The 57272-nt window shown below is 63.3% G+C and carries 51 protein-coding genes and 1 tRNA gene (2 of these 52 cut by a window edge); 20 read left to right on the forward strand and 32 right to left on the reverse strand.

Translation table 11 applies throughout. The annotated features are described in order from the left end of the window. Together QCE88_RS06770 and folD are read right to left on the reverse strand one after the other, a co-directional pair. On the reverse strand, positions 1-731 hold the start of the coding sequence (locus tag QCE88_RS06770; protein WP_309900341.1) for a M3 family metallopeptidase. It extends 1381 nt beyond the left edge of the window; only the first 731 of its 2112 coding nucleotides appear in the window; the start codon lies at positions 729-731; its stop codon lies beyond the left edge, outside the window. 152 nt (positions 732-883) lie between these two features. Further along, positions 884-1738 carry a bifunctional methylenetetrahydrofolate dehydrogenase/methenyltetrahydrofolate cyclohydrolase FolD gene (gene folD, locus QCE88_RS06775; protein ID WP_309900343.1) on the reverse strand — a complete coding sequence of 285 codons (855 nt, stop codon included), beginning with the start codon at positions 1736-1738 and terminating at the stop codon, positions 884-886. A gap of 754 nt (positions 1739-2492) precedes the next feature. On the opposite strand from folD, the gene QCE88_RS06780 reads away from it, so the two are divergent. Beyond that, a complete protein-coding gene (locus tag QCE88_RS06780; protein WP_309900345.1) occupies positions 2493-2747 on the forward strand; it encodes a hypothetical protein in 255 nt (84 codons plus the stop codon). Between the two features lie 468 nt (positions 2748-3215). Here QCE88_RS06780 and QCE88_RS06785 read toward each other — a convergent pair whose 3' ends face one another. From QCE88_RS06785 to fixL, 4 genes are all read right to left on the reverse strand, one after another. Beyond that, complete coding sequence (locus QCE88_RS06785; protein WP_309900347.1) at positions 3216-4097, reverse strand: DUF2950 family protein; 882 nt, start codon at positions 4095-4097, stop codon at positions 3216-3218. A gap of 59 nt (positions 4098-4156) precedes the next feature. Then, positions 4157-5683: a DUF3300 domain-containing protein gene (locus QCE88_RS06790; protein WP_309900349.1), complete on the reverse strand. Its 1527-nt coding sequence runs from the start codon at positions 5681-5683 to the stop codon at positions 4157-4159. A gap of 391 nt (positions 5684-6074) precedes the next feature. Continuing rightward, positions 6075-6710 carry an oxygen response regulator transcription factor FixJ gene (gene fixJ / locus QCE88_RS06795; RefSeq protein WP_086969731.1) on the reverse strand — a complete coding sequence of 212 codons (636 nt, stop codon included), beginning with the start codon at positions 6708-6710 and terminating at the stop codon, positions 6075-6077. Beyond that, on the reverse strand, positions 6707-9235 hold the full coding sequence (fixL, locus tag QCE88_RS06800; RefSeq protein ID WP_309900351.1) for an oxygen sensor histidine kinase FixL: 2529 nt from the start codon (positions 9233-9235) through the stop codon (positions 6707-6709). The genes fixJ and fixL overlap by 4 nt, the downstream gene beginning before the upstream one ends. Positions 9236-9514: 279 nt before the next feature. On the opposite strand from fixL, the gene aceE reads away from it, so the two are divergent. The 3 genes from aceE to lpdA all read left to right on the forward strand — a co-directional run bounded on the left by aceE (position 9515) and on the right by lpdA (position 16093). Continuing rightward, the gene (aceE, locus tag QCE88_RS06805; RefSeq protein WP_309900352.1) at positions 9515-12208 is read left to right on the forward strand and encodes a pyruvate dehydrogenase (acetyl-transferring), homodimeric type; all 2694 of its coding nucleotides are present in this window, start codon (positions 9515-9517) and stop codon (positions 12206-12208) included. Positions 12209-12286: 78 nt separating this feature from the next. Then, positions 12287-13927 (forward strand): dihydrolipoyllysine-residue acetyltransferase, encoded by a 1641-nt coding sequence (aceF, locus tag QCE88_RS06810; protein WP_309900354.1) that lies wholly within the window; start codon positions 12287-12289, stop codon positions 13925-13927. A gap of 102 nt (positions 13928-14029) precedes the next feature. Next, positions 14030-16093 (forward strand): dihydrolipoyl dehydrogenase, encoded by a 2064-nt coding sequence (lpdA, locus tag QCE88_RS06815; protein WP_309900356.1) that lies wholly within the window; start codon positions 14030-14032, stop codon positions 16091-16093. Between the two features lie 527 nt (positions 16094-16620). Here the strand turns inward: lpdA and QCE88_RS06820 are convergent. Beyond that, positions 16621-17196 (reverse strand): phasin family protein, encoded by a 576-nt coding sequence (locus QCE88_RS06820; RefSeq protein WP_309900358.1) that lies wholly within the window; start codon positions 17194-17196, stop codon positions 16621-16623. A gap of 991 nt (positions 17197-18187) precedes the next feature. Here QCE88_RS06820 and pbpG point away from each other — a divergent pair. Next, on the forward strand, positions 18188-19381 hold the full coding sequence (gene pbpG / locus QCE88_RS06825) for a D-alanyl-D-alanine endopeptidase (protein WP_309900359.1): 1194 nt from the start codon (positions 18188-18190) through the stop codon (positions 19379-19381). Between the two features lie 139 nt (positions 19382-19520). On the opposite strand, the gene QCE88_RS06830 is transcribed toward pbpG, so the two are convergent. Beyond that, a complete protein-coding gene (locus QCE88_RS06830) occupies positions 19521-20345 on the reverse strand; it encodes an IclR family transcriptional regulator (RefSeq protein ID WP_309900361.1) in 825 nt (274 codons plus the stop codon). A gap of 190 nt (positions 20346-20535) precedes the next feature. On the opposite strand from QCE88_RS06830, the gene QCE88_RS06835 reads away from it, so the two are divergent. Then, positions 20536-21270 (forward strand): (Fe-S)-binding protein, encoded by a 735-nt coding sequence (locus tag QCE88_RS06835; protein WP_309900364.1) that lies wholly within the window; start codon positions 20536-20538, stop codon positions 21268-21270. A gap of 23 nt (positions 21271-21293) precedes the next feature. Beyond that, positions 21294-22706: a lactate utilization protein B gene (locus tag QCE88_RS06840; RefSeq protein WP_309900366.1), complete on the forward strand. Its 1413-nt coding sequence runs from the start codon at positions 21294-21296 to the stop codon at positions 22704-22706. A 70-nt stretch (positions 22707-22776) separates the two neighbouring features. Here QCE88_RS06840 and QCE88_RS06845 read toward each other — a convergent pair whose 3' ends face one another. Beyond that, the gene (locus QCE88_RS06845) at positions 22777-23355 is read right to left on the reverse strand and encodes a hypothetical protein (RefSeq protein ID WP_309900368.1); all 579 of its coding nucleotides are present in this window, start codon (positions 23353-23355) and stop codon (positions 22777-22779) included. Positions 23356-23617: 262 nt separating this feature from the next. On the opposite strand from QCE88_RS06845, the gene QCE88_RS06850 reads away from it, so the two are divergent. Then, positions 23618-23833 carry a hypothetical protein gene (locus tag QCE88_RS06850; RefSeq protein WP_309900370.1) on the forward strand — a complete coding sequence of 72 codons (216 nt, stop codon included), beginning with the start codon at positions 23618-23620 and terminating at the stop codon, positions 23831-23833. Between the two features lie 104 nt (positions 23834-23937). On the opposite strand, the gene QCE88_RS06855 is transcribed toward QCE88_RS06850, so the two are convergent. Continuing rightward, complete coding sequence (locus QCE88_RS06855; RefSeq protein WP_309900372.1) at positions 23938-25137, reverse strand: amino acid aminotransferase; 1200 nt, start codon at positions 25135-25137, stop codon at positions 23938-23940. Positions 25138-25593: 456 nt separating this feature from the next. Here QCE88_RS06855 and uvrB point away from each other — a divergent pair, with 456 nt between their 5' ends. The 6 genes from uvrB to QCE88_RS06885 all read left to right on the forward strand — a co-directional run bounded on the left by uvrB (position 25594) and on the right by QCE88_RS06885 (position 31766). Beyond that, positions 25594-27690: an excinuclease ABC subunit UvrB gene (gene uvrB, locus QCE88_RS06860; protein ID WP_309900374.1), complete on the forward strand. Its 2097-nt coding sequence runs from the start codon at positions 25594-25596 to the stop codon at positions 27688-27690. Positions 27691-28059: 369 nt separating this feature from the next. Next, positions 28060-28605 (forward strand): iron transporter, encoded by a 546-nt coding sequence (locus QCE88_RS06865; RefSeq protein WP_309807937.1) that lies wholly within the window; start codon positions 28060-28062, stop codon positions 28603-28605. Between the two features lie 55 nt (positions 28606-28660). Next, positions 28661-29005 (forward strand): cupredoxin domain-containing protein, encoded by a 345-nt coding sequence (locus tag QCE88_RS06870; RefSeq protein WP_309807938.1) that lies wholly within the window; start codon positions 28661-28663, stop codon positions 29003-29005. Positions 29006-29063: 58 nt separating this feature from the next. Beyond that, positions 29064-29915, forward strand: coding sequence for an FTR1 family protein (locus QCE88_RS06875; RefSeq protein WP_309900376.1), 852 nt, complete (start codon positions 29064-29066; stop codon positions 29913-29915). Continuing rightward, on the forward strand, positions 29912-31315 hold the full coding sequence (locus tag QCE88_RS06880; protein ID WP_309900378.1) for a 4Fe-4S binding protein: 1404 nt from the start codon (positions 29912-29914) through the stop codon (positions 31313-31315). The genes QCE88_RS06875 and QCE88_RS06880 overlap by 4 nt, the downstream gene beginning before the upstream one ends. A gap of 37 nt (positions 31316-31352) precedes the next feature. Then, positions 31353-31766 carry a heme-binding protein gene (locus tag QCE88_RS06885; protein WP_309900380.1) on the forward strand — a complete coding sequence of 138 codons (414 nt, stop codon included), beginning with the start codon at positions 31353-31355 and terminating at the stop codon, positions 31764-31766. A gap of 266 nt (positions 31767-32032) precedes the next feature. On the opposite strand, the gene hemP is transcribed toward QCE88_RS06885, so the two are convergent. From hemP to QCE88_RS06905, 4 genes are all read right to left on the reverse strand, one after another. After that, complete coding sequence (gene hemP / locus QCE88_RS06890) at positions 32033-32281, reverse strand: hemin uptake protein HemP (RefSeq protein ID WP_309900382.1); 249 nt, start codon at positions 32279-32281, stop codon at positions 32033-32035. Between the two features lie 147 nt (positions 32282-32428). Continuing rightward, a complete protein-coding gene (locus QCE88_RS06895; protein WP_309900384.1) occupies positions 32429-32917 on the reverse strand; it encodes an SRPBCC family protein in 489 nt (162 codons plus the stop codon). Between the two features lie 39 nt (positions 32918-32956). Further along, positions 32957-33352, reverse strand: coding sequence for an OsmC family protein (locus QCE88_RS06900; protein WP_309900386.1), 396 nt, complete (start codon positions 33350-33352; stop codon positions 32957-32959). 145 nt (positions 33353-33497) lie between these two features. Then, a complete protein-coding gene (locus QCE88_RS06905) occupies positions 33498-34370 on the reverse strand; it encodes a pirin family protein (protein ID WP_309900389.1) in 873 nt (290 codons plus the stop codon). Positions 34371-34539: 169 nt separating this feature from the next. Between QCE88_RS06905 and QCE88_RS06910 the strand changes: the two genes are divergently transcribed. Then, positions 34540-35502: a LysR family transcriptional regulator gene (locus QCE88_RS06910; protein ID WP_309831625.1), complete on the forward strand. Its 963-nt coding sequence runs from the start codon at positions 34540-34542 to the stop codon at positions 35500-35502. Between the two features lie 358 nt (positions 35503-35860). Here QCE88_RS06910 and QCE88_RS06915 read toward each other — a convergent pair whose 3' ends face one another. The 8 genes from QCE88_RS06915 to QCE88_RS06950 form a co-directional block, all read right to left on the reverse strand. Beyond that, positions 35861-36283, reverse strand: a complete 423-nt coding sequence (locus QCE88_RS06915; protein ID WP_309900390.1) for a biopolymer transporter ExbD — start codon at positions 36281-36283, stop codon at positions 35861-35863. A gap of 18 nt (positions 36284-36301) precedes the next feature. Next, on the reverse strand, positions 36302-37048 hold the full coding sequence (locus QCE88_RS06920) for a MotA/TolQ/ExbB proton channel family protein (protein ID WP_309900392.1): 747 nt from the start codon (positions 37046-37048) through the stop codon (positions 36302-36304). Between the two features lie 28 nt (positions 37049-37076). Beyond that, positions 37077-37802 (reverse strand): TonB family protein, encoded by a 726-nt coding sequence (locus tag QCE88_RS06925; protein ID WP_309900394.1) that lies wholly within the window; start codon positions 37800-37802, stop codon positions 37077-37079. Between the two features lie 370 nt (positions 37803-38172). Next, positions 38173-38409, reverse strand: a complete 237-nt coding sequence (locus tag QCE88_RS06930) for a (2Fe-2S)-binding protein (protein ID WP_309900396.1) — start codon at positions 38407-38409, stop codon at positions 38173-38175. 175 nt (positions 38410-38584) lie between these two features. Next, entirely contained in the window at positions 38585-39472 is an 888-nt protein-coding gene (murI, locus tag QCE88_RS06935) for a glutamate racemase (RefSeq protein WP_309900398.1), read from the reverse strand. A gap of 13 nt (positions 39473-39485) precedes the next feature. Beyond that, positions 39486-39962 carry a bacterioferritin gene (bfr, locus tag QCE88_RS06940; protein WP_309900400.1) on the reverse strand — a complete coding sequence of 159 codons (477 nt, stop codon included), beginning with the start codon at positions 39960-39962 and terminating at the stop codon, positions 39486-39488. Positions 39963-40183: 221 nt separating this feature from the next. Then, entirely contained in the window at positions 40184-41707 is a 1524-nt protein-coding gene (locus QCE88_RS06945) for a fumarate hydratase (protein ID WP_309900402.1), read from the reverse strand. Between the two features lie 87 nt (positions 41708-41794). Then, entirely contained in the window at positions 41795-42382 is a 588-nt protein-coding gene (locus QCE88_RS06950) for a TIGR00645 family protein (RefSeq protein ID WP_309900404.1), read from the reverse strand. A 645-nt stretch (positions 42383-43027) separates the two neighbouring features. Here QCE88_RS06950 and acs point away from each other — a divergent pair. From acs to QCE88_RS06970, 4 genes are all read left to right on the forward strand, one after another. Next, complete coding sequence (acs, locus tag QCE88_RS06955; protein WP_309900407.1) at positions 43028-45010, forward strand: acetate--CoA ligase; 1983 nt, start codon at positions 43028-43030, stop codon at positions 45008-45010. An 81-nt stretch (positions 45011-45091) separates the two neighbouring features. Next, positions 45092-45430, forward strand: coding sequence for a DUF4212 domain-containing protein (locus QCE88_RS06960; protein WP_309900410.1), 339 nt, complete (start codon positions 45092-45094; stop codon positions 45428-45430). Next, positions 45427-47451 carry a sodium:solute symporter family protein gene (locus QCE88_RS06965; RefSeq protein WP_309900411.1) on the forward strand — a complete coding sequence of 675 codons (2025 nt, stop codon included), beginning with the start codon at positions 45427-45429 and terminating at the stop codon, positions 47449-47451. Before QCE88_RS06960 ends, QCE88_RS06965 begins: the two co-directional genes overlap by 4 nt. A gap of 43 nt (positions 47452-47494) precedes the next feature. Next, a tRNA-Ser gene (locus QCE88_RS06970) sits at positions 47495-47584 on the forward strand. Between the two features lie 146 nt (positions 47585-47730). Here the strand turns inward: QCE88_RS06970 and rffA are convergent. The 10 genes from rffA to QCE88_RS07020 form a co-directional block, all read right to left on the reverse strand. Next, a complete protein-coding gene (rffA, locus tag QCE88_RS06975; RefSeq protein ID WP_309900413.1) occupies positions 47731-48891 on the reverse strand; it encodes a dTDP-4-amino-4,6-dideoxygalactose transaminase in 1161 nt (386 codons plus the stop codon). Beyond that, on the reverse strand, positions 48888-49757 hold the full coding sequence (locus QCE88_RS06980) for a class I SAM-dependent methyltransferase (RefSeq protein WP_309900415.1): 870 nt from the start codon (positions 49755-49757) through the stop codon (positions 48888-48890). The genes rffA and QCE88_RS06980 overlap by 4 nt, the downstream gene beginning before the upstream one ends. Next, the gene (locus tag QCE88_RS06985; protein ID WP_309900418.1) at positions 49754-50194 is read right to left on the reverse strand and encodes a GtrA family protein; all 441 of its coding nucleotides are present in this window, start codon (positions 50192-50194) and stop codon (positions 49754-49756) included. The genes QCE88_RS06980 and QCE88_RS06985 overlap by 4 nt, the downstream gene beginning before the upstream one ends. A gap of 7 nt (positions 50195-50201) precedes the next feature. After that, complete coding sequence (locus QCE88_RS06990) at positions 50202-50873, reverse strand: acetyltransferase (RefSeq protein ID WP_309900421.1); 672 nt, start codon at positions 50871-50873, stop codon at positions 50202-50204. Between the two features lie 6 nt (positions 50874-50879). Further along, positions 50880-51833 (reverse strand): glycosyltransferase family 2 protein, encoded by a 954-nt coding sequence (locus QCE88_RS06995; protein ID WP_309900423.1) that lies wholly within the window; start codon positions 51831-51833, stop codon positions 50880-50882. 2 nt (positions 51834-51835) lie between these two features. Further along, complete coding sequence (locus QCE88_RS07000) at positions 51836-52525, reverse strand: WbqC family protein (protein ID WP_309900426.1); 690 nt, start codon at positions 52523-52525, stop codon at positions 51836-51838. Between the two features lie 26 nt (positions 52526-52551). After that, the gene (locus QCE88_RS07005) at positions 52552-54717 is read right to left on the reverse strand and encodes a hypothetical protein (protein WP_309900428.1); all 2166 of its coding nucleotides are present in this window, start codon (positions 54715-54717) and stop codon (positions 52552-52554) included. Between the two features lie 1033 nt (positions 54718-55750). Next, on the reverse strand, positions 55751-56449 hold the full coding sequence (locus QCE88_RS07010) for a hypothetical protein (protein ID WP_309900430.1): 699 nt from the start codon (positions 56447-56449) through the stop codon (positions 55751-55753). 7 nt (positions 56450-56456) lie between these two features. Then, complete coding sequence (locus QCE88_RS07015) at positions 56457-56735, reverse strand: hypothetical protein (RefSeq protein WP_309900432.1); 279 nt, start codon at positions 56733-56735, stop codon at positions 56457-56459. A 208-nt stretch (positions 56736-56943) separates the two neighbouring features. Beyond that, entirely contained in the window at positions 56944-57168 is a 225-nt protein-coding gene (locus QCE88_RS07020) for a hypothetical protein (RefSeq protein WP_309900435.1), read from the reverse strand. 85 nt (positions 57169-57253) lie between these two features. On the opposite strand from QCE88_RS07020, the gene QCE88_RS07025 reads away from it, so the two are divergent. Continuing rightward, positions 57254-57272, forward strand: the 5' portion of a protein-coding gene (locus tag QCE88_RS07025; protein WP_309831672.1) for a hypothetical protein. 224 nt of this gene lie beyond the right edge of the window; only the first 19 of its 243 coding nucleotides appear in the window; its start codon is at positions 57254-57256; its stop codon lies beyond the right edge, outside the window.

Below are 57272 nucleotides of genomic sequence, written 5' to 3' on the forward strand. Positions count from 1 at the left end.
ATTGCTTCGCGCATCGGACGATGCTCGGCGTATTGCAGCACCGGGAAGTACGACGGGAAATGCAGCGTGAATTTCCAGCCGTCCTTCGCGTCGCGCTGGGCCGCCTCTCGTGCGCCTTCGATCACGTCGTCCGGCAGGCCAACCAGATCGCTCTCCTGCGTGACGACATACGAGTAGGCATTGGTGGCGTCGAGCACGTGATCGGAGAATGCCTTCGAGAGCGCCGCCTGTTCTTCCTGCAATTGCGCGAAGCGCGGCTTGCGGTCTTCGGGCAACTCGGCGCCGGACAGACGGAAATCGCGCAGCGAGTTGTTGAGGATCTTCTTGCGCTCGGCGCTCAGGCCCGCAAAGTCCGGTCCGGCGGCGATGGCCTTGTACTTCTCGTACAGCGCGAGATTCTGGCCGACGCTCGCGGAAAATTCGGTCACGCGCGGCAGGTTTTCGGCATGGGCGGCGCGCAGTTCCGGGGTGTCGGCGACGGCGTTCAGATGGCCGATGACGCCCCACGCGCGCGACAGCTTCTCCGATTCCAGTTCGACCGCCTCGACGACATCCGTCCAGGTGGCGGGCGTCTCGGGTGCGGCCGCGCGATCCACGGCGCTTCGGGCCGCCGCCAGCAGCACATCCAGCGCGGGCGTGACGTGTTCGGGGCGGATCTCGCCGAAACGTGGGAGATCGGAAAAATCGAGCAGCGGATTGGCCGCTGCCGGGGTGGACGTGGTGTCGCTCATGGCTCTCCCGTTCTGGTGTTGGGTGAAGCCCCGGCGGGACAGCGCGCCCCGCGCCGGGTTCTCTCAAGGATTATTGGGGCGGTCGGGGCAAATTCCAATCGATAGTTTTTTCAGGATGCGCGATTGTTTCAAACCCGGTTGCAGCCCCGATTTCAGCCCTGCGCCGCGCGTTCCGCCGCTTCGATGGTGTTGACGAGCAGCATCGTGATGGTCATCGGGCCGACGCCGCCCGGCACCGGCGTGATATAGCCGGCCACTTCCTTTACCTGGGCGAACTCGACGTCGCCGCACAGCTTGCCTTCGTCGTTGCGGTTCATGCCGACGTCGATCACCGTCGCGCCCGGCTTCACCATGTCGGCGGTCAGGATATTGCGGCGGCCGACCGCGGCGACCACCACGTCAGCCTCGCGCGTGTGCCTGGCGAGATCGCGGGTCTTGCTGTGACAAATGGTGACAGTGGCGCCCGCTTCGAGCAGCAGGAGGGCCATTGGCTTGCCGACGATGTTCGAACGGCCGATCACGACCGCGTTGGCGCCCGTCAGGTCGATGCCGTGCGCCTCGAACATCTTCATCACGCCGTAGGGCGTGCACGGGCGAAACAGCGGCTTGCCGGTCATCAGCGCGCCCGCGTTCGCGACGTGGAAGCCGTCGACGTCCTTCTCCGGGGCGATCGCTTCGATGACCTTGTGGCTGTCGATGTGCGACGGCAGCGGCAGCTGCACGAGGATGCCGTGGATGGCGGCATCGGCATTGAGCTTCGCGATGTGGGCGAGCAGTTCGGCTTCGGTGAGCGTGGCGGGGAAGCGGTCCATCACCGAATGCAGGCCGTTGTCGTGGCACGCCTTCACCTTGTTGCGCACATAGACCTCGCTCGCGGGATTGTCGCCCACCAGCACGACGGCGAGGCCCGGCTGGTGGCCGCGAGCGGAGAGGGCGGCGGCGCGCCGGGCGACTTCGGCGCGAAGGGTCTTGGAGAGGGCGTTGCCGTCGATGAGTTGGGCGGTCATGGTGAATCGGTGTGGGGTTGAGCGAGGGGGCAGTGCGAAGAATCGAATCGGGCCGGGTTGCGCGCGCGGATCCGTGTGTCAGGCGGAAGTATACCGTGCCTCGATGGGGCGGGTAACGGAGCGCTGAATTCTTGCTATTTCTAATGCGCTTTCAACAGCAATTTGAAATGTTTTGTTTCTGCCTGTCTCTGCACTCATTCGGTTATTTCAGACCGTCACGACTCTGATAGTGTGCTGAAAGGCGATTTTTAAATAACAGCCCGAGTGCATGTGCGCTTGGAGTCATTGGACGCAAATCCGGATTTTATGGCTGTCAACGATATTCGTCTTTCGCTAGTGTTTTTTAATGCCACTATCTCCGGAGGAGAGCATGACGCTATTGGGCGAAACCAGGTTATCCAGAAAGACTCAATCTTCAATATCTCAAACGATCTCGTTCAATGTTGCTGATGTCGACGAAGAGGGTCTGCATCAAGACTAGCCATTGATGCGTGCAGGTCGGGCGGGTAAAGCCACGGACTCGAATAAAAAACCGCACCGGGTCTGGGTTCACGTTCCGCATCATGGATGAAATCTCACGTTTTCAACATGGCAGGAATGGCTCAATCCTGTCGAGACGCGTATTGTCATTGCTGCTTTCGCCGTCTGACTCATACTCGGCGCCGAAGACTTTCGTTGCCACGGATTTTGCGATTCTGATGTACCCGTACACGGGAGACTCGCAGTGTGCCGGAGCATGGAGCGAGGCCTCAACATGATGATCGAGGAGGAGACGGAAAGGTTTGACGAGGATTGGCGAAACGTAAAAGAAGAAACGGCGGAGCTTTTTGTCAAGCTGCGTGACGATCCAAAGCTCGCGGTCAACATCATGCCCATGCTCACGCTCGAGTGGACGGGGCAAGGCCTCAAGGCGTTTGCAGAGAATGGGCTGATTGCGAACTCCACAATCGCGTTCGGCGCCGACGCTTCGATGTTCTTTGCAGAAAATCTGAAGAGCAACCGTTATTGATTACGTCGGCTTCATCTCGTCAGGCGATCGGCGCATGGCAATCGTCTGGATCCGCTTTTGCCTCTGATCGGCAATCTGATATCCGATCAGCTCACTCAGCGATTCACGTTTCAGCGGTCTAACGATGATGAGCCTGATTTTCTCCAGGTCACGATGTTCATGCTTGGCTGGTCGCTGGCTTACCGTTAAATGGCGAAGCCTTCATCGCTGGAGAATGTCAAATGACGTCATTACCGTGTGATGTTCAGCAGGTCGCATTCACTGTTTCTGGTCAATCCCACGGCCGTCAGCGCTGAAACAGCCTTCTATAAGCTGTGGAACCTGAAGAAGGATTGGCGCGTGTATCAACAGCGAAGCTCATGGATCGACGTGGATTTTTGAAGCCGACCGGCGGCCTTGCTTCCGCGCGAGGCCTGGCCCGCTTGCGCGGACCAGGCCGGTGGAACCGCTGGAATCGGTCGCGGCTGACTACGGCGCGACCGGCTTCCAGGATGCGCCAGGAGCGGTCAGCGAGACCTTCGAGGCGAGGTCGGCCGATCTTGCGCCGAGGTCTTTCTCAAAAAGCTGGCCATCCTGCTTCACGAGAAAACTCATCACCCCGGTCCGACCATATTGGGCGGGGGTGGCGATCAGTCCCGCGCCGCCGCCCTGAGCTCTCAGGATGCGGTAGTGGTAGCCGTAGTAACCATCCGCCGCGCTCGGCTTGTTCGGCATCTCCGCAGCCAGCGGGCCGAGCGGGCTTTCCGCTTCGCCCGGCGCCGTTTCCCAGTACAGGCCGTCGTGCTTGCCCGGCGTGCTGACGAAGCGGTCCGCGTAGTGCCCCTGCTGGTCGCGGAACTCCTTCTGCGCGGCGACATAGGCGAGCGCCACCTGCATCGCCGAACGCTCGTTGCGGCCGATGCGACGCGTGAGCACTTCATCGCGCGCGGCGGGCATGTCGAAGCGCCAGCCGTTCGCCACCTTCACGAGCGGAATCGGCAGCGTCCAGCCGCTGGTGCCGACTTCGATATACGCGGCGGGGTGGCCGTCGAGCGGCTGCGGGGCGTCGACGATGCGATGCTGCTGCGCCCACGCGCCGAGGTAGGCGTAGATATCCTGTTCGCCGATGCTGTCGGTGGGAACGTAATGCGCATGGTCCTTGCCGAGGACTTTTGAGAGCGCGCGTTCGTCGTTGCTCGCGATGGCGTCGGTGAGCGCCTGGGCCGCAGCCTCGGTGCTCGGATAGACAGCTTGCGATGCGGTCTGAGCACGCGCCGTCGTCGCGCTGAATGCGAGGGCGGCGAACGACGCGGCGAGTACTGCGCCAAGCAAGGCTTTCTTCGGTAAGGCGAAAGGGTGGTTAGGGGTCATTTCAGGCTCCTTGAGCGGGCGGTCGCCGCGTGCGCGGTGCGTAGGCAGGGATAGGGTCATCAACGGCGATGGAAGCCGCCGCCGCCATGTAATCCGCCGCCGCCGAAGCCGCCCGGATGCTGTATGCCGCCACCTCCGCCTCCCAGGCCGCCGCCTTCGCGCTGAATACCGCCACCACCGCTGCCGAGACCGCCGCCCTGGCGCTGCATGCCACCGCCGCCGGCGCCGAGACCGTTACTCTGGCGCTGCACGCCGCCGCCGTTCTCACCGGGCCGGCTTTGCGTCCGGTTCGAGTACGACTGCCGGCTCGCCTGCCCGCGCTGGATGTCCTGCCGCGCGGCATCGCCATCGCCCGCGCCGCGCAGTGCATTGTCGCGGTTGACGCTCTGCGCGCGCTGCTGCAGGTCGCTGCGGTTGAGCGCATTCTGACCGCCGCCCTGGCGAATGCTCTGCGCGCGCTGGCTGGCCGTCTGATTGAGGTTCTGCCCGGTGCGCTGCTGCAGCGTCTGCGCGGCTTGCGCGCGTGCGTCCTCGCGGCCGCGGAACTGGCCGGCATTCGCGCCGGGATTGGCGTTATTGAAGCCGTTCTGCCGACCGGCGAGGTTGTTGCGGTTGAACTGCGGATCGTTGCGATTCCAGCGCACGTTGTTGCTGTTCGCATTGATGCGGTTGTTCACGTTGATGTTGTTGTAGCGATTCACGTTGACGTTGACGTCGCCGTGATTCCAGTCGCAGTTGCCCCACAGCGAATTGGCGACCGCGATGCCCGCGCCGAAGGCCAGGCCCGACACGAAGCCGGTCGCGATGGCATAGCCGGGCGGCGGAGGCACGTAGACCGGCGGATAGGCCGGATAGGGCCACGCGCCGTAGACGACCGTCGGGTTATAGGTCGGTACGTAGACCACCTGCGGATTGGCCGGCACGATTTCGATCCTGGTCGTGCTGGTGGTGCTGGTCGCGCTGGTGGTGCTGGTCGCGCTCGGCGCCTGCTGGACCTTGACCGTTTGCTGCTCGTTGCTCTTCAGGTTGCCCGCGCCTTGCGCGGCGCGCCGCAGACGCTGCACGGAGTCCATCACGTCGCTGGGCTGCGCAATGAACGCGTTGCCGAGTTGCGCGGTCCAGTCGATCTTGGAGGCCAGGGTCGCGAGGGCCTGCGGGAACGCCACGAGCGATTGCACGCTCGGATCCCAGGGCTGCGACTGCACGGCGCGTACGGCGTCGTCGCCCTTGAGGTTGGTGTTGGCCTTGGCCCACGCATCCGCGTCAGTCACTTGCGCGGGATAGGTCGACGCCATCAGCACCTGGGCGAGCAGGGCATCGGGATAGAGCGCCACGGGTGCCGTCAATGCGTCGAGCTGCTGGCCGGAGAGCTTCTGCGTGGGGTTTGCCGCAGCGGGCTGAGCCGGTGTCTGAGCTGGAACCTGCGCCGGCACCTGCGCCGGCACCTGCGCTTGCGCATGGTACGGATGGAGATACTGAACCGCGACGGGCACGGCGACCAGCGCCGCGCTGAGCGCCACGATGCGCGCCGTGCGCTTGCGCGATGGCGAGCCGTTCGCCGGCGGATGGGAAGGATTGCGTTCCACGATCAGGTCCTCCGGTGCGCGATGCCCGCCGTGCGCGTGCCACGCGTCGGGCCGCACGCAGTGTGCCCATGCGTGCCGCGCGGGGCAGGTGAGAGAAAGGGAAGCGGGAGGCGTTCGGCATCGGGCCCGGCGGCTGCGATGCCAAACGTTTGCTGGCCGAGCCAGGACGCGAAGGACGTCTTGTCGCGCATGACGTTGTCCGGTAGTTAAGGCCCGCAGACGTTACGGGCGGGCCCCAAGGTGTGTCAACGTGATTGAGGAAATATCACGTTTCACTGTTACGGACAACGGAATTCAGACCGGGGAGAAGGGGGCGTGGCGGCGCCGGAACCGGCGCACCATGACAACGCGGCCGGCATGCGATGCCGGCCGCGAAAGGAGATGACAGCGCTTACTGTTGCGGCTTGTTCGACAGCGCGAGGCGCAGCAGGTCGGCGACGGTATTCACGGAGAGCTTTTCCATGATATTCGCGCGATGCGCCTCGACGGTCTTGATGCTGATGCCGAGATCGTCGGCAATCTGCTTGTTGAGCCGCCCGGCGATGATGCGTTCCAGCACCTGATGCTCGCGCGCCGTCAGCTTGCCGAGCCGCTCGGCGGCGGCGCGCTGCTGCTGCACGCTGGTGCTTTCATTGCGCGCCTTCTCGAGCATGCGCTCGACCAGCTTGCGCAGTTCGGCTTCGTCGAAAGGCTTCTCGATGAAATCCATCGCGCCTTTCTTCATGGTCGAAACGGCCATCGGCACGTCGCCGTGACCCGTCACGAAAATGATCGGCAGCAGCGAGTTCTCGGCAATCAGCTTTTCCTGCAACTCGAGCCCTGTCATGCCGGCCATGCGCACGTCGAGGATCAGGCAGGAGATCGCGCCGGAATGGGCGACCGGCAGGTACACGTCGAGGAAGGACTCGGCGCTCGAAAAGCACTGCACGCGATAGCCGTTTGCCTCGAGCAGCCAGCGCAAGGAATCGCGCACCGCTTCGTCATCATCCACGACGAAGACGGTTTCCTGAGTGGTGACTGTGCTCATAGTTCTCCCGTAACGGTTTGTTGTCTCGTATGTTCGTCGTGAGCGGAACCGTCCGTGCCCGAACCGTCCACCTGGCCGATCGGCAGGCTGCAGTGGAAGGTCGCGCCGGTCACGTGACCGTCCGCCTCGACGTTGTTGACCACCCAAAGTCTGCCGCGATGCGATTCGATGATCGAGCGGCAGATATTCAGTCCCATGCCCATACCGTCGGACTTGGTGCTGTAAAACGGTTCGAACAGGCGCTCGGCGGTGGCTTCGTCCACGCCCGGGCCCTGATCGACCACACTGATGCAGACAAAGCCGCCGTCCATGCGCTGCACGATGACGCGGATTACCGGATCGATGGCATGTGGTTTCGCATCATGCATCGCTTCCGCTGCGTTTTTCAACAGGTTCACCAACACTTGTTCGATCAAAACCGGATCCACGTAGATCACCGGCATGCGCGAGCGGATTTCCGTGACGATGCGGATCTTGCGTTTGCGCGCCTCGATCTCGGCGAGACCCACCGCGTCCGCGACGATATCCGCCACGCGTGCGGCCTGGCGTTTCGGTTCCGAACGCTTCACGAACTCGCGGATGCGCTTGATGATCATGCCTGCGCGCACCGCCTGCTGGGCGGTTTTTTCGAGCGCCGGCAGCAGCGTTTCCTGCGTCATGCGGCCGGATTTCACCAGCGCGACGCAACCCGAGCAGTAATTGTTGATGGCGGCGAGCGGCTGGTTCAGTTCATGCGCGAGCGAGGACGCCATTTCGCCCATCGTCATCAGGCGGCTCGTGAACTGCAGCTTTTCCTCTTGCTGGTGCGCGAGTTCCTGCGCCTGCTTGCGCTGCGTGATGTCGGTGGCGATCTGCATCTGCGCGAGATGGCCGTCGACCCACTGGATGTACTGGCGGCGCACCTCGAACCATTTCTGGATGCCCTCGACGTAGACTTCCTGCGCGTCCGCCGAACTCTCGGTGAGCGCGGTGGCGGGCAGGCCGGCGAAGGTATCGACCATGTCGATGGTGTCGGACGAACTCTGCGAGGTGCCGTCGAACGCGGCGCCGGCGAGTTCCAGATGGCCATCCGGCCGAATGCCGAACAGATGCCGGTAATAGCGGTTCGCGAACAGCAGTTCGGCTTCGTCGGCGGCGAGCACGGAGACGGCGGCATCGAGGCTTTCGAGCACCGTGGTGAAGCGTTCATGCGCGGCGGCGAGTTCCTCGCGGGCGCGTTTCGGTTCGGTGATGTCGGTCATCGACGACATCCAGCCGGTCTGGCGTCCGGAACTGTCGATCAGCGGCGACACGTAGAGGCGCGCGTGGAAGAACGAGCCGTCCTTGCGGCGCACTCGCAGCTCGAAGCCGGACGAGGGCGCCTTGCCGCGCAGGGTCATGTCGAGCTGGCGCTGCATTTCCGGATAGGCGTCGCGCGGCCAGTACGGGAACGGCGCGTTCTTGCCGACCAGATCGCTTTCGTCCCAGCCCGTCATGCGGCAGAAGGCGGGATTCACGTGCGTGATGCGGCCGTGCATGTCGAGCACGCGCATGCCGATCAGCACGGAGTTTTCCATCGCGCGGCGGAAGAACGCCTCGGCGTAGAGCGCCTGCTGCGCCTCGAAACGCTGGCGCGTGTGCTTCCACAGACTCCACAGGCTCCACAGCACGAAGCACGACAGGCCGGCGACGAGCCACACCAGTGTGTTGTTGGTGAAGTTGGTGAGTTGCGGATACGAATAGACGCGCACCGACAAACCCTGACCCGGCGGATCGAGCGGCAGGTCGTAGAACATGTCGCGCGGCAGGCGCGGGCGGCTCGACGTGGTCGCGAGTTCGCGGTTGTTCAGGTCGGTAATGGAGATCTTGTACTTCGCCGACAGTTCGCTCGGAATGTCGTGCTTCAGGATGCCTTCGATCGAGAACACCGCGGCGATCGAGCCCAGGAATTCGCGGTCGCGGAACACCGGCGTCTGGAGCGTGATGTAGCCGTTGCCGAGGTCGTCGTACAGCAGTGGCGAATAGACCTGGCGGCGGGTGTTGCGCGCCTCGTCGAAGGCGGCCTGCACGGCCTCGTCCATCTGCGTTTCGTTGGGCTTGGCGAGGCGGGAACCGAGCAGGGGCAGCGGCGTATTGGGCCAGCGCGGCTTGTGCTCGCTGGTGTACCAGTTCATGTAGAGGATCTCGGGATGCCCCTGCATGATGTCGGTGGACGCGGTCTGGAAGTTCTGCGGGTCGCCGTGACCGCCGGCGATGTCGCGGGCGAGCGCCTGGATCTGTTCTTGCGCGCCGGTCATGGACAGGCGGATTTGCTGCTGGGCCCACGCCACATTGCGATACAGCGTGTCTTCCTGCTGTTGCTGCTCCCGCCGGTTGAGACTCCACAGAATCAGACTCATCACGACCAGAAAGACCAGGATCGAGATGAGCGGCGTGAGTAAATAGGAGTTCGACCACCACGGGCCGTGGTGCCAGCGGGTGGGCGACGAGTCAGACGGCTTGCGCCCGCCCTTCCCCGAGCGTTTGATCAGCCGTTCGGTCAACATGCGTGCGATTGTAACGCAGCACCTGATTGTTAATTGGCGTAAAAAGACAGGTAAGACCGCCCAAACGCGGCAAAAGGAGGAGATACGTCTGATAAAAAAAGCCTTGCCGGACGGTGCATTGCAGCATTTTTTCGTATTGTGAGATTAACTCTCATGATTCGAAAAATTCCTTGCGTCTTGATCTAGACCCTCTTTAGAATTGCCGGCACGCGGCCGGGCCCGCTTTTTTGCGGGCGTGCGCCAGTGGTTCAAGAGTGTTCCTCACATCAGGAGACGAGCATGTCCGCTGTACCCGACGAAGTTCTCAAATATGTCGCCAACGCCAAGGACGACGATCCCCAGGAAACCGCCGAATGGCTCGACGCCCTCGACGGCGTGATTTCCGCGGTTGGTCCTGATCGCGCGCACTACCTGATCGAGAAACAAATCGAATTCGCTCGCGTACATGGCGAGCACCTGCCGTTCTCGGCGAACACGCCGTACATCAACACGATCCCCGTCGCCTCGCAGTCGAAGATTCCGGGCGACCAGGACGTCGAACACCGGATTCGCTCGTACACGCGCTGGAACGCCATCGCCATGGTGCTGCGCGCCGGCAAGGACACCAACGTCGGCGGTCACATCGCCTCGTTTGCGTCCGCCGCGACGCTGTATGACGTCGGCTTCAACCACTTCTGGCATGCACCGTCGAAAGATCACGGCGGCGACCTCGTGTTCGTGCAGGGCCACTCGTCGCCGGGCGTCTACTCGCGCGCGTTCCTGCTCGGCCGCCTGACCGAGAAGCAGCTCAACAACTTCCGCCAGGAAGTGGGCGGCGAGGGCATCTCGTCGTATCCGCATCCGTGGCTGATGCCCGATTTCTGGCAGTTCCCGACCGTGTCGATGGGCCTCGGCCCGATCATGGCGATCTACCAGGCGCGCTTCATGAAGTACATGGCGGCGCGCGGCATCGCGAAGACCGAAGGCCGCAAGGTCTGGGCGTTCCTGGGCGATGGCGAAACGGACGAGCCGGAATCGCTCGGCGCGATCGGCATGGCCGGGCGCGAGCGTCTCGACAACCTCGTGTTCGTCATCAACTGCAACCTGCAGCGTCTCGACGGCCCGGTGCGCGGCAACGGCAAGATCATCCAGGAACTCGAAAGCGAGTTCCGCGGCGCCGGCTGGAACGTCATCAAGGTGATCTGGGGCAGCCGCTGGGATGCGCTGTTCGCACGCGACAAGACCGGCGCGCTGATGCGCCGCATGATGGACGTCGTCGACGGTGAATACCAGACCTACAAGTCGGAGTCGGGCGCGTTCGTGCGCGAGCACTTCTTCAACACGCCGGAACTGAAGGCGCTGGTGTCCGACTGGTCCGACGAGGACATCTGGAATCTGAATCGCGGCGGCCACGATCCGCACAAGATCTACGCAGCCTTCGACGCGGCCACCCGCACGAAGGGCGCGCCGACCGTCATCCTCGCCAAGACCATCAAGGGTTACGGCATGGGCGAGCACGGCCAGGCGATGAACATCACGCACCAGCAGAAGAAGCTGCCGATCGACACGCTGAAGAAATTCCGCGACCAGTTCCGCCTGCCGCTGACCGACGAACAGATCGCCGACGTGCCGTACCTGACGTTCGAGGAAGGTTCGAAGGAACTGGAATACATGCGCCAGAAGCGCATGGACCTGGGCGGCTATCTGCCGGCGCGTCGCGAGAAGGCGGAATCGCTGCCGGTGCCGGCGCTCAGCGCGTTCGAGCCGCTGTTGAAGGGCACGGGCGCAGGCCGCGAAATCTCCACGACGATGGCGTTCGTGCGTGTGCTCAACATCCTGTTGAAGGACAAGGCCATCGGCAAGCGTATCGTGCCGATCGTCCCGGACGAGTCGCGTACCTTCGGCATGGAAGGTCTGTTCCGCCAGATCGGTATCTGGAATCAGGACGGCCAGAAGTACATTCCGGAAGACTCCGACCAGCTGATGTTCTACCGGGAATCGGAGACCGGCCAGATCCTGCAGGAAGGCATCAACGAAGCAGGGGGCATGTGTGACTGGATCGCAGCCGCGACGTCGTACTCGACGCACGGCGAGATCATGATCCCGTTCTACATCTTCTATTCGATGTTCGGCTTCCAGCGCATCGGCGACCTGGCCTGGGCCGCGGGCGACATGCGTTCGCGCGGCTTCCTGCTGGGCGGCACCGCGGGCCGCACGACGCTCAACGGCGAAGGCCTGCAGCACGAAGACGGCCACTCGCTGCTGTGGGCGGCGTCCGTGCCGAACTGCGTGAGCTACGACCCGACCTTCGGCTACGAACTCGCGGTCATCATGCAGGACGGCCTGCGCCGCATGGTGGCGGACCAGGAAGACGTGTACTACTACATCACGGTGATGAACGAGAACTACGAGCACCCGGCGATTCCGCAAGGTGACGCCGTGGCGGCCGACATCATCAAGGGCATGTACGCGTTCAGCAAGTCCGACGCGCCGGCCAAGGCGCACGTCCAGCTGATGGGCGCGGGCACGATCTTCAATGAAGTGATCGCCGCCGCCGACCTGCTGAAGAACGACTGGGGCGTGTCCGCCGACCTGTGGAGCGTGCCGAGCTTCACCGAACTGGCCCGCGAAGGCCAGGCCATCGAGCGCTACAACCTGCTGCATCCGGCGGAAGAAAAGCGCGTGCCGCACGTCACGAAGCTGCTGACGGGCGCGAAGGGTCCGGTGATTGCATCGACCGACTACATCCGGGCGCTGACGGACCAGATCCGCGCGTTCGTGCCGCAGAAGTTCGTGGTGCTCGGCACCGACGGCTACGGCCGCTCGGATACGCGCGAGGCGCTGCGCCACTTCTTCGAAGTCGACCGCTACTGGGTCACGCTGGCGGCGCTCAACGCGCTTGCCGACGAAGGCACGATCGAGCGCAAGGTCGTCGGCGAGGCGATCAAGAAGTACAACCTCGACCCGTCCAAACCCAACCCGATGACCGTCTAAAGGCATCGCCCCCGTGCGTTGTGACGTGGCCTCTCTCCGAAGCGGAGCGAGGCCGCGTGCAACCAGGAGACACTAATAATGAGTCAAGCGATCGAAGTCAAAGTGCCGGACATCGGCGATTTCAAGGACATTCCGGTGATCGAGGTGCTGGTCAAGCCGGGTGACACCGTCGAGGCCGAGCAGTCGCTCGTCACGCTCGAGTCCGACAAGGCGACGATGGACGTGCCCAGTTCCGCCGCCGGCACCGTGAAGGAAGTGAAGGTCAAGGTCGGCGACAACGTGTCGGAAGGCACGCTGATCGTCGTGCTGGAAGGCGGCGCGGCTGAAGCGCCGAAGAAGGAAGAAGCAAAGCAGGAAGCGGCCGCCGCGCCGGCGCCCGCTGCTGCATCCGCGCCCGCTGCTTCCGGTGGCGGCGTGATCGAGGTGAAGGTGCCGGACATCGGCGACTTCAAGGACATTCCGGTCATCGAGATCGCGGTCAAGGTCGGCGACACGGTCGAGAAAGAGCAGTCGCTCGTCACGCTCGAATCCGACAAGGCCACGATGGACGTGCCTTCGCCTGCCGCGGGCACGGTCAAGGAGCTGAAGGTCAAGCTCGGCGACAACGTGTCCGAAGGCACGCTGATTGTCGTGCTCGAAGGCGCAGCAGGTGCATCGGCAGCGCCGGCCGCAGCACCCGCTCCGGCCGCGAAGACCGAAGCGGCGCCGGACGCACCGGCCAAGCCGGCGCCCGCGAAGGAAGCGCCGTCCGCGCTCGCGCAGGCGCCCGTGATGCCCGCCGGCGACGGCACGCGCTCGTCGAGCCATGCATCGCCTTCGGTGCGCAAGTTCGCGCGCGAACTCGGCGTGGACGTGGCGCGCGTGCGCGGCACGGGTCCGAAGGGCCGCATCACGCAGCAGGACATCACGAGCTTCGTGAAGGGCGTGATGTCGGGTCAGGGCGCGGCGCCCGCAGCGGCGGCTCCGGCCGGCGGCGGTGGCGGCGAACTCGGCCTGCTGCCGTGGCCGAAGGTCGATTTCGCGAAGTTCGGCCCGGTCGATCCGAAGCCGCTGTCGCGCATCAAGAAGATCTCGGGCGCAAATCTGCATCGCAACTGGGTCATGATTCCGCACGTCACGAACAACGACGAAGCGGACATCACCGAGCTCGAAGAACTGCGCGTGAAGCTCAACAAGGAGAACGAGAAGGTCGGCGTGAAGTTTACGATGCTGGCGTTCGTCATCAAGGCGGTGGTGTTCGCGCTGAAGAAGTTCCCGACCTTCAACGCCAGCCTCGACGGCGACAACCTCGTCTTCAAGCAGTACTACAACGTCGGTTTCGCGGCCGATACGCCGAACGGCCTCGTCGTTCCGGTGATCCGCGACGCCGACAAGAAGGGCCTCGTCGACATCGCGAAGGAAATGGCGGATCTGTCGAAGGCGGCGCGCGACGGCAAGCTCAAGCCCGACCAGATGCAGGGCGGCTGCTTCTCGATCTCGTCGCTGGGCGGCATCGGCGGAACGAACTTCACGCCGATCATCAACGCGCCCGAAGTCGCGATTCTCGGTCTGTCGCGCGGTCAGATGAAGCCTGTGTGGGACGGCAAGCAGTTCGTGCCGCGCCTCACGTTGCCGCTGTCGCTGTCGTATGACCATCGCGTCATCGACGGCGCCGAGGCCGCGCGCTTCAACGCGTATCTGTCGGCGATTCTGGGCGATTTCCGTCGCGTCATTCTTTGATCTTTTGATCGGGGCCGCGTCCGGACCTGCGGGTCCGGGACCGCGGCCGGCCGACGGGGACCGGCACTGTCCGGTCCAACCGCTCTTTTCTTAGGGGACACCATGAGTCTCGTCGAACTGAAAGTACCCGACATCGGCGACTTCTCCGATGTCGATGTCATCGAAATCCATATCCAGGCCGGCGACCGCATCGAGAAGGAACAGGGCGTCATCACGCTCGAAACCGACAAGGCCACGATGGAAGTGCCCGCCGATGCGGCAGGCACGATCAAGGAAGTGAAGGTCAAGCAGGGCGACAAGGTATCGCAGGGCACGGTCATCGCGATGATCGAGACCGAAGGCGCAGCCGCCGCCCCTGCGGCTCCCGCTGCGTCCGCTCCGGCTGCGGCTGCGGCTCCGAGTGGCGCCGTGCAGGACGTGAAGGTGCCGGATATCGGCGACTTCAAGGACATTCCGGTCATCGAAGTGCACGTGAAGCCGGGCGACACGGTCGAGAAGGAACAGTCGCTCGTCACGCTCGAATCCGACAAGGCCACGATGGACGTGCCTTCGCCCGCTGCGGGCACGGTCAAGGAAGTGAAGGTCAAGGTCGGCGACAACGTATCGGAAGGCACGCTGGTCCTGACGCTGGAAAGCGGCGCGGCCGCCGCGCCCGCGCCTTCGAAGGCGGCCCCGGCCCCGGCTGCGGCTCCCGCTGCTGCCCCGGCCGCACCGTCGGCGCCCGCGCCGCAGGCCGGTTCCTATTCCGGCGTGGCCGATGTCGAATGCGACATGCTCGTGCTCGGCGCCGGTCCCGGCGGCTATTCGGCAGCCTTCCGCGCCGCCGACCTCGGCATGAAGACCGTACTCGTCGAGCGTTATTCGACGCTTGGCGGCGTGTGCCTGAACGTCGGCTGCATTCCGTCGAAGGCGCTGCTGCACACGGCGCTCGTCATCGACGAAGCGGCCGCGCTGGGCGCGCACGGCATCAGCTTCGGCGAGCCGAAGGTCGACCTCGACAAGCTGCGCGGCTTCAAGGAAGGCGTCGTCAAGAAGCTGACCGGCGGCCTCGCCGGCATGGCGAAGGCGCGCAAGGTCCAGGTGGTGACGGGCGTCGGCAACTTCGTCGATCCGAATCACATGGAAGTGAACGGTCCCGACGGCAAGAAGGTCGTCAAGTTCAAGCAGGCGATCATTGCGGCCGGTTCGCAGTCCGTGAAGCTGCCGTTTTTCCCGGATGATCCGCGGGTCGTCGATTCGACCGGCGCGCTCGAACTGCGTCAGTTGCCCAAGCGCATGCTGGTGGTGGGCGGCGGCATCATCGGCCTGGAAATGGCGACGGTGTATTCGACGCTCGGCGCCGATATCGACGTCGTTGAAATGCTCGACGGCCTGATGCAGGGCGCGGACCGCGACCTCGTGAAGGTCTGGGAGAAGTTCAACGCCAAGCGCTTCACGAACGTCATGCTGAAGACGAAGACCACGAAGGCCGAAGCGAAGGAAGACGGCATCTACGTGAGCTTCGAGGGCGAGAAGGCGCCGGCCGAGCCGCAACGCTACGACCTCGTGCTGCTCGCGGTGGGCCGCAGCCCGAACGGCGGCAAGATCGGCGCGGACAAGGCGGGTGTGGCGGTGACGGAGCGCGGCTTCATCAACGTCGACAAGCAGATGCGCACCAACGTGCCGCACATCTTCGCGATCGGCGACCTGGTCGGCCAGCCGATGCTCGCGCACAAGGCCGTGCATGAAGGCCACGTCGCGGCGGAAGCGGCGCACGGCGAGAAGGCGTACTTCGACGCGCTGCAGATTCCGTCGGTGGCCTATACCGATCCGGAAGTGGCCTGGGCCGGCAAGACGGAAGAGCAGTGCAAGGCGGAAGGCATCAAGTTCGGCAAAGCCGTGTTCCCGTGGGCCGCTTCGGGCCGCGCGATCGCCAATGGCCGTGACGAAGGCTTCACCAAGCTGATCTTCGATGAAGAAACGCATCGGGTGATCGGCGGCGGGATTGTCGGTCTGAATGCGGGCGACCTGATCAGCGAAGTGTGTCTCGCGATCGAGATGGGCGCGGATGCCACCGATATCGGCAAGACGATCCATCCGCACCCGACGCTCGGCGAATCCGTCGGGATGGCGGCGGAGTTGTACGAAGGCGTTTGCACGGACTTGCCGCCGCAACGCAAGAAGTAAGTTCTCTTCGCGTTTAACACGCGCAAAAAAGGCGCGCTCCTGTGAAGGAGCGCGCCTTTTTCATCTGTGGCGCTTCATCTGTGGCGCTTCATCTGTGGCGCTTCATCTGTGGCGCTTCATCTGTGGCGCTTCATCTGTGGCGCTTCAACTGTGGCGCTTCAACTGTGGCGCTTCAACAGTGGCGCTTCATCTGTGGCGCTTCAACTGTGGCGCTTCAACTGTGGCGCTTCAACTGTGGCGCTTCAACTGCGGCGCTTCAACTGTGGCGCTTCAACTGTGGCGCTTCAACTGCGGCGCTTCAACTGCGGCGCTTCAACTGCGGCGCTTCAACTGTGGCGCTTCAACTGCGGCGCTTTAACAGTGGCGCTTCAACTGGCGCTTCAACTGTGCGGCGCGTCATGTGCGCCGCGCCAATCTGTGCGGCGTCGTGTGCGCCACCGCGCGCCGCGCGGGCAACAAAAAACCCGGCACAGTGGCCGGGTTTTTTGTTGCATCGTCAGCCAGCCGGGCGAAGCCCGGCAGCAAACTCAGGCAACCGACTTCTTGGCGACGCGCGAAGCTTGCTCGGTCGCTTGCGTAGCGGCCTTCGTGGCGGCCGTGGCGGCTGCGTTGAAGTTGCTTTCAGCGATCTCGACGGCTTGCTTCGTTGCCTTGTGAACCGTTTCGTACGTGGTGTTGGCGGCGGTGATGGCCGACTTCATCACGGCGACAGCCGTTTCCGAACCAGCGGGTGCGTTCTTCGCGACGTTGTCGACGAGCGTTTGCACCTTGCGGTTCTGCTCTTCGTATTGCACTTCCGCGACGCGGGCGAATTCAGCTTGCGTGGCCGATGCGATTTCATACAGGTGACGGCCATACGACAGGACCTTTTCAGCGACCGGCTGCGTCAGGCTGGCTTGCAGCGCGAGCAGTTCCTGTGCGTCCTTCACCGACAGCGCGCGTTGCGCGTTTTCCTGGCTTTCGGCCAGCGTGGACTTCACGACTTGCAGATTCAGTTCAACCAGCTTTTCGACGCCTTCGAACGCCTTGTTCGTCAGACCGAACAGCGTGTCGAAGTTGGATTTCTGGGCAGCGGCGATTTGCTCGGGGGTCAACAGTGTCATCTCAGGCTCCTGATGGCCGACCCATCAAACGCGGGTCGTGGTTTGGATAGATCCGGCGAAAACGTGTGCCGGTTCAGTGCAAAGCATTTGGTGCGTCGCAACATGAAAGCCATTTTAGTGATATCCCGAACGATGTCAAGCTCTTTTTGTGCATCGCACAAACAGGATAAAACTCAGTTTAAACAGAGACTTACAAGTAGCGTTCAGGCGCTTGCGGACGTTCGTGAAAACCCTTGTGCACCACGTTGGGATCAAGCGTGCAGGCGTTCAACGGGAGCGTGATGCTGATGAAATCACGTTTCGATGAAGCTTTGATGTTTCACTTTGACGCGGCGCGTTGTATTGCGTGATTGCGGCGGGAAGGGCTTGCGGCGGCAACGGTTTGCGGCGGGAGCGGGCTTGCGGCGGGAGCGGGCTTGCGGCGGGAGCGGGATTGCGGCGGGAGCGGGATTGCGGCGGGAGCGGCCTGCGGCGAGAGCGGCCTGCGGCGAGAGCGGCCTGCGGCGAGAGCGGCCTGCGGCGAGAGCGGCCTGCGGCGAGAGCGGCCTGCGGCGAGAGCGGCCTGCGGCGGCCCCGACCGCGCACCGCTCCAAAAGTTCGTCTTACTTTTTGACCTCGCGGCGTACACCAAAATCGTGAAGAAACGTTAACATCTCGGCTGCTCGATCCGCCGTGCTCTTACCGCCGCATTCTCGACACCCATCCCCGCTCCAAAAATTTCGTTGCCGCTGACGCGTTGTTAAGCGTTTGACTAAAGTCACGGAAAGTATTGCCGATAGTGCGCTGGTCACCATGTAGTTAAAGCGCGCACTCGCAGCAATTGTTCTGCCGGAACGATCGTTTTTTCCGATCGGGGTGCGTTTCATCATCGATAATACGCAATCACGGCTTACAACTCGGTTTAACGAGCACCGATAAGTGCTTAATATTGCTTAAATTTCGTAGCTTCACTACACTTGGCGGTACCCTCCAGCCGCCCAACAGAACACTAATGAAAACCGAAATGTTTTCGTCGTTGAAGGTGGTGCATGGCGTCGCAGTGCGCTCCGCGCTGTCGCTCGCCGTCTCCATCGCAGTAGCGACGTCCTTCGCAGCGGCTCCGGCTGAAGCCCTTGCAAAGACTGCAACCGCCACCAAAACCGTCAAGAAATCCGCCCAACCCGCTACCAAGGCCGCCAAGCCTGCCCGTGTCGCGAAGACCGCGCTGAAATCGCCCAAGCCAGTAAAGGCCGCCAAGGTCGCCGCCGCGAACGACGATGACGACGCGCCGCGCGCATCGCGCAAGCGCCGTGTCGCGTATCGCATGGAGCCGCACGCCCGGCGCGGCGCGGTCCACGCGGTCGCGTTCCAGCCGCGTTCGCCTTCGGTGGGACAGGCATTCGGCCTGCATGACACGCCCGACAGCCTCGCGCTGCGTTCGAGCGTCGCTTATGTGATCGACCAGAACACCTCCGAAACGCTCTTCGACAAGAATTCGCGCGCCGTCGTGCCGATCGCATCGATCACCAAGCTGATGACGGCCATGGTCGTGCTCGACTCGCATGCGCCGCTCACCGAGGACATCTCCGTCACCGACGAAGATCGCGATTACGAGAAGTTCACCGGCTCGCGTCTTTCGGTCGGTTCGGTGCTGAATCGCGAGGACATGCTGCACATCGCGCTGATGGCATCGGAAAACCGTGCGGCAGCCGCGTTGTCCCGTTATTACGCGGGTGGACGTCCGGCCTTCATCGCTGCGATGAACGCAAAGGCGAAGTCGCTCGGCATGACCGACACCCACTTCGAGAATTCCACCGGCCTCACGAGCCAGAACGTGTCGAGCGCGCGTGACCTCGCGAAGATGGTCAACGCCGCGTATCAGTACCCGCTGATCCGCAAGTTCTCGACCGACCGCAGCTACGACGTCTTCACCGGCAAGCGCAATCTCGCCTACAACAGCACGAATGCGTTGATCCGCAATGCGTCGTGGGACATCGGCTTGCAAAAGACCGGCTTCATCAACGAAGCGGGTGAGTGCCTGGTGATGCAGGCAACTGTCCACGGCCGCCCGGTCGTGATCGTGTTGCTGGATTCCTACGGCAAGTATTCGCGTTTCGCGGATGCTGGCCGTCTGCGTTCGTATCTCGACACGCTTGGCGAACCGCACATCATGAGCGCCGACATGGGCGGCGGCGCGAATCCTTAAGTTCGGCGCATCGGCCGGGCTTCCAAGGCAAAACGGGATTCGTTGAAAGACGAATCCCGTTTTTTATTCACACAGGACACACAGGACACACAGGACACACAGGACACACAGGACACACAGGACACACAGGAAAGACGGCTCAGCGGTGCGCGTGCGTGGCGTGCTGCGCCTGCTGTGCCTCCCCGGCGGCCTGCTCCGGGTGATAGCCGAGCGAGCGTGAAATCTCCAGCGCCGTATGGCTCAGCTGCTTGAGCCAGGCGTCCTGCAGCCGGTCGGCGGGCGCCGACAGCGACAACCCCGCAACCAGCCGCCCGGTATCGTCATAAATGCCCGCCGCGATGCAGCGCACGCCCAGTTCGAGTTCCTCGTTGTCGCGCGCGCAGGATTGCTGACGCACCAGCAGCAGTTCGCGTTCGAGCTTGGCGAGATCGGTGATGCTGTTCTGCGTATGTCCCGAGAGCCCGGTGCGCATCGCGTAGGCGCGCACGCGCGCGGCTTCGTCGGCGGCGAGGAACAGCTTGCCCACCGACGTCAGATGCAGCGGCGCCCGCCCGCCAATGGCCCGCACCACCTGCATGCCCGAGCGCTCCGAGTAGGCGCGCTCGATATAGACGATCTCGTCGCCCTGACGCACCGACAGGTTGACCGTCTGGCCCGTCTGGCGATGCAGTTCGCGCATCGGCGGCATCGCGGCCTCGCGTACCGAAAGGCGCGCTTTCACCAGGTTGCCGAGTTCGAGCAGCCGCATGCCCAGCCGGTACGTGCCGGGATCGGAGCGATCGACGAGCCGGCACAGCACCATGTCATTGAGAATGCGGTGCGCGGTGGACGGATGCAGTTCGGTGCTCTGCGACAGTTCTTTGAGACTGACGGGATCGGTGTGACCGGCGAGTGCGTCGAGCAGACGCATCATGCGTTCGATCACCTGAATGGAGGTTTTGGAATCCGGGTTCGTATCGCTCATCGTGAAAAATCGGTTGATGCGTCAAACAGCGGAAATGCAATTGTATCTCGTATCGTGAAAAGGCAAACAGGCCATTTGGCTGGGGCGAATCGGACATGCGCCCCAAAAGCCGTGAACGGGCCGGCGCGGCGGCGTTTTCACGGATAATTGCCGGGCGTTCACATCACTCTACAAAACAGGAAACGCCCCCATGCGAGTCGGATTATTCGTGACATGTCTCGTCGATATGATGCGCCCCGAGATCGGCTTCTCCGCGATCAAGCTGATCGAGCGCGCGGGCTTCGAGGTCGTCGTGCCGCCGTCGCAGACGTGCTGCGGCCAACCTGCCTACAATTCGGGCGACCGTCCGCTCGCCCGCAACCTCGCCGAAAAGACCCTGTGCGAATTCGAGCAATTCGATTACGTCGTCGTGCCGTCGGGCTCCTGCGGCGGCATGATCCGCGCGCATTACGGCGATCTGTTCCGCGACGATCCGCAATTGATGAGCCGTTTCGCCCGGCTTCAGCCGCGTGTATTCGAACTGACCGATTTCCTCGTGACGGTCGCGCGGACGCGGATGGAGCCTGCGGGCTTCGACGGCACGGCGACCTATCACGATTCCTGCTCCGGCCTGCGCGAGCTCGGTGTGAAGACCCAGCCGCGCGAGCTGTTGTCGCAGGCAGGCGTGGCCGTGACGGAGATGGCGGCCTGCGAGCATTGCTGCGGTTTCGGCGGCACTTTCGCGGTGAAGTACGGCGACATCTCGACGGCGATCGTCGACGAAAAGTGCGCCAACATCCGGGCGAGCGGGGCGGATGCGGTCGTGCTGGGCGATCTCGGCTGCATGCTGAATATCGAAGGCCGGCTGCGTCGCACCGGCGATACCACGACACGCGTGCTGCACATCGCGCAGGTGCTTGCCGGCGACGCGCCGGCCGGCGTCTGACCACGGCGGACGGAGCACTCCCCATGCAAGTTCAGACGATGCAGTTCAAGGCGCGCGCCGGCAGCAAGCTCGCGGACGAACGCCTGCAACAGAACCTCAAGAAGCTGTCGACGAAGTTCGTCACCGGGCGCGCGAACGCGGTGCGCGACATCGACTTCGAAGCGACGCGCGCGGCGCTGAAGGAACGGCGCAACCGGGCGCTGGAGAACCTCGACGTCTGGCTCGAGACCTTCGAGCGCGAGGCAACCCGGCGCGGCGCAACCGTGCTGTACGCCGAATCGACGCAGGACGCCGCGCGGCTGGTGGCGGAGATCGCGCGCAAGCACGACGTGAAGAAGGTCATCAAGACCAAGTCGATGGTGTCGGAAGAGATGCAGCTCAATCGCGTGCTGGGCGAAATGGGCGTGCAGTCCATCGAGACCGATCTCGGCGAATACATCCTGCAGATCAACGACAACGAGCCGCCGAGCCACATCATCGCGCCGGTCGTGCACAAGGATAAGGACGAGATCGCCGATCTCTTCGCGAAGACGCACAACAAGCCGCGCCTGACCGACATTCCCGAGATGACGCGCGAGGCGCGCGAGGTGTTGCGGCCGCATTTCATGTCGGCGGACATGGGCGTGACCGGCGGCAATTTCCTGATCGCGGAAACGGGTTCGGTGGCGGTCGTCACGAACGAGGGCAACGAAGGCATGTGTACGGTGATGCCGCGCGTGCACGTCGCGGTGACGGGCATCGAAAAAGTGCTGCCGACACTCGAGGATCTCGCGACCGCCATGCGCCTCCTGCCGCGCTCGGCGACCGGACAGACGGTGTCGAACTATTTCTCGCTGCTGACCGGCCCGCGTGCCCCGGATGAAACCGACGGTCCCGAGCATATGTACTTCGTGCTCGTCGATGGCGGGCGCACCGGGCTGATCGGCGGGGAGTTCCAGGAGATGCTGCGCTGTATCCGCTGCGGGGCGTGCATGAACCACTGTCCGGTGTACCAGAAGATCGGCGGACATGCGTACGGCTGGGTGTATCCCGGACCGATGGGGTCGGTGCTGACGCCGGCTTATGTCGGTATCGACCGCGCGCTCGATCTGCCGCAGGCCGCCACGCTATGCGGCGAATGCAACAGCGTGTGCCCGGTGGGAATTCCGCTGTCGGATCTGCTGCGCAAACTGCGCGAGAAACAGATGGAGCGGCGGCTGCGTCCCTGGAACGAGCGCGCCGGGTTGGCGCTGTGGGGCTATCTGGCGAAGCATCCAACCGCCTACGCGCTGTTCACGAAAGTGGCGGTGCGCGTGCTGGAACGCATGGGCGGCACGCGCCGGTCGATTGCACGTCTGCCGCTCGGCGCCGGCTGGACCGCGACGCGCGACATGCCTGCGCCTGTCGGCCGGACCTTCCGCGAACTGTATAAGGCGCAACGGTCGCATCTGGGCTGAACTCTGCAACGAAAGACGGCGCCCGACTCGTCGTCGGGCGCCGTCTTTTTTGTGGAGCCGGGAGGCGAACTCAGTTGCCGATCGGTCCACTGTGCCAGCGGCCGCTATTGCCGCCACCGTTGCCGCCGCCATTGCCTCCACCGCCACGATTGCCGCCTTGATTGCCGCCCGGGTTCGAAGGCGGCGGTGCGGCTTGAGGCCGCATCGGCGGGCCGCCGACTGCTCTTGGCAACGCCCCGCCGTTGGCTTGGGGCGGCGGGCCGCCCTGCGGACGTCCACCACCCGCCTGAGGAGGCGGGCCGCCATGGCCGCCGCCGGCTTGCGGCGGAGGGCCACCGTATCCACGGTTCGGCGGCGGCCGGTTGTTCCATCCGCCGGGCGGCGGACGGCGCCAGCCGGGACCGTCGTCCCAATAACGCCCCGGGCCCGGGCCGCCATAGTAATACCCGCCGCCTACGACCACGCCTGGCTGCACAACGGGCGGGCCGCCGTAATAAGCGTCGTAGCCGGGCGTGTCGTACGCGGTTGCGGGATAGCCGCCGGCGGGATATCCGCCGCCGTAGTACCCGCCGGCATCGGGATACGCCGCGCATCCGCCGAGCAGCGCGGCGGACGAGGCGAACAAAAGACCAGCGACTGCGGATTTCATGATCTTGGAATGATTCGTTGGGGCGTTACTTATTAAGACACGCGCGGCCTTGCGATGTCCCGACAACTTTGTAAGCCTTTATGACGGCGTCCCGCCGCGTGAGGCCGCATTTTCGGGCGCATCGTCGTGGCAGCCTTGTTGCCCCGGCTGCAACAAAGCTTTGCTCTTCAATACCTTTTTAAGATTCTCGCATTTCCGTAACATTTCGACTGTCGACAAGTGGGCGTTGGCTCCGCTGCGACATCGAATCGAGGTAGTCCAAATGAGAAAGACAATATCGACTTACTGGCCCGTGGCGATGCTGTTGCCCATCGCGCTGGCTTTTTGCATGCAGGCGGGCAGCAACGGCGCGGCCGGCGTGCGCCAGGAACAGACCGACGTCGCGAGCGTGAGCGCCGAACTGGCGCGGGCGATTTCATACGGTTTCGTCGACGCGGACGATGCCGCCACGGTCCCGGCTGCAGCCCGCACGCTGTAGCGCGCAGTAAAGCAGCGCGCAAAAAAAATGGCGCCCTCGCGGTTCACGCAGGGCGCCATTTCTTCGTCCGGCCGCCAAGGCGTCCGGACCTCCACCAGACAGTCTTACTTCAACACGGCGGCGACCGCGGTCGCGACGGCATCGAGATTGCGCGTGTTCAGCGCAGCCACGCAGATGCGGCCGGTGCTGACGGCATAGATGCCGAACTCTTCGCGCAGGCGGTCGACTTGCGCCGACGTCAGGCCCGAGTACGAGAACATGCCGCGCTGCTGATTGACGAACGAGAAGTCGCGGTCGACGCCGCTCGCCTTCAGGCGCTCGACGAGACCGTTACGCATTGCGCGAATGCGGTCGCGCATTTCGCCCAGTTCCTGTTCCCAGGTCGCGCGCAGTTCCGGCGACGCCAGCACGGCCGCGACGATCGAGCCGCCATGCGTGGGCGGGTTCGAGTAGTTGGTGCGGATCACGCGCTTCAGTTGCGAGAGCACGCGCGCCGACTCTTCCTTGCTGGTCGTGATGATCGACAGCGCCCCGACGCGCTCGCCATACAGCGAGAACGACTTCGAGAACGACGACGACACGAACACGTTCAGTTCGGAGGCCGCGAACAGGCGCACGGCGGCCGAGTCGGCCTCGATGTTCTCCGCGAAGCCCTGATACGCCATGTCGAGGAACGGCACCAGCTCGCGCGCCTTCACGACTTCGACGATCTGCTTCCACTGCGCGTCCGAGAGGTCCACGCCCGTCGGGTTGTGGCAGCACGCGTGCAGCACGACCACGGTGCCGGCCGCGTAGCTGTTCAGCGCGGCCAGCATGGCGTCGAAATTCACGCCGTGCGTGGCGGCTTCGTAGTACGGGTAGTTGACGACGTCGAAGCCGGCGCCTTCGAACAGCGCGCGATGGTTTTCCCAGCTCGGATCGCTGATCGCGACCTTGGCGTTCGGGTTCAGGCGCTTCAGGAAGTCCGCGCCGATCTTCAGCGCGCCCGTGCCGCCCAGCGCCTGCGCCGTGACGACGCGGCCCGCGGCGATCAGCGGCGAGTTCTGGCCGAGCAGCAGCGCCTGTACGGCGGCGTCATAGGCGGCGATGCCGTCGATCGGCAGATAACCGCGCGGCAGGGCGGCATCGACGCGTGCTTTTTCGGCTTCGCGCACGGCGCGCAGCAGCGGAATCTTGCCTTCCTCGTTGGTGTAGACACCGACGCCCAGATTGACTTTGGTGGTGCGCGTGTCGGCGTTGAAGGCTTCGTTGAGGCCCAGGATGGGGTCGCGGGGAGCGAGTTCGACGGCAGAGAAAAGAGACATGATCTATCGGCAGTGAGAAAAAGACGGTGCGGCGGAGTGGCGCCCAAAGGCCAACGAGCGCGAAACTGGCGCGAAGCCAGCCCGGAACGGGGACGATGCCCGCGTGGCGTCTTCGGCGGTCTCCGCAGTGCGGCATGCTGCCCCGCTGTGAGAAATGTCCGTTGCCCGCCGTCGAGCACAGTCGCACATTGTAGCGAATCCGGCCCGGCTTTTTCGCCGTCGCCTGGCCGACAACCCGGGTTTTTCGTGGCAGGTCATTTAGACCGATGCCGCGCATGCCGTCAAAAGGGGCCGCAAGAAGGGCGCTTGAGATCGGCTGTGCGATCCCAATCTGCTTCGGATCCAAGCGCCGCGCCGTGCGTCCCGTCCGCCGCGCGCTCCCATCCGCCGGGCCGCGCGTGTTTTCTGCAGCCGCTAGAATAGGTGTTTGCTCCGGCGACGACGCATCGAATCTCCATGTCCGACACTCTCATCGACTCTCCCGAAGCACTGGACGAATCGAAGTTCGTCACTTTCGACGGCTCGCCGTTCCAGCTCTATCAGCCGTATCAGCCCGCGGGCGACCAGCCTGATGCCATCGCCAAGCTCGTCGAAGGGATCGAGGACGGCCTCTCGTTCCAGACGCTGCTCGGCGTGACCGGCTCCGGCAAGACTTTCACGATGGCCAACGTGATCGCCCGCATGGGCCGTCCGGCGATCGTGTTCGCGCCGAACAAGACGCTCGCCGCGCAGCTCTACGCCGAGTTCCGCGAATTCTTCCCGCGCAATGCCGTCGAGTACTTCGTCTCGTACTACGACTACTACCAGCCGGAAGCGTACGTGCCGCAGCGCGACCTGTTCATCGAGAAGGATTCGTCGATCAACGACCACATCGAGCAGATGCGGCTCTCCGCCACCAAGAGCCTGCTCGAACGGCGCGACGTCGTGATCGTGGCGACCGTGTCGGCGATCTACGGTATCGGCAATCCGTCCGAATATCACCGCATGATCCTGACGCTGCGCACCGGCGACAAGCTCGGCCAGCGCGACATCATCGCGCGCCTGATCGCGATGCAGTACACCCGCAACGAAGCCGACTTCTCGCGCGGCACGTTCCGCGTGCGCGGCGACACCATCGACATCTTTCCCGCGGAGCACGCGGAAATGGCCGTGCGCGTGGAACTGTTCGACGATGAAGTCGAAGCGATGCATCTGTTCGATCCGCTCACCGGCCGCGTGCGCAACAAGATTCCGCGCTTCACCGTGTATCCGTCGTCGCACTACGTGACGCCGCGCGACACCGTCATGCGCGCCGTCGAGGCCATCAAGAACGAACTGCGCGAGCGGCTCGAATTCTTCTACGAGCAGGGCAAGCTGGTCGAAGCGCAGCGGCTGGAGCAGCGCACCCGCTTCGACCTGGAGATGCTGCAGGAGCTCGGCTTCTGCAAGGGCATCGAGAACTACTCGAGGCACTTCTCCGGCGCGATGCCCGGCGAACCGCCGCCGACGCTCGTCGACTACCTGCCGCCCGATGCGCTCATGCTGCTCGACGAATCGCACGTGCTGATCGGGCAGTTGAACGGCATGTACAACGGCGACCGCGCGCGCAAGGAGAATCTCGTCGACTACGGTTTCCGGCTGCCGTGCGCGCTCGACAACCGGCCGCTCAAGTTCAACGAGTTCGAACGCAAGATGCGCCAAGCGGTGTTCGTCTCGGCCACGCCCGCCGATTACGAAAAGGGCAAGGCCGGGCAGGTGGCCGAGCAGCTCGTGCGCCCGACCGGCCTGGTCGATCCCGAGATCGAAGTGCGTCCCGCGCGTTCGCAGGTGGACGACGTGCTCTCCGAGATCAACGCGCGCGTCGCCGTGCACGAACGCGTGCTCGTCACCACGCTCACCAAGCGCATGGCCGAGCAGCTGACCGAGTTCCTCGCCGATCACGGCGTGAAGGTGCGCTACCTGCACAGCGACATCGACACGGTGGAGCGCGTGGAAATCATCCGCGACCTGCGGCTCGGCACCTTCGACGTGCTGGTCGGCATCAACCTGCTGCGCGAAGGGCTGGACATTCCGGAGGTGTCGCTCGTCGCGATCCTCGACGCCGACAAGGAAGGGTTTCTGCGCGCCGAGCGCTCGCTGATCCAGACCATCGGCCGGGCGGCGCGCAACGTGAACGGCAAGGCGATTCTCTACGGCGACAACATGACTGACTCGATGAAGCGCGCCATCGACGAAACCGAGCGCCGCCGCGCCAAGCAGATCGCGCACAACCTGGCGATGGGCATCACGCCGCGGGGCGTGGAGAAGCGCATCAAGGACATCATCGACGGCGTCTATAACGCCGACGATGCCCGCGCCGAACTGAAGGAAGCGCAGGCCCGCGCGAAGTTCGAGGACATGTCCGAGAAGCAGATCGCCAAGGAAATCAAGCGGCTCGAAAAGCAGATGATGGATCACGCCAAGAATCTCGAATTCGAGAAGGCGGCGCAGACCCGCGACCAATTGTCCCTTTTGCGGCAGCGCGTGTTCGGCGCGAATGTGGGCGACCACGTGGCCGGAACCGGCGATAAGTAAGGCTTATGTAAGTGATTTTCAAAGCTTAATTCAAAAGGCGCGGCGGCCCGGCGGGTTGGCCGCGTTTTTTTTCGTCCGTTCAAGCCCTGTCGATGCGGCGAAAAGCCTTGTCGGCACAGGGTTTGTAAGCCCGCTCAAATTGTTCCGGGTGTCGAACGATGCTAAACTTGGCAAACTTTGAGAATGGTTCGTATTAACGTTCACAAAGGTGTGCTAGGGCTGCTCAGCGTGGACGTCGAATCGCCCATCTCCGGCAGACACTTTTCATCCGTCCGGCGCATCGTTTCGGGATGTCCGGCAGTCCGGTCTGCTTTTCAGGCAGCAGGCGCGCGTGGCGCCCGCGCCGGTCGATAACAACAAGGAGTATCTATGGGTTCAACGTTGATGCGCGGCCTCGTGGCCGCCGCAGGCCTTACGGCAATGATGGCGGCGTCGGCCGCGGAATATCCGATCGGCAAGCAGCATATCGAGGGCGGCATGGAAACGGGCGCCGTCTACCTCCAGCCGATCACGATGGCGCCGGAAGGCATGATGCGCAAGGCGTCGGATTCCGATATTCACCTCGAAGCGGACATCCACGCGGTCAAGAACAACCCGACCGGTTTCGCCGAAGGCGACTGGATGCCCTATCTCAACGTGACCTATGAGCTCAGCAAGGTCGGCACGACGCAGACCGTCAAGGGCGACCTGATGGCGATGGTCGCGAACGACGGCCCGCATTACGGCGACAACGTGAAGCTGTTCGGTCCGGGCAAGTACCACCTGAAGCTGCACATCGCGCCGCCGACGGAAACCGGCCACATGGCGTTCGGCCGTCACACCGACAAGGAAACCGGCGTGGGTCCGTGGTTCAAGCCGTTCACGATCGAATACGACTTCCCGTTCGCGGGCATCGGCAAGAAGGGCGGTTACTGATCGTCCGTGGCGCCCGGCATCCCGGACCGGGCGCGTATCTAATCAGGAAGTTCGCATGAAATTGACAAGCCAGATGGCGGCGATCGCGATGTCGCTGTGCGCCGCCGCTGCCGGGATGAACATGGCGCACGCCGCCGACTTGCCGACCTTCAAGCTCGAAATGAACGACGGCAAGCTGAATCCGGCGCGGATCGAAGTGCCGGCGGGGCAGCGTATCAAGATCGAGGTGCACAACATCGGCAAGGGCGCAGCGGAGTTCGAGAGCGTGCAGTTGCGCAAGGAAAAAGTGCTCGCGCCGGGCGCGGATTCGTTCGTCGTGATCGCGCCGCTGGATCCGGGCGAATACAAGTTTTTCGACGACTTTCATCAGAGCGCGCAAGGCGTGATCGTCGCCAAGTAAAGGGTATTGGACGCGCCATGCGCGCGGCCAGTTGAAGTGGAATCGCTGGAGGTTGGGTATGGGGCAGGTACTTTTCATCGTATGGCGTGAGAGCGTCGAGGCATTGCTCGTCGTCGGCATTCTGTACGCGTGGCTGAAGAACGGCGATCATCAGGCGCGCCGCGGCCTGCCTTATCTGTGGGCCGGCGTGGTCATCGGGCTGCTTGCGGCCGTGGCGCTGGGCGCCGCGCTGATCGGCTTCACGGAAGTGCTGTCGGGCAACGCGCAGGATTACTTCCAGACCGCGATGGTCCTGGTGGCGTGCGTGCTGATCGTGCAGATGGTGCTGTGGATGAAGCGCCACGGCCGCACGCTGAAGCGCGACATGGAGTCGTCGCTGCAGAAGAGCACGCAGGACGGACACTGGTGGAGCATCGCGCTGCTGGTCGCGCTGGCGATCGCGCGCGAAGGCAGCGAAACGGCCGTATTTCTGTATGGCGTCGGCTTCGGTCAGTCGGGGCACGTCGCCGCGTCACAATACGTGGCCATCATCCTGGGCTTCGGTCTCGCGTTGCTGACCTTCTACGTGCTGCAACTCGGCGGCAAGATCTTTTCCTGGCGCGCCTTCTTCCGCGTCACCGAAATCATGCTGCTGTTCCTCGCGGCCGGTCTGTTCGAAACGGGCGTGGACAAGCTGATCGACATGGAAGTGCTGCCGGTCATCGTCAACCAGGTGTGGAACACGTCCGCGCTCCTCGACGATTCCAGCACCTTCGGCTCGCTGGTCGCTACACTGACGGGCTATCGCGCGCATCCGGCCGGCATGAACCTCGTGGCATACGCCGTGTACTGGATCGTCATTTATCTTCTGCTGCGCCGTTCGAATCATCAGATGGCGCAAAAACAAAAGGCGGCAAGCCGTCCAGCATGAGTTCTGTCTTGTCTCAACCCGGCCGGCTCCAGCAAGCCGGCCAATGGATGCAACGTCACGGCAGCGCGATCCGCATGATTCAGTGGGTCGTGGTTGCCGTGTATGCGTTTCTGATCATCGTTCCCGCCGTGATGCCGCTGCCCGATGGCTCCGCGCATCTGTGGAACAACCTGACGCTCGCTGCGCAGTTCGTGTTCTGGGGCATCTGGTGGCCGTTCGTGCTGCTGTCGATGGTGATGCTCGGCCGCGTCTGGTGCGGCGTGCTGTGTCCCGAAGGCGCACTCACCGAATTTGCGAGCCGCTTCGGCCGCGGCTGGGCCATTCCGCGCTGGATGCGCTGGGGCGGCTGGCCGTTCGTCGCGTTCGGCCTGACGACGATCTACGGCCAGATGGTCAGCGTCTATCAATATCCGAAAGCGGTGCTGCTGGTGCTCGGCGGCTCGACCGTCGGGGCGATGATCATCGGCGTGCTGTATGGCCGCGAGAAGCGCGTGTGGTGCAAGTACCTGTGCCCGGTGAACGGCGTGTTCACGCTGCTCGCCCGGCTCGCACCATTCCACTTCAAGGTCAGCGAGGACGCGTGGCGCCGCTCGTACAAGCAGGGCGAGCATGGCCATCGCGTGATTCCGATCAACTGCGCGCCGCTCGTGCCCTTGCGCAACATGAAGGGCGCCGCCGACTGCCATATGTGCGGCCGCTGCAGCGGTCATCGCGACGCCATTGCGCTCACGTGGCGCTCGCCGGCCGACGAAGTCGTGAAGCTCGGCGACAAGGCCGCAAACCCGTGGGACACGGCGCTCATTCTGTATGGGCTGCTGGGCATCGCGATTGGCGCGTTTCACTGGACCGTCAGCACGTGGTTCGTCGACCTGAAGCAGTTCTTCGCCGGCTGGCTGATCGATCACAATATTCTCTGGCCGCTCGACACCAACGCGCCGTGGTTCCTGTTCACGCATTACCCCGAGCAGAACGACGTCTTCTCGTGGCTCGACGGCACGATGGTGATCGGCTATATCGTCGTGACGGGGCTCGTGTACGGCACCGCGTTGCTCGCGCTGCTCGCGGCAGGCGTGCGCATGCTCGGCAAGATGGAAGCGAGGCGCCTGCATCACCTGACGCTCGCGCTGATTCCGCTGGCGGGCTGCGGCGTGTTTCTGGGCTTGTCGGCGACAACGGTATCCCTGCTGCGCGCCGAGCAACTGCCGCTCTGGTGGGTGACGGATCTGCGCCTCACGTTGCTGTTCATTGCAAACGCCTGGAGCGCGTGGCTCGCGTGGCGCGTGACAGGGCGGTATGCCACGGCGCTTGTTCCGCGCGTCCTCGCGATGGTATGGTTTGTCGCTGCGCTGGCTGTCGCGGACAGCGCGTGGTACCTGATGTTCTGGGGCTTCAGCCGATAAACCGTCCACGCCGTGACAGACGGCCACGAGAACGCACGTGAGAACCAAACCCGTACTGACCGACGACGACGTCAAGTCGATGGCCGCCGCCGCCGAGGCGCACGCACAGGACCACCACTGGAACGTGACGATTGCGATCGTCGACGATGGCGGGCATCTGCTGCATCTGCATCGTCTGGAAGGGGCGGGCGCGAGCACCGTCGAGATGGCGACGGGCAAGGCCCGCACCGCCGTGCTTGGCCGTCGCGAGACGAAGGTCTATGAGGACACGATCAAGCAGGGCCGCACGGCCTTTCTCAGCGCGCCGATGACCGCGATGCTCGAAGGCGGCGTGCCGATCTTCGTAGGTGCGGACATCGTGGGCGCGGTGGGCGTATCGGGCGTGAAGTCGGAACAGGATGCGCAGATCGCCAAGGCCGGGATCGCGGCGCTCGGGATCGAGAACGTCTGACGTTCCTCACGAAAAACAAAACGGCACGCCTTCGAGAAGAAGAGCGTGCCGTTCGATACATCATCATTGCGCTGGCCTGATCGAGCGGACCATCACGCAAACGCGCAGGAACCAAAAAAAGCGGCTTCGCTTGCTATCGACGACTGGCTGGTGTTTGCACGAAGGGGTCTAAATTCTCGCGTGCAAGTCGTCCTCGCTGGCTAAGGCCAAACACCTCTTGGAGAGGTGGTCCCCACAATACACGGTGCTACTGCTGTTCTTTTCGGCTACTTCGTCAGGATCAGCTTGCCCAGACGAGTCGCGCGCAACTGATAGGTCTCCCCGTTATGCAGGATGCTGACGTGACTGCGTCCCTGCAACAGCGCATCGCTTTTCAGCGAACGCTCACCCGGGCTTTCCGCAGCGTGGGCAACGTGAACAGTGGTCACGGTGGTTGCTCTCGGGCGGGTGATCGCGGCGTCGCGAGCAGCCGGGCGGCGCAGCCTGAGCGTGGAAGATCGCAGCGTGTCGGTCATGTCGGAAGAGTGCGTTCGTTGATTCGATGGGTCTATAGTAAATGATAACTATTCCTATTTGCAAATAGACTTTCTGATCGAAACGCAATTTCTGATAGCCACGCTCGATGCGGCGGCGAAGCATTCGCCGCCGCGTGTCGTCAAGGTCTAATGCAGCGGTTTGTCGTCGTTGCGGCCGTGCGCGAACTGGCGGATCAGATGCACGGTGTCAATGTCCGACTCGCGATACGCCGACTTCACGATTTCCTGCGTCTGCCGTTCATCGGGTGTCGGGTTGGCTTGCTCCGGCAGCGTAGTGCTGTAGGTGAAGCGCAGGAAGAGCTGTTGCGGGTCAGGCTCTTCGATCGCCATCGTCAGTGAGCCGCCCACGTATTCGGCAGTCGGCAGGATGTCGTAGCGCACGCTGGACTGCGGGTTGAACGTCACGCGATCGCGCACGATGGCCTGGCCGTAGTGCAGCTCGCGCTCCATGCTGTCGCCGTCGCGCGAAAGGATGTCGCAGCGGTCCAGTCCAAGCACGAACAACTGCGGCTGCTCGGCGCGCAGCACGAGACCTTCCCACAATTGCTCGCGTGTCAGCGACTGGACGAGCGGATTTTGCGGATCGTTGATCTGGATGAGGTGTTCGAAATTCAAAACGACGTTTCCTTGAACGTTCAGTGTGCCCGCGACGCGTTACGGCGCCAGTGCGGAATCGATGTGGATCGGACCGGATAAAACCTTGTGGATCGGGCACGCATTGGCAATTTGCAAGAGACGTTCCCGCTGTTCGTCGCTGAGCGGGCCCGCCAGCGTAATCCGGCGATCGATACGCGTGCCTGCCGCCGTGCTCTCTATCGACAATTCAACATGCACCGCCTCGAGCGGCCATTCCTTGCGCTTCGCGTACATCTTCAGCGTGATGGACGTACAGGCGCCGAGGCTGCCCAGCAAGAGCGAGTGCGGGTCCGGACCCGTGTCGCCGCCGCCGAGGCCGACGGGTTCGTCGGCGCTCCAGTCGTGCGAGCCGTCCGCGAGGCGGACGTGGAAATCGGTAGCGCCGATGTCGGCGGTCACGACGGGGTGAGCCATCCGCTGCTCCTCGGTTGATCCGGTGAAGTGAAATTGCGCAAAAGAGAACGGCGCGGAACGAACGGTCATTGTGACGCAATGTGTCCGTTCATGCCGCGCCGAAGTCGCTGAAAATCAGCGCCCTCGCATGTTCAGCGCCGAATACTCAATGCGCGATCGCGCCCATCCGGCCCGCCTGATAATCGATCACGGCCTGGCGGATCTCGTCCTCGGTGTTCATCACGAACGGACCGTAACGCACGACCGGCTCCTTGAGCGGCACACCGCCGATCAGCAGCAGTTCCACCGGTTCGTCGCTGGCAGCGAGCGAGACCGTATCGCTGTCATCGCGGAAAATCACCATCTGCTGGGCGCGCACCGGCTGGCTCTGCGGGCCATACAGCGCCGTGCCTGACAGCGAATACGCGAACACGCGGAACTCGCGCGGCACATTCAGCGAGACCGTCGCGCCCGGCTGCAGCGAGACGTGCTGGTACAGGATCGGCGTGCGCGTTTCGATCGCGGCCTTCACACCGAGCGCCTCGCCGGCGATGACCTTCACGCGGACCTTGCCGTCCTCGCTCGTCGCGACCGGAATGCGCGCCGACGGAATCTCCTGGTAATGCGGCGCAACCATCTTGTCGCGCTGCGGCAGGTTCACCCACAGTTGCAGGCCATGCACTCGGCCGCCGCGCTGAGTGAAGGCCTCGGCGGGAATCTCGCTGTGGACGACGCCCGCGCCGGCGGTCATCCATTGCACGTCGCCGGGCAGCAGCGTGCCGGAATGACCCGCCGAGTCCTTGTGGCCGAACTCGCCTTCGAGCATGTACGTGACGGTCTCGAAGCCGCGATGCGGATGATCCGGCGCGCCCTTGGCCTCGCCGGGCGCGTAATCGACGGGGCCCATTTCGTCGAGCAGGAGAAACGGGTCGAAGTCCATCAGGAGACGGGTCGGAAACGGGCGATGCACGACGAACCCGCCGCCTTCGACGGTACGGGTCGCCGGAATGATGCGTTCGATGCTGCGGCTGATGGTCATGATGTCTCGCTTGGTGAATCCAGCGTTCGGAGGGGAATAGCGATATTTTTGAAACACAGAGCTATTATATGGGCCGCATTTCGCGTAAAAAGCCGCCTCGGCGCAATGGATTGTCCCGCTGGCGATAACGAACCACAGCAACGCGCCTTATCGAGTTTTCCGATCGACCATGAAAGTTGACTCGCACGACCTGAACGATCTGATGTATTTCTCGCACGTCGTCGAGCACGGCGGCTTCTCCGCTGCGGAACGCGTGCTCGGCATTTCGAAGTCGCGTTTGTCGCGCCGCGTCTCGGAACTCGAGGCTTCGCTCGGCGTGCGCTTGCTGCAGCGCTCCACGCGCAAGCTGGCGCTGACGGAGGCGGGCCAGCTGTTCTACCAGCATTGCCAGGCGATGCTGGCCGAGGCGCAGGCGGCGGTGAATGTCGTGCAGAGCCTGCGTGATTCGCCGCGCGGCACGGTGCGCGTGAGCGTGCCGGTGACGATCGCGCAGACTTTTCTGTCGGCCGTGATGCCGGACTTCATGCATCGCTTCCCGGAAGTGCGGGTCGTGCTGCGCGTGACGAATCGGGTCGTGGATCTGTTCGAAGACGCCATCGACGTCGCGCTGCGCGTGCGTTCCGAGCCGCCGGCGAGTTCGAACGTGGTCGCGCGGCCGCTATGGCGCACGGAACAGATGCTGGTGGCGGCGCCGTCGCTGCTGAAGTCGAACGCCCCGCCGATGACGCCCGCCGAACTCGCGCAGTACGACACGCTCGACACGCCCTCGGCGGACGGCCGCCATGTCTACCGGCTGATTGCGCCGGACGGCACGCGTCACGAGTTCGAACACGAGCCGCGTCTGGTCACGGCAGACCTGTCGATGATCCGCGAGGCCGTGATGCGCGGTGTCGGCATCGCGGCGCTGCCCGAGATGATGTACGGCGCGCCGCTGCGCACGGGTCAACTGTCGCCGGTCATGCCGGGCTGGACCTTTCCGTCGCCGCAACTGTATGCGGTGTTTTTGTCACGACAAGGCATGGTCCCTGCAGTGCGCGCGTTCGTCGATTTTCTGGTCGAGTCGATCGGCAGCGGACAGCACTTCCCCGGAGAATGTCCTGTTCATGAACGGCCGGAACGAGAAACAGTTTGAACGCAATTGCGCGCGTCATTGATTCAAGGCGGGGCAGTGCGGATGAGCGATGGTCAGATTCAATTGATGCCTGGAAGAGGCGGCAGTATATTGAAACCTCTTTCGCTAAGGAGCTCCTATGCGAAAACTCACGGCTGCTCTGATAGTTAGCCTGATAGGGTTGATTGCACTGTCCGTGTCGACCACGGCTGCTGCATGTGACGGGACTTCTGGTTCTGGCTATACGAACCCAAAGTGACCGCCTCGCCCGAATGCGCCGAGCGCGCACAAAAAAAGGCCTTCATCTGACGATGAAGGCCTTTTACTTTGCAGCGTCCGAAAGTTCGAAAGTCCGAATATTCGAAAGGGCGCGCGTGCGTTACTTGCCGTTCTTCTGCTCGGTGACGAAGCCGATCTTGGTCAGCCCGCCCGCCTGCGCCGCCGACATCAGATCCGCCACCTTCTCATACGCAACCTTGCGGTCCGCGCGCAACTGGATCTCCGGCTGCGGCGTCTGCAGCGCCGCCTGCGCGATGCGCGCGTTGAGCGTCGCGTCGTCGACCGGCTGTTCGTCCCACAGCGTGGTGCCGTCGGCCTGGATCGCGATGTTCACGTGCGCGGGCTTCTCGTCCTGCGGCTGGCTGCTTGCATGCGGCAGGTCAATCTTCACCGCGTGGTGCATCGCGGGAATCGTCACCAGGAAGATGATCAGCAAAACCAGCATGACGTCGACGAGCGGCGTCATGTTGATCTCGCTCATCATGCCGTCGTCTTCATCGCCGGCAAAAGGGCTCATGGCCATGATGCGAACCTCCCCGACTTACGACGCGCGCGTCGCGAGACGCAGGCTGTCGGACGAAGCGTTCGTCGAGCGCTTGGTCGACGAGAGCTTCGTGCCCGTGACGAAGAACGCGTGCAGGCCGTGCGCAAAGCGGTTCAGCTTGGTGACGATGCCCTTGTTCGCGCGCGTCAGGGCGTTGTAGCCGAGCACCGCGGGAATCGCGACGAACAGGCCGAACGCGGTCATGATGAGCGATTCGCCCACCGGGCCGGCAACCTGATCGATCGAGGTCTGGCCGGTCGCGCCGATGGTCAGCAGCGCGTGATAGATCCCCCACACCGTGCCGAACAGGCCGACGAACGGCGACGTGGAACCGATGGACGCGAGCACCGCGAGACCCGACTGCATGCGGCCGACGCCTTCGTCCATCACGTCCTTCAGGCAGCGCGTGATCCAGTCCGACACGTCCATGCGGTCGTGCAGATGCGGTTGCGTCTGGTGATGATGTTCCGCCGCTTCCTGGCCGGCGAGGGCCAGGGCGAGGAACGGGTTGTCGGCCGGGCTCGACGACTGGCTGCCGAGCTTCTTGATGCCGTCATTGAAGTCGTCGGAGTGCCAGAAGGCCTGCTCGGCGTTCTTGGTCAGGCGCTTCAGGCGCACGACATTCCATGCCTTCACGATGATGACGGTCCACGACAGCACCGACATGATCACCAGCGCGAGCGCGATGCCCCGCGTCACGAAGTCACCTTGCGCCCAGACGTGCGCAATCCCGTAGTTTTGCATTGCTCTTTCCTTGATCTAAAAAAACCGGTCAGTCGTTGAGACTGAATACGAATGGCACCGTGGCGGTAGCGCGGATCGCTTCGCCATTTTCCTTGTACGGGCTGCACGCGCTGCTGCGTACCGCCGCGAGCGCGGCGTCATCCAGCCGCGACGAGCCACTGCTTTTCTGCAGCGTGATGTTCTCGATCTTTCCCGACACGCCGACGGTCAGCCGCACGGTCGCCGTGCCGGTTTCGCCACGGCGCTTGGCCATGGCCGGGTAGTCCGGCTGGGCGATATTGCAGCTCAGGCGCGCGACGTTCTTCGGCGCGGCGAGATCCATGCTCGGCTTGCCGATGGCGGGCGCCGCGGGCGGCGGGGTCGGTTGCGCCGGCGCGGGCGGGGTGGGATCCGGGGCGGGTGCGGCGATCTGCGACGGCGCTTCGGTGACCGGCATCGGCGTGGGCTTCGGCTCGATCTTCGGCTTGACCTTGGGCAGCGGCTTCGGGACGGGCTTCGGCAGCGGCTTGGGCGGCGGCGGCGTTTCGACCGCGACGGGCTGCGGCGCGGGCTGAGGCGTCTCGCTGATGAGCTGCGCGGTGATCGACTTGGCTTCGATGGGTCGCGGCGGCGGCTCGTTGTGCATCGTCATGGCGACGCCGAGCAGGACTGCATGAAGCACGACGACGGCGGCGCACGCGGCGATCACGCGCGGACTGGCGCTCGATGCCGGCGCCGTCTGGAAAGCGGCAGGAGTGGTGGTCGGGGACTGCATTCTTATTGGCTACTTTGAGTGCTGCTCGTGGTGCAGTGTGAATGGATGCCGATCATGCCGCGGATTCGTTTCAGCTTGAAGTCCAGCAACGGTGCGGATCCGGCGCAACGGGGGCACATTAAACCAGGCGACGTCATTTTCGAAAGATCAGCAATGAAATAAACAGGGTGGCCACGAAACCGATCAGCAATTCCATCGATCCCTCCAGGGGTAGGGGTTGCTCGGAGAGGTACTTGGCTAGCTGGAAGTGACCGGATGTTCGAGGGTAACCTGGCTTGCTGGAGGCGGTCCGGAAACCGGGCCGCGAGACTGAAACAATGACCATGAAGACGCCGGCCCGGAGGCGCGACGCCGAAACCTGCGGCCGACTTCAGGCCGCCTTGCGCTCGTAAAACGTCAGCGGCGCCACGTGCTCGCGCGCCTCGACGCCACACTGCGAGGCGCACACGCCGCTCTGTGCCATCACGTCGCGAACGCTCTCCTCGCACTTGCCGCAGCACATGGCCACGCCGAGCTCGAATTGAAGTTCGTCGAAGGTGTCCACACCCTCGGCGATGGATGCTCGGATCTTGCGGTCGGACACTGATTTGCAGACACAGACAATCATGATCGTTCGCGATAGCTTGCGTTAATGCGAATTATTATCATTCTACTTGCGCATCAATGCAAGCGAGGCTCTGTGTTTTTTGTAACAGAGCAGGCGACTTAGCAAATTTGTTGCTAGCAGCCAGAGCTGGCGCGGCAAAGCGCGCGCTGCGCAGCGCGTGGCGGGCAAGAAACCCTCACGCGATGTCGGGTTCGGCGAGCCTGGTGCGGTCGGAGGGGATCTGAACGTGCTCGACCGGCGCGTCGAGCCTGAGCAGGGCGGCGGCGAGCTGGCGCTGCGATTCGCCGTCCGCCGTGGAGCAGAAGCGCGGCAGAAGATCAGCCGATGCGGCGGCCGAGCGGTGCGCGTGGGTATCGAGCAGCCGTTCGAGTTGCCGGGCGATCGCCACGCTCGTGTCCACGATGTGCAGGCGCTCGCCCGCTATCGCGCGGATCGCGCCGTCCAGGAAAGGGTAGTGCGTACAGCCGAGCACCAGCGTGTCAGCGCCGGCGTCCAGCATCGGCGACAGGTAGCTTTCGAGCAGCGCCATGAGCGCGGGCGACGATGTGTCGCCACGCTCCACCGCCTGCACCAGGCCGTGTCCCGCCTGGCAAATGAAGCGGCAGTCGCCGGCGTATCGGTCGAGCAGCGACTGGAAGCGCGCCGAACGTAGCGTAACCGCCGTGGCCAGCACGCCGACGACGCGCGAGCGGGACACGCTCGCCGCGGGCTTCACGCCCGGCTCCACGCCGACGAGCGGAATGGACAGCCGCTCGCGCACCAGCGCGATGGATTGCGCGGTCGCGGTATTGCAGGCGACGACCAGCGCTTTCGCGCCCTGCGACACGAGCCATTCGCCAATGGCCAACGTGCGTTCGCCGATGAACGCGTCGGTCTTTTCGCCGTAAGGCGCGTGAAGGGAGTCGGCGACGTAGATCAGACGCTCGTGCGGCAGGATGGCGCGCACGGCGCGCAGCACCGACAGCCCGCCCAGGCCGGAATCGAAAATGCCGACCGGCGCGCTCGCGTCCAGCGCGGCGCGTGAGGGCAGGGCGGCGAGCGGGTTGACCGCGCTGACGGACATCGTGACGAACGTCTTACTCGTGATCGCCCATCATGGTTTGCTGGTAGTTCTGGATGCCGACCTTGTCGATCAGATCCAGCTGCGTTTCCAGCCAGTCGATGTGCTCTTCCGTGTCGTGCAGGATCTTTTCGAAGATCTCACGCGAGACGAAGTCGCGCACGGATTCGCAATACGCAATGGCTTCCTTGCAGGTGGTCTGCGAAATCTGCTCGAGCTTCAGGTCGCACTCGAGGATTTCCTTGGTTTCCTCGCCGATCAGCAGCTTGTGCAGGTCTTGCAGGTTCGGCAGTCCGTCGAGCATGAAGACGCGTTGGATGAGCCAGTCGGCGTGCTTCATTTCGCCGATCGATTCGTCGTACTCGTGCTTGTTGAGCTTTTCGAGGCCCCAATGCTGATACATCCGGGCGTGCAGGAAGTATTGATTGATCGCAGTCAGTTCGTTCTTCAACTGCGAGTTCAGATATTCGATGACTTTAGCGTCGCCTTGCATGGCTTCAATTCCTGTCTGTAATGTGGAGTTGTGGGAAAGATAAACCTTGGGCGTGACAAAGCCAAGGTTGAGTAGAAAATTTTTTTTCCAGACCGAACTGAGAATGAAAACCCTTCTCGATCAGCGTCATTTCAAAGAAAAGAGCCGGGCGCATGCCCGGCTCTTTTGCTGACTGATTGCCTGTCAGCTGAACACTGCGACAGGCAACCGTCGATCCGGCCTCAGACCGTGGCGACCGGAATCTTGCCGATCTTCGCCTGCCATTCGGCCGGCCCTGTCTTGTGGACCGACGTGCCGTTCGAATCGACGGCCACCGTCACCGGCATGTCCTGCACGTCGAACTCGTAGATGGCTTCCATGCCCAAGTCTTCGAACGCGAGCACCTTCGCCTCGCGAATCGCCTTGGACACGAGATACGCCGCGCCGCCGACCGCCATCAGATACGCCGCCTTGTGCTTCTTGATCGACTCGATGGCAACCGGACCGCGCTCGGCCTTGCCGATCATCGAGATCAGGCCGGTTTGCGCGAGCATCGTCTCGGTGAACTTGTCCATGCGCGTCGCCGTGGTCGGGCCCGCCGGGCCGACGGCTTCGTCGCGCACCGGATCGACCGGGCCCACGTAATAGATCACGCGGTTCGTGAAGTCGACCGGCAGCTTTTGACCCGCGGCCAGCATGTCGGCGATACGCTTGTGCGCGGCATCGCGGCCCGTGAGCATCTTGCCCGACAGCAGCAGCGTCTGGCCGGGCTTCCACGCGGCCACTTGCTCGGGCGTCAGCGTGTTCAGGTCGACGCGCTGGCTCGTCTCGGTGTTCGGCTGCCACGTCACGTCGGGCCACGCGTCGAGCGGCGGCGCTTCGAGCTTCGCGGCGCCGCTGCCATCGAGCGTGAAGTGCGCGTGGCGGGTCGCGGCGCAGTTCGGGATGATCGCGACGGGCTTCGAGGCTGCATGCGTCGGCGCGGCCATGATCTTCACGTCGAGCACGGTGGCGAGGCCGCCGAGACCCTGCGCGCCGATGCCGAGCGCATTCACTTTCTCATGCAGCTCGACGCGCAGTTCCTCGATCCAGTCCCTGGGGCCGCGTGCGATGACATCCTGGATGTCGATGGGGTCCATCAGCGATTCCTTCGCCATGACCATCGCCTTTTCCGCGGTCCCGCCGATGCCGATCCCGAGCATGCCCGGCGGGCACCAGCCGGCGCCCATGGTCGGCACGGTCTTGATGATCCAGTCGACGATGGAATCCGACGGATTCAGCATCGCGAATTTCGACTTGTTCTCCGAGCCGCCGCCCTTGGCTGCGACCTGCACGTCGACCTTGTCGCCCGGCACGATCTCGTAGTGGATCACGGCCGGCGTGTTGTCCTTGGTGTTCTTGCGGCCGCCTTCGGGCGGCGAGACGATGGACGCGCGCAGCACGTTGTCCGGGTTCAGGTAACCGCGACGCACGCCTTCGTTGATCATGTCGGTGACGGACATCGTCGCACCGTCCCAGCTTACGTCCATGCCCACCTTCACGAACACCGTCACGATGCCCGTGTCCTGGCAGATCGGGCGCTTCCCTTCGGCGCACATGCGGCTGTTGGTGAGGATCTGCGCGATGGCGTCCTTCGCCGCCGGGCTTTCTTCCAGCTCGTAGGCGCGGCCGAGCGCCTGGATGTAGTCGAGCGGATGGTAGTAGCTGATGTACTGAAGGGAATCCGCAATGCTCTGGATCAGGTCTTCCTGTTTGATGACGGTCATGGCTCGAGGCTCTGGGGGGACGAAATTTTTTCTGGTGTGCGTTCAGGCGACGCTTCAGTTGACGCTCAGGCGATGCTCAAGTGAGGCTCAGTCTGCTGTGCTGCGCGGCGGCGAGAAGGACTCGTCCTGAAAGTGCCGCGGATGCGTATGCGTGGTCAGCTTGTCGACATACGCCATGATGAGCGCGGACAGCAGGAAGGCCATGTGGATGATCACTTGCCACAGCACGGTATGGAAGGTGTGCTGGTCGGGGTTGATGAAGGTCTTGAGCAGATGGATGGACGAGATACTGATGAGCGCCATCGAGAGCTTGACCTTCAGCACGCCGGCGTTGACGTGGTCGAGCCATTCGGGTTCGTCGGGATGGCCCTCGACGCCCAGCCGCGACACGAAGGTCTCGTACCCGCCGACGATCACCATGATGAGCAGATTCGAGATCATCACCACGTCGATCAGGCCGAGCACGACGAGCATGATGTTGGTTTCGTCGAGGGTCATGGCGTGCGTGACGAGATGCCAGACTTCCTTCAGGAAGAGCACGACATACACGCCTTGCGCGACGATCAGCCCGAGATAGAGCGGCACCTGCAACCAGCGGCTCATGAAGATGATTCGGGGGAGCGCCTTCATTGCGCCGGGCCGAGCGGAAGCGGGGGTGTGCTTGGGAGCGGACATGGGCGGCTTTTCAGTCGATGCGAAACGGACGGAGAGGACGGCGTCTGAGCCCGAAAGCAATGCGCCGGCGAAATGCGGACTCGAAGCGGATTCGAGCACGTTCGCGGTCAGGGAAAGCCCGGTATTGTAACGCGTCAGCGTGACAGTCTGCGCGAACGTTGCGGTGCATGTCCGGGCGGCCAGGCAGGCGGTCGCGGGGCCGAACCATGGTTTCGATCAAAAGAACAGCCAGCCGCGCCGGCGCCGGGTACCGCACCTGAGGTCAGTTCAGTTACGATTGCGGAGCACATGTCCGAGCCGCGGTGACTTCGCGCTTACTTCGCGTATACCCCGTGTTCATTGGCCGGCCTACGTAAGAAGCGGGTAAGTTGAGCGGCTTATCTTGAAGTCGATGCTTGAAGTCGATGCCGCATGCCCGTGGCCACACGAGGCGCTGCGGCATGGGGCCGTGCCGCCTGGCGCGTGCCCTCGCAACGGACGGACGCGCTTGCCATGACGGCGGCTCCGGCCACAAGAACGGAGACAGGATCGGGTCCGGAAACGCCGCGCGTTTTCGCTGACAGATCCCATAACATGCGGCGCACGCAGCCCATTCAGCGATGCGGGCGCCGGCGGATTTTGGAAACACCATCAGAGAGGTTGTCGATGTCTGCGATCGAATCAGTTCTTCACGAAAAACGCGTATTTCCGCCGTCGGCCAAGGCAACGGCGGACGCGGCCATTGCCGGCATGGACGCGTATCAGGCGCTCGCCGCCCAGGCAGAGCAAGACTACGAAGGTTTCTGGGCCGGCCTCGCGCGCGAGACGCTCGCCTGGCACAAGCCGTTCACGAAGGTGCTGGATGAAACGAAGGCGCCTTTCTATACGTGGTTCGAGGACGGCGAACTCAATGCGTCGTACAACTGTCTCGACCGCCATATCGAAGCGGGCCGCGGCCAGGACAACGCGATCATCTTCGAAGCCGACGACGGCACCGTCACCCACATCACCTATCAGGACCTGCTCGAGCGCGTGTGCCGTCTCGCCAACGCGCTCAAGAAGCGCGGCGTGAAGAAGGGCGACCGCGTCGTCATCTATCTGCCGATGTCGGTGGAAGGTGTCGTCGCGATGCAGGCGTGCGCGCGCATCGGCGCTACGCATTCGGTGGTGTTCGGCGGGTTCTCGTCGAAGTCGCTCAACGAGCGTCTCGTCGATGTCGGCGCGGTCGCGCTCATCACGGCGGACGAGCAGATGCGCGGCGGCAAGGCGCTGCCGCTCAAGAGCATCGCCGACGAAGCGCTGGCCGCGGGCGGCTGCGACAAGGTCAAGGACGTGATCGTGTATCGCCGCACCGGCGGCAAGGTCGGCTGGACCGAAGGGCGCGACGCGTGGCTGCACGAGGTCGTCGAAAACGAGGCGGCGCAGTGCGAGCCGGAGTGGGTGGGCGCGGAGCATCCGCTGTTCATCCTCTACACGTCGGGCTCGACGGGCAAGCCGAAGGGCGTGCAGCACAGCACGGCGGGCCTGTTGCTGTGGGCCGCGCAGACCATGAAGTGGACCTTCGACATGAAGCCGGACGATGTCTTCTGGTGTACGGCGGACATCGGCTGGATCACCGGGCATAGCTATATCGCGTACGGGCCGCTGGCCATCGGCGCGACCCAGGTGATGTTCGAGGGCGTGCCCACCTATCCGCACGCGGGACGGTTCTGGGAGATGATCGGCCGTCACAAGGTCACGATCTTCTACACCGCGCCGACAGCCATCCGCTCGCTGATCAAGGTGTCGGAGGCGGATGCAAAGGTGCATCCGAAGAGTTTCGACCTGTCGACGCTGCGCATCCTCGGCACGGTCGGCGAGCCGATCAATCCGGAAGCGTGGGTCTGGTATCACGAGAACGTCGGGCGCGGGCAGTGTCCGATCGTCGATACGTGGTGGCAGACCGAGACCGGCGGCCACATGATCACGCCGCTGCCGGGCGCGACGCCGCTGGTGCCGGGTTCGTGCACGCTGCCGCTGCCGGGCATCATGGCCGCGGTGGTCGACGAGACCGGTCAGGACGTGCCGAACGGGCAGGGCGGCATCCTGGTCATCAAGCGGCCGTGGCCGTCGATGCTGCGCAACGTCTGGGGCGACCCGAAGCGTTACCAGACCAGCTACTTCCCGGAAGAGCTCGGCGGCAAGCTGTATCTGGCCGGCGACGGCGCGGTGCGCGACAAGACCACCGGTTATTTCACGATCATGGGCCGCATCGACGACGTGCTGAACGTCTCGGGTCACCGCCTCGGCACGATGGAGATCGAGTCGGCCCTGGTGGCGAATCCGATGGTCGCGGAAGCGGCGGTCGTCGGCCGTCCGGACGACACGACCGGCGAAGCCGTGGTCGCGTTCGTCGTGCTGAAGCGGGCGCGTCCCGAAGGCGACGAAGCGAAGCAGATCGCGGCCGAGTTGCGCAACTGGGTCGGCAAGGAAATCGGCCCGATCGCGAAGCCGAAGGACATCCGCTTCGGCGAGAACCTGCCGAAGACGCGTTCCGGGAAGATCATGCGGCGCCTCTTGCGCTCGCTCGCAAAGGGCGAGGAGATCACGCAGGATGTGTCGACGCTCGAAAACCCCGCGATCCTCGACCAGCTCGGCGAAGCGCGCTGAAGCATTCAGGTTAGCGACTGCGCACTGAGCGGCGCGGTCGATCCTGATTGCCGATGCCATGCGGTTTTGTTAAAAAACCGCATGGCCACCCCTCCCGCCGATTCCTCCAGTCAGCCGCCCGCTTCCCCGCCGCCCGTCTCGGCCGCGATGGCGCGCGCGCATCGCACGTACTGGCGCTTCAACCTTGCACTCATTGCCGTGCTGATGACGATCGGCTTCGTCGTCTCGTTCGGTCTGCCGCTCGTGGCGCAACGCGTCGATCACGTGCGCGTCGCGGGCTTTCCGCTGCCGTTCTATTTCGGCGCGCAGGGCGCGATCCTCGTGTATGTCGGCTTGATCGTCGTCTATATCGTGCTGATGCAGGTCGCCGATGCGCGCCTGCTGCGCGTCGCCCGCGCGGAACAGGGCGAGGCCGCATGAAGCTCACGAACCGGCTGATCCTCTACTACGCGCTCTACACGCTCGGCTTCCTGCTGTTCATCTTCCTGATGGAGCGCATCGAGCGCACGACGGGACCGGGCACGTGGATCGGCTACGTGTTCCTGTTCGTGCCGATCGCGGTCTATGCGGTGATCGGCTTGCTGTCGCGCACCTCGGACCTGGTCGAATACTACGTGGCGGGGCGCCGCGTGCCGTCGGCGTTCAACGGCATGGCGACGGCGGCGGACTGGTTGTCGGCGGCTTCGTTCATCGGCCTCGCGGGCTCCATCTATGCGAGCGGCTACGACGGCCTCGCCTACGTGATGGGCTGGACCGGCGGCTACTGTCTCGTCGCGTTCCTGCTCGCGCCGTACGTGCGCAAGCTCGCGCGCTACACGATTCCCGACTTTCTCGGCACGCGTTTCTCGAGCAACCTGGTGCGCGCGCTGGCGGCCGTCGCGGCGATTCTCTGTTCGTTCGTGTATCTCGTGGCGCAAATCCAGGGCATCGGGCTGATTGCTTCGCGCTTCATCGGCATCGAGTTTTCGATCGGCATCTTCTGCGGGCTTGCGGGCATTCTGGTGTGCTCGTTTCTCGGCGGCATGCGCGCCGTGACGTGGACGCAGGTGGCGCAGTACATCATCCTCATCAGCGCGATGCTGATTCCCGTGTCGATGATCGCGCATCGTGAAGGCCTCGGCTGGTTTCCGCAATTGAACTATGGCCGCGTGATGGAGCGCGTCGAGTCGCTGGAGCGCGCGGTGGCCGTGTCGCAAGACGAAGCGCGTGTGCGGGCCGATTTCCAGCGGCAGGCGGCGCGGGTGCAGGCGCGCATCGACGCGTTGCCGCAGTCGTTCCATGTCGAGCATGCGCGGCTGACAGCGGAGATTGCCGAGTTGCGGCGGCATAACGGGCCGCTACGCGAGATCAACGAGCGGGAGCGGGAACTGGCGGCTTTTCCACGCGATCCCGCCGATGCGCAGGTCAAGTGGACCCGCGAGCGCGATGCGCTGAGCGAACGCGTCGCTGCTCCGGTGCCGATGGCCGAAGCCTTCGCGCCGGGTTCCGCCGGCGACGAGAGCCCGCGCGTGCATCAGGTGAACTTCCTGGCGTTGCTGCTGTGTCTTTCGATCGGCACGGCGAGCCTGCCGCACATCCTCACGCGCTACAACACGACGACGTCGGTGGCGTCGGCGCGGCGGTCGGTCGGCTGGACGCTGTTCTTCGTCGCGCTGTTCTATCTGACCGTGCCGGTGCTCGCGGTGCTGATCAAGCACGAGATCCTGACGGGACTGGTGGGGCATCGTTTCGCGGACCTGCCGCAATGGGTCACGCAGTGGCGGCGCGTGGAACCGTATCTGATCCGGATCAGCGACGTGAACGGCGATGGCATCGTGCGCTGGGCGGGCATCCAGATGCAGCCCGACATGGTGGTGCTGGCGGCGCCCGAGATTGCCGGGCTGCCGTATGTGATCTCGGGGCTGATTGCGGCGGGGGCGCTGGCGGCCGCACTCTCGACAGCCGATGGACTGCTGCTGACCATCGCCAATGCGCTCTCCCACGATGTCTATTACTGCATGGTCGACCGGGGGGCGAGCAGTCAGCGGCGCGTGACCATCTCGAAGATCCTGCTGCTGGGCGTGGCGCTGCTTGCGTCGTATGTGGCGTCGCTGAATGCGGGCAACATCCTGTTCCTGGTGGGCGCGGCGTTTTCGCTGGCGGCGTCGAGTCTGTTTCCGGCGCTGGTGCTCGGCGTGTTCTGGAAGCGCACGACGCAGCGCGGGGTGGTCGCCGGGATGATCGCGGGGCTGGTGGTGTGCGTGTACTACATCGTGTCGACGTATCCGTTCTTCGTGCAGCTCACCGGGTTCGCGGGGGCGCGCTGGTGGGGCATCGAGCCGATCAGTTCGGGGGTGTTCGGCGTGCCGGCGGGGTTCGCGGTGGCGATCGCGGTGAGTCTGCTGGATCGCAAGCCGGACGCGTATACGCGCGCACTGGTGGATTACATTCGCCATCCGTAGGGGCTGGCGCAGTGGCGGGAACTTGGTATAATCGCGGACTTCCGGAGAGATGGATGAGTGGTTTAAGTCGCACGCCTGGAAAGCGTGTATAGGGTAAAACCTATCGGGGGTTCGAATCCCCCTCTCTCCGCCAGGACAGAATGTGAAGCCGTTGATCCGTAAAGGAATCAACGGCTTTTTTGTTTCCTTCCCCAAGCAGTCAGCCGCGACGGTCGAAACGCGACAGCCGCGAGCGGGCCTCAGGCCCGCGATTTATCACCCCGACCCGCCCAGACTGCCTCACATGTTACCCGCTTGCGCGCCCGCACGAAGCGCGAGCCTGAGCACGTCCACCACTTCCTCCTGGTTCGCGCGCGTGAGCCCGACCCACAGCGGCAGGCGGATCAGCTGGCCGGCGAGGGCGTCGGTGATGTCGAGCTCTCCCGCCGCTCGGCCCACGGTCATGCCCGCGCGCGACGAATGCAGCGGAATATAGTGAAACACCGCGCCGATGCCCGCCTGTTTCAACGTATCCAGCACGACCTGCCGATTCACGTGCGGGGCGACCAGGATGTAGTACATGTGCGCGTTGTGCGCGCAATGCTCGGGAATGATCGGCCTGCGCAGCCAGCCCTCGGTTTCGAGGTCGGCGAGCAGCGCATGATAATAAGTCCAGCTCCCGAGCCGCTCATCGGTGATGCGCCCGGCCTGTTCCAGTTGCGCCCACAAGAAAGCGGCGATCAGCTCGCCCGGCAGAAACGACGAGCCGATGTCCTGCCACGTGTACTTGTCCACCTCGCCGCGAAAATAGCGGCTCCGGTCGGTGCCTTTCTCGCGAATGATCTCCGCCTGCGTGGCGAACTCGGGCGCATTCACGAGCAGTGCGCCGCCTTCGCCGGAAATGACGTTCTTCGTTTCGTGAAAGCTGTACGCGCCGAGATCGCCGATACTGCCGAGCGCGCGGCCCTTGTACGTCGAGGTCACGCCCTGCGCGGCATCTTCGATGACGAGCAGACCGTGCCGCTTCGCGATGTCCGTGATCGCATCCATCTCGCACGACACGCCCGCATAGTGCACGGGCACGATCGCGCGGGTCTTCGGCGTGATCGCGGCCTCGATGCGGGTTTCGTCGAGATTGAGCGTGTCGGGGCGAATGTCGACGAACACCGGCACGCCGCCGCGCAACGCGAACGCGTTGGCCGTCGACACGAACGTGTAGGACGGCATGATGATTTCGTCGCCGGGCTTGATCGCGGCGAGCAGCGCGGTCATTTCGAGCGCGGCGGTGCACGAGTGCGTGAGCAGCGCGCGGCGCGTGCCCGTGTGCTGTTCGAGCCACGCGTGGCAGCGCTTGGTGAACATGCCGTCGCCGGCCAGATGCAGATTGCCATGCGCCTCGGCGATATAGCCAAGTTCCTGGCCGGTCATGTACGGCTTGTTGAACGGAATATGAATCGTCATAGTTTTCTTGCGATCACGAGTCGGGAGCCGCCCACGGGAAAGTTGAAGCCTGCACGGATCAGCCGTATTTCGACGGCCAGTATGTTTTCGAAGAGTCGATTCAGCCACGGCGGCATGCTCAGTTCCGCGCCTTCGTCTGCAGCCTGCTTCTTGCCTTTCTTCGACAGACGCGCCGCCATCATGGCAGGCAGCAGAAACGAAACGAACGACGTGCTGCGCACGATCTCGAAGCCCGCGTCGCGCAGCTTCGCGTGCAGATCGCTCGCGGCGTAGCGGCGCACGTGGCACGCGTATTCATCGGTTGCGCTCCAGAGCCACGCATGCTGCGGCACCGTGAGCAGCAGCGTGCCGCGCGGTGCGAGCGCATTGCGCGCCTGCTGCAGAACGAGTTCATCTTCCTTGATGTGCTCCAGCACGTCGAACATGCCGATGGCGTCGAACTCTTCGACGAAGGGGATATCGCGCGCATCCATTTGAATGAAGCGAGCGGCGTTTTGCCGTGAAGCCGCAAACGCAAGCCCCGCCGAGAAGATCTCGCTGCCGGACAGATTCACGCGCGGAAACGCCTGCGCGATCGCCGCAAGCACATAGCCCGTGCCGCAGCCGACTTCGAGAAACGATGCGAAGCCAGGACAGTATCGGCGCAGCGACCATAAGATGAGCCGATTCCGCGCGCGGAACCAGAAGCTGTCCGATTCGAGCGCGGCGAGTTCGGCGAAATGCGTGGCGCGGAAGCCTTCGCTGGCGTCGCTCAACGCGGGCGCGTAGGCGGGAAGCGCGTCGCGCGTGGGCGGCGTCCAGCGGCAATGCGTGCAGGCATCGGACGCTGCCGGAAAGAGATGCTGGCAGGCGAGGCATCGTTTCATCGGTGCTTCTCCTGCATGGCGGCGGGCTGCATGAAAACGAGCAGCTTGAGCGTGACGAACAGAAAGCCCGCCACCACGAACACGGCGATGAACTGGATCACGCGCGGCGAGTAATGCAGGTGATCGACTAACACCAGTAGCAGGCCCAGATTGAGCAGATAGCCAAGGGCATACGCGCACGCGTAGCGCAGGCCGGGCCCCAGCAGGGTGCCGCGATCCTTGAAGGTCCAGTTGCGATTCGCCCAGAAGCTGGACGCGACACCGGCAAGATACAAAAGCGTCATCGTCAGTTTGGGCTCGGCGCCGTGCGTGGTCGCGAGCACGAAGATCAGATAGCCGGCGAGGTTGATCGTCAGGCCGACCAGACCGTAACGAAGCAGTTGTCCGAATGCGTTGCGCAAGCCGTGTGTCATCAGCGTCTTTGAAGTGGCGGGCATCGTGGATTCAGGCATCGGCGACGACCACGCCCACGTCCGCGTCCAGTGCGCGAATGCGCTTCGCGGGGCTGCCGTAGTAGAGCGAGAGATCGGCCGTGTCGTGATGGATGAGCGACTGCGCGCCGATCAGCGTTTCATCGCCGATGCGCCGCCCTTGCAGCACGACCGACGAAAAGCCGATGAAATTACGCTCGCCGAGCGACACGCCGCCGCCGAGCGTCGTATTGGCCGCGATGAAGTTATGGTGGCCGATGACCGTATCGTGGCAAATGGTGGCGTTGGACCACAGCACGTTGTTCGAGCCGATTGTCACGCCCGGTTCGATGACGACGCCAGGCATCACGATATTGTTATCGCCCATGACCACGTCCTTCGCCACATAGGCCGACGACGCGACGATATTCGTCATCGCATAACCGCTTTGCCTGATCCGCTGATACGCCGCTTGCCGCGCGCGCATGTTGCGATAGCCAATGGCCACGAACACCGACACCTCATGCGCGGGAAAGCGCCGCATGGCTTCCTGCCATTCGATGACGGGCAGCGACGCGAATTCGTCCCCGGTCAGGTAATCGCGATCGACGGCAAACGCATGCACGTTCAGACCCATGTCCTGTTCCGCATGGTAGCGCGCCAGCCGGGCCAGACTGGTTGCCCCGAATATGATCAAGTCATTCATTGCGCTTCATCCTGCATGATCTCGCTGCGGTGCGTCGCGATCGGCCTGATAGATCTTTCTCACGATCGAATTGGGCCGCGCCTTGACTTCGAGATAGATCTTCGACACATAGATGCCAACGACGCCAAGCGAAAAGATGATGATACCGCCGATCAAAAAGAGTCCCGCCATCAACGACGTCCATCCCTGGAATACGCGGCCCATGAAGAGCTTTTGCATCAGCAGATAAACGATGACGAGCGACGCGCCGGCCGAAAACAACAGCCCCACGTAGAAGATCATGATGAGCGGCTTGCTGCTGAACGACGTGATGGCTTCCACGGCCATCGAGAGGCGTTTGCGGAAGGTGTAGGACGACATGCCGTCGAAGGTTTTCGTCGCGACGATGCGCTTCTGCCTGAAGCCCGCATCGACCCACACGGCGGGCAGGAAAATCTCGGTCTCGTGATAGTCGAGCAGCGCGTTCACATAGTTGCGCTTCATCAGCCGCGCGATGATGTCGCGATCGGACAGCCGTACGCTCGAAAACGCGTTGAAAAGCTTGTAGAACAAATCGCTCGCCGTGCCCTTGAAACGCGGCATGGTTTTCTCGGTGAGCTGGCCGACGATCACATCGGTTTCGGGGTCCTCGTTCATGGCGTGCCAGAAGCGCCCGAGATTTTCCGGCAGCTCTTCCAGGTCCACGTCGATGATGAATACCCGCTCGCCGACGGCATGCCGGATGCCGCACATGAGCGCGCGATGCTGACCGAAGTTGCGCGCGAGATCCAGCACCTTGACGCGTGAATCGCGCTCGCACACCGAGCGCGCCACGTGCAGCGAATCATCTGGCGAACCGTCGTTCACGAAAATGATCTCGAAGGCCTGCGTGAGTTTTTCCGCGTCCGCCGTGATGCGGCGGTGAAACTCTTCGATGTATCGCGAAGACCGGTACAACGTAGTGACGATCGAGATATCCATGATCAGGCTTGCTTCATATAGGCTTTATGGTGCGGGCCGGCATTGAGGAGCAGGTCGAGAACCGTCACGCCGTGCTCGAAAGGCGCGTGCAATTGGGGGTACTCGGGATAGCCGTCATAACTCATCCATTCCACCTCGATGCCCGCCGCTGTGAACAGGGCTTCATCGAGATAAGTTTTCGCAGCGGGTCCTGATAGATAGACGTTTGCGCCCGCTTGACGACACACGCTGACAAGACGCGCGACGCGGTCGCCGCTGAGATCGTAGTCGCGCGACGAGGTGATGTTCGTCGTGACGCCGAGCAAGTCGCAGAGCGTGCGAATGAACAGCAGATTGATCTCACTCAGCCATTCAAGCTGACCGGCCTGCCGATACAGCGCTTCGAGGACCTCCGCATACTGTGCGAAGCAGGGCGCGCGCGCATAGTTGTTCGCGATGGCCTTCCAGTGCTTGACGGCCCATCGCCCGTTGAGCACGCGCGTTTCGCTGATCTTCTGATCGAGCCTTTCCTGTTGAACGGGTATCGTGATCCACTCGCCGCCGTTGCGCGTCTTGATGCGGTTGCGGTTGCGCCAGTCGTTCTTCGTGAATTGCACTTCGTCGTAGATCACGAATTCGTCGACGGCGGCGATCATGTCGAAGTAGCCCTTCCACGGGATGTAGTTGGATTGCAGTATGGCGACTTTCTTCATGGCGGTGATTGAACGGCGCGTCGCGCTCAGGGCGTGCTGGGCAGCACATGGTAGACGAACAGTCCCGCGTTCCTGTACGACGCGTGTTCGCCCCGAGGGTCTGATTTCACCGGATGCTCGCGTGGCACGACATACCACGTCACGTGCGCATCGCGCAGCAGGCGTTGCGCTTGATCGAGGGTATCGGCGCGATCGATCGACTGGATCATCGCCATGCGCTCTTTCGCCATGCGCGTCTTGATGCCGCCGAGCGTCAACTGGAAAGCGGTGCGCGACAGATACGCCGGAAGGTCGGTGAGGCTCGTCAGCACGGTGGCGGAATCGAGGATCAGCTGATTCGAGTCCGGGCCGCCGATCGCGAAGGTATCGCCGACTACGCTGTGTTGCCGGATGTGCTGCGCGGCGTCGACCAGGTCACGGTTCACCGGCACCTCGTAGAAGGTTTCTCCGCCGCCTGACGAAGGTTTCGCAGGGTTAAAACCGGACGCGCTCACGGCGCATCCCAGCGCGATCAGCACAAACGCGATCGATTGCGCGCGCAGCGGCAGCGTGAGGCCGCGGTGCGTTCCGATATTGAAAAGCCGCGCGAGCAGGCACACGGCATAGACGCCGAAAACCGCATACAGCAACACGAAGTGCCGCTGCTTGTACTCCGACGAATCGCCGTTGTACGCGACCGGCGCGAACACGATCAGCAGCAGGTAGCACGCAAGCATCAGCAACGGCAATGCGTCGCGGATGTGGAATGCGTGGCGTCGCGCTAGGAGTGCGCCGGCGGCCGCATAGACCGGCAGGAAAACGCCGAGCGGCGCCACGGTCAGCATCGCGAGTCCGATGATCGAGGTTGCCACGCGGCCGTACTGGCTCAACAGATTCGTATAGGTCGCGGCGAGTGCCGGCGTGGCGAACTGCTTCAGCATGAGGTCGAGGAACTGCGGCGTTTGCGAGAAGTGGAGCCAGATATCGCGCACGTGTGTATTGAACGCAAGCAGGGCCGCGACCGCGGCGAGCGTCATCACCACGATCACGATCAGGCACGCGCGCAGTCTCGGCCATGCGGTGAGCGTGATCAGCGCGAAGAGGGCGGGCGCTTGCAGCAGAAACATATGCGCGCGGAACATGACGAGACTGAACGTCATGCACATCGCCAATAGCGGCCATCGCCACGACGCTTCGCGTGGTCGCGCGCTGGTCCAGCGCACGGCGAGCGCCAGTGCGACGAGCCCGATGCCCGTCGCATAGCCCGATCCCGGCGCGGCGAACAGCAGCCAGTGAAATCCGTAGAACCAGTTCTTCAGCCAGTAATGCGATGCATCGGGCAGGCACATAACCAGCAAGGCCGCGAACATGCCGATGCGCCGGCCGCCGAGTTCCGTCGCGAACACGTAGAGGCCCAGTACGCCGACGAGCAATCCAATGGGCAGAAGCGCGGCGGTCGCAAGTCCGAGTGCGGGCGTGCCGGCAAGCGGCAAAAGCGCCGCCGCCAGCATGAAGAAGCCGTAGTGATAGAACGCGCGCGGCGAGCCGAACATCCCGATATCGCTTGGACCGACGGCCAGCGGATCGCCAAACTTCGCGACCACGCCCGCGTGGATGAAGTAATCGCTCGAAGCGGGAAGGGTTCCGGTTGCAATCAGATGAGGAAGCGCGCCCGCTGCGTAGCGACCGAACCAGCACACCAGCGCTGCAAGCGTGAGTGTGACGACGACATCGGTCCAGGCGGCTTCGGATACGGCGGATGTGGCATTCTGCGTTCGCCGGCGTTTGAAGAAGCCGCATGCCGCGACCGCAGTGCCGACCACGACGAAAGCCGTCGCCGCCGTGACGTTCGCGAACCAGACGATCGGAAGCATGGCGAGACTGACCAGCATCACACCAGTGCAAAACGCGGCGGGCAAGCGCGCCCTCAACGAATGGGCGTGCGCGGCTTCGAGCACGAGTTCGCCGGCCTGTACGAGCACGAGCGCGCCGACGAACGCAGCAAGCGCGGCGGCAACGCCCACGGAGCCGCCCGCCAGATGCAGCAGAACCAGCGTGAACATGGCGATGCCCGCGCAGAACACGGCGTGCTGACTCACGCTGCGGGACGTCGCGAAGGGAAGAAGCCGGTCGGTGCTGCGGCGCTGACGCGTCGCGGTTCGCTGCGAATCCTTGCCGGATGGGGCCATGTTGTCGGGAATCTTCGCTGTCATCGTCTCGCAACGGCAGTGGAGTGCCTTTGTTATTGGAAGTGCGACTACGCGCCGGGCATCGTTCGAGTCTTGCGATGAGTGAACGACACGACGGCTGGTTTGGAATGATCGGTGGATCGGATGGTAGACACGCTCATTCAATCAGAAGCGATACCGTGTCCGTGTCATTTTTTCGGATCAAGAAATTATACCCGCCGGGTTATCAGGACTTTGCGATGTGGCAAGTCGTCCGTTCGAATACGCCGCGATGGATTGGGTCAGCGTGATTCGGGGCACTTCTTCAGGCGATGCGTATCCGTTGCTTGCGGCCGGCACATGCGCAGCGAGTGGGGGATGAGTGCGAGCGATCCGCTGCATTTGTTCGAGCATTACCTCGACGCGATTCCGGATTCGTTAATCCGATTGAGTGACCGCGCGGACAGGCGAACTGCCGGACACGGCTGCCGCGCATCAGCAGGCAAGGGCGTGCGCGCCATGCACGACGCTAAACCGCTCGGGGGACGCGTCTTTCGGTCGATCACGTTGACTGCACGACGCATGAATCGATACGGTAGGCGTGTCTGCACATGCTTCGCGCTTCGCTTCAGACACAGAGGCGTGTACTGAGGCTTTTCCAGTTCATTGGGTCGGGGTCAAGCCCGCGCCGCACCAGTGGCTTTGCTGAAGTCCGAATCAGCGAGGTCCGCCAGCATGCATCCCTCAAACGCGTTGTTGAGTGATTGTCGGAACAACCTTGAGGCAAGAGCGTGCGCGCGTCACTGGATCTTGCTTGAATCCTTGGGCTGACGAGCCTTCGAGCGGCATGAGCCTGGTAAAACCCAGATGAGGTCTCACAGTAAGTTAGCGAAGCAGGCGGTCCCTCTCTTCGCCAGGGCAGACAACAGAAAGAATCCCGCATGGTCATCGGCCATGCGGGAGTTTCGTTTTTGCGGCTGCTTCGTCCGGGCGGTTTCTGGTTCCAGGGCTCAAGCAAGCATGCGCGTCATGCATGTCGAAACCGAGGGACAAGCCGAAACGGATCGATCGATGCGACTCAGCCGTTCGACGGGCGACCCGTCTTGACCGTCTCGAGCGCCTTGATCGCAGCGATCAACCGCTTCTCGGGTGCTGCGTCGAGCATCGCGATTGCGGCGCGCAGCAGTTCGCTCTTCCTCACGCGCACGCCGCTTTTCTGGCACTTCTCCTTCAGCGCGGCGATCTTCGCGTAGTCCGACTTCGGCATCGTGAAACTGTCGCGCACGACTTTTTCTTTTTTCACGCGCTTCGGTTTTACCTCGGTCTTCGTCGGAGCCTTCACAGTGTTCGGCTTCGTGTCCGCTTCGACGGCAGAGCTCTGCTTCGGCGCCGTGGCGGGGGTCTTCCTGGCGGCAGTCTTCTTGACGGTCTTCACCGATGCGGCTTGCGCCACCGGCTTCTTCCTGGCTTTGGGCTTGGTCGAGGTTTTCGGAGCCGTTGCCGGTTTGGCTTCTGCGGTCGTGTCATCGACGGCTTCCGTCTTTGCTTTTGTCTGTGTCTTGCCGCCGGCGCTCTTCGGGAAGTGGAAAGCTTTCTTCGTGGGCGCCTTGGCTTGCGGTGTGTTCATCCGTTCTCTCCTGTTCGTGTGGAGAAAACAGTATATACGGTTTATGCCAGCGGTCTTTTGCGCAGCATCACGCGCGGAACAAACGATCGGTTCAGGTGAACCCGACACCTTGATGGATGTCGTAGCGTGCATCATCGACGCCACGCGCACGCTTCGCTCATTGCTTCATGGTGCCGGTCGATTGAGGCGAGTTGGCCGGCGTGTCGGACGACATGCCGTGTTCGCGTTGCTGCATCAGTGTGCCGCTTTCCGATGTGCCTGACGGTACACCGCCTCGCGACGCATCGCCCGTGCGCGGCATCGGCACGGAGTCGTGCTTGCCGGGCTGCATCGGCTGAGGTTTTTGCATGAGTTGATCGCGCGACATGTCCTGGGCAAACGCGGTTGCGCTGCAGAGCGCGAGCAGGGCGCCGCCAATGGCGAGAGTGGCTTTCATTACCGTCTCCTTGAAAGTCGACGCGGACGCGTCGCTTACAGGGATGTCAGCATCGACCATGCCGCGCCGACGGACGACGCTTGCCTTTCGGACGTGCTCGGACAATCATCATATTCATTGGGTATCCAAACGATCGCACGGCAATGGCTGAGTTCAATTCGTACGAAGTAAGCCTTTACGCATCGCGTAGAATGCGTGGTTCGAGCAGCTAAGCGATTCGTTTGGCATACTCCGCGCCAAGCCGTGAAACATAGGTGCTGAGGCCACGCCCGCTTAGGGCCAGACGTTTCATTGCTTCCACGTGTGTACGCCCGGGCACGTGATAGTCATACAAATAAGTCCCGCCGCTGACGAAGCGCACCATGATGCCGGTACGCAGGATGTCGAATGCTTCGACACCCGAATTTCCGGCAAGGTTTTGATAGGTTTGCATGTGAATCAGGGCATTCCCTCGCGCAAACGATTGCGTACCGGATGCCCCATCTCAAGTTTCGTCGGCACGGACCGTAATAGGTACCATGAACAAAGACCAACTCC

Source organism: Caballeronia sp. LZ035 (assembly GCF_031451175.1).
GTDB lineage: Bacteria > Pseudomonadota > Gammaproteobacteria > Burkholderiales > Burkholderiaceae > Caballeronia.

Coding starts and splice junctions, on each gene's coding strand:
- folD (WP_309900343.1), bottom strand. CDS start 1,738: ATGACCGCCCAACTCATCGACGGCAACGCCCTCTCCAAGACCCTTCGC.
- QCE88_RS06780 (WP_309900345.1), top strand. CDS start 2,493: ATGATGATCGAGGAGGAGACGGAAAGGTTTGACGAGGATTGGCGAAAC.
- QCE88_RS06785 (WP_309900347.1), bottom strand. CDS start 4,097: ATGACCCCTAACCACCCTTTCGCCTTACCGAAGAAAGCCTTGCTTGGC.
- fixJ (WP_086969731.1), bottom strand. CDS start 6,710: ATGAGCACAGTCACCACTCAGGAAACCGTCTTCGTCGTGGATGATGAC.
- fixL (WP_309900351.1), bottom strand. CDS start 9,235: ATGTTGACCGAACGGCTGATCAAACGCTCGGGGAAGGGCGGGCGCAAG.
- aceE (WP_309900352.1), top strand. CDS start 9,515: ATGTCCGCTGTACCCGACGAAGTTCTCAAATATGTCGCCAACGCCAAG.
- aceF (WP_309900354.1), top strand. CDS start 12,287: ATGAGTCAAGCGATCGAAGTCAAAGTGCCGGACATCGGCGATTTCAAG.
- lpdA (WP_309900356.1), top strand. CDS start 14,030: ATGAGTCTCGTCGAACTGAAAGTACCCGACATCGGCGACTTCTCCGAT.
- QCE88_RS06820 (WP_309900358.1), bottom strand. CDS start 17,196: ATGACACTGTTGACCCCCGAGCAAATCGCCGCTGCCCAGAAATCCAAC.
- pbpG (WP_309900359.1), top strand. CDS start 18,188: ATGAAAACCGAAATGTTTTCGTCGTTGAAGGTGGTGCATGGCGTCGCA.
- QCE88_RS06830 (WP_309900361.1), bottom strand. CDS start 20,345: ATGAGCGATACGAACCCGGATTCCAAAACCTCCATTCAGGTGATCGAA.
- QCE88_RS06835 (WP_309900364.1), top strand. CDS start 20,536: ATGCGAGTCGGATTATTCGTGACATGTCTCGTCGATATGATGCGCCCC.
- QCE88_RS06840 (WP_309900366.1), top strand. CDS start 21,294: ATGCAAGTTCAGACGATGCAGTTCAAGGCGCGCGCCGGCAGCAAGCTC.
- QCE88_RS06845 (WP_309900368.1), bottom strand. CDS start 23,355: ATGAAATCCGCAGTCGCTGGTCTTTTGTTCGCCTCGTCCGCCGCGCTG.
- QCE88_RS06850 (WP_309900370.1), top strand. CDS start 23,618: ATGAGAAAGACAATATCGACTTACTGGCCCGTGGCGATGCTGTTGCCC.
- QCE88_RS06855 (WP_309900372.1), bottom strand. CDS start 25,137: ATGTCTCTTTTCTCTGCCGTCGAACTCGCTCCCCGCGACCCCATCCTG.
- uvrB (WP_309900374.1), top strand. CDS start 25,594: ATGTCCGACACTCTCATCGACTCTCCCGAAGCACTGGACGAATCGAAG.
- QCE88_RS06865 (WP_309807937.1), top strand. CDS start 28,060: ATGGGTTCAACGTTGATGCGCGGCCTCGTGGCCGCCGCAGGCCTTACG.
- QCE88_RS06870 (WP_309807938.1), top strand. CDS start 28,661: ATGAAATTGACAAGCCAGATGGCGGCGATCGCGATGTCGCTGTGCGCC.
- QCE88_RS06875 (WP_309900376.1), top strand. CDS start 29,064: ATGGGGCAGGTACTTTTCATCGTATGGCGTGAGAGCGTCGAGGCATTG.
- QCE88_RS06880 (WP_309900378.1), top strand. CDS start 29,912: ATGAGTTCTGTCTTGTCTCAACCCGGCCGGCTCCAGCAAGCCGGCCAA.
- hemP (WP_309900382.1), bottom strand. CDS start 32,281: ATGACCGACACGCTGCGATCTTCCACGCTCAGGCTGCGCCGCCCGGCT.
- QCE88_RS06900 (WP_309900386.1), bottom strand. CDS start 33,352: ATGGCTCACCCCGTCGTGACCGCCGACATCGGCGCTACCGATTTCCAC.
- QCE88_RS06905 (WP_309900389.1), bottom strand. CDS start 34,370: ATGACCATCAGCCGCAGCATCGAACGCATCATTCCGGCGACCCGTACC.
- QCE88_RS06910 (WP_309831625.1), top strand. CDS start 34,540: ATGAAAGTTGACTCGCACGACCTGAACGATCTGATGTATTTCTCGCAC.
- QCE88_RS06915 (WP_309900390.1), bottom strand. CDS start 36,283: ATGGCCATGAGCCCTTTTGCCGGCGATGAAGACGACGGCATGATGAGC.
- QCE88_RS06920 (WP_309900392.1), bottom strand. CDS start 37,048: ATGCAAAACTACGGGATTGCGCACGTCTGGGCGCAAGGTGACTTCGTG.
- QCE88_RS06925 (WP_309900394.1), bottom strand. CDS start 37,802: ATGCAGTCCCCGACCACCACTCCTGCCGCTTTCCAGACGGCGCCGGCA.
- QCE88_RS06930 (WP_309900396.1), bottom strand. CDS start 38,409: ATGATTGTCTGTGTCTGCAAATCAGTGTCCGACCGCAAGATCCGAGCA.
- murI (WP_309900398.1), bottom strand. CDS start 39,472: ATGTCCGTCAGCGCGGTCAACCCGCTCGCCGCCCTGCCCTCACGCGCC.
- bfr (WP_309900400.1), bottom strand. CDS start 39,962: ATGCAAGGCGACGCTAAAGTCATCGAATATCTGAACTCGCAGTTGAAG.
- QCE88_RS06945 (WP_309900402.1), bottom strand. CDS start 41,707: ATGACCGTCATCAAACAGGAAGACCTGATCCAGAGCATTGCGGATTCC.
- QCE88_RS06950 (WP_309900404.1), bottom strand. CDS start 42,382: ATGTCCGCTCCCAAGCACACCCCCGCTTCCGCTCGGCCCGGCGCAATG.
- acs (WP_309900407.1), top strand. CDS start 43,028: ATGTCTGCGATCGAATCAGTTCTTCACGAAAAACGCGTATTTCCGCCG.
- QCE88_RS06960 (WP_309900410.1), top strand. CDS start 45,092: ATGGCCACCCCTCCCGCCGATTCCTCCAGTCAGCCGCCCGCTTCCCCG.
- QCE88_RS06965 (WP_309900411.1), top strand. CDS start 45,427: ATGAAGCTCACGAACCGGCTGATCCTCTACTACGCGCTCTACACGCTC.
- rffA (WP_309900413.1), bottom strand. CDS start 48,891: ATGACGATTCATATTCCGTTCAACAAGCCGTACATGACCGGCCAGGAA.
- QCE88_RS06980 (WP_309900415.1), bottom strand. CDS start 49,757: ATGAAACGATGCCTCGCCTGCCAGCATCTCTTTCCGGCAGCGTCCGAT.
- QCE88_RS06985 (WP_309900418.1), bottom strand. CDS start 50,194: ATGCCCGCCACTTCAAAGACGCTGATGACACACGGCTTGCGCAACGCA.
- QCE88_RS06990 (WP_309900421.1), bottom strand. CDS start 50,873: ATGAATGACTTGATCATATTCGGGGCAACCAGTCTGGCCCGGCTGGCG.
- QCE88_RS06995 (WP_309900423.1), bottom strand. CDS start 51,833: ATGGATATCTCGATCGTCACTACGTTGTACCGGTCTTCGCGATACATC.
- QCE88_RS07000 (WP_309900426.1), bottom strand. CDS start 52,525: ATGAAGAAAGTCGCCATACTGCAATCCAACTACATCCCGTGGAAGGGC.
- QCE88_RS07005 (WP_309900428.1), bottom strand. CDS start 54,717: ATGACAGCGAAGATTCCCGACAACATGGCCCCATCCGGCAAGGATTCG.
- QCE88_RS07015 (WP_309900432.1), bottom strand. CDS start 56,735: ATGAAAGCCACTCTCGCCATTGGCGGCGCCCTGCTCGCGCTCTGCAGC.
- QCE88_RS07020 (WP_309900435.1), bottom strand. CDS start 57,168: ATGCAAACCTATCAAAACCTTGCCGGAAATTCGGGTGTCGAAGCATTC.